Source organism: Desulfurispora sp., assembly GCF_052744395.1.
Genome location: NZ_JBRAJI010000012.1, coordinates 1 through 57,671, shown reverse-complemented (window position 1 = coordinate 57,671; position 57,671 = coordinate 1). Strand labels below are relative to the sequence as shown.

The window sequence follows — 57,671 nt, the reverse complement described above, 5'->3', positions numbered from 1 at the left end:
ATCACCCGCTCCATCTCGCCCGGCGGCCGCCTGGTTCTGGCCAGCAGACAATGATGGATGGGCAAAATGATCTCTCGCTGTACCCGGAGCAGGCCCGGCTTAACAAAGAGATCCATCACCTGCCCCACAGTACCTTCAATGGAGTTTTCCACCGGGAAAATACCCGCCTCCAGGTGACCGCCCTGCAGATCCCGCCAGAGAGCGCTCAGCGAAGGGTAAGCAACCGGAGTGTAATTTTCTCCCGCCAAAAGTGCCGCCTCGTGCGAATAACTACCCTCCGGTCCCAAATAACCCAGTTCAGGCATCATCCCACACCCTTTCCGAAAAATGCTGCTCTCTGCAGGTATTAACCCTGATTATAGCACATTTCTGCAATCTGGATAAAGAAGAAACCGGTAACAGTATACTTGTTGAAAAAAGCGGGCGTATTGTATAATAGTTTTTATAGAATCTCCACGCGGGCAGGGAGTGTACCGGTTATGTTTAATATCCTGGTAGTAGACGACTCGGGCGTGATCAGGCTCCAGGTCAAGCAAATGCTCAAAGAAACCAACTGCCGGGTTTGGGAAGCCGTAAACGGCCAGCAGGTTCTAAGCAACACCTTCAGCAAGGAATGCTCGCTGGAAAACCTCCACCTGGTACTGCTGGATATTTACCTGGGGGAAGTAGACGGCTTTGAGATCTTAAAAATGTTGTCCGCGCGCTACCCCTCTCTGCCGGTAATCATGATGAGCATGGAAAGGCGCAAGGAGAGCATATTAAAGTGCATCGAACTGGGGGCCAAAGACTACTTGATCAAGCCCTTCACCAAAGAAGTGCTGCTCTCCCGCATTGGCCGGTTTTGCCCCATCACCTCACTGGATGCGGAAGCCAACCTGCAAACCCTGGAAGATACTCTCTGGGCCGAAATCGACCGGGCCATCCGCACCAAATCACCTTTTACCATTTATATTGTTAAATGGGGCAGGCTGAGAACCATCACCCCGGAAACCAGAGCTTTGCTCCGGCAAAAACTGCCCGGCTTACTGCGCAAGATCGACGGCATCAACTACATCAACGACCACCTGGTTTTGTTCCTGCCGGTCACCAACAAAGCCGGCTGGAGTGTAGTGCAAGACAAGCTGGATACTTTGCTGGCCGAACACCGGATCAAACTTGCCCAGATACCCCAGGAGACCATCTTTTTCCCGGATGATGTGGAGCAGCCCGAACTAATCAACTCATTTAACAGCAAACAAATTAAAGACAACTTTATGCAAACTATCCTTCAGGCCACCGGCGCAAAAAAAATCTCCTGATCCAACCAGCAGGTTGAACGGGAGATTTTTGCGTTAGACAAGGTTTTTGACCACTCACATACTGTTTACGCTACGTTAACCATTAATTTATTGACCTGAAACAATAATGCTTTATAATTTATATTACCCTTCCTGTTATTATAAAATTTACAAAAAGGAGTGAGCGAACTGTGACCAGAGAGTTAATCGAGGAAATTCTAACCAGCATTGGTTTAGAGAAAATTTCCGATGATGAAGACGGCCTGCAGGCCAAACACCCATCTTTGTCCCCGGGCGACTAAATTAAAACCGCACCAGCGTTTTTTGAAAGCACATGCTCTCAAAACGGCTGATGTCCTCCTTACTCACCCTGCTCCCAAACCTCACCATCAATACATTGGCCGGATGCTCGCAAATCTCCGGGTCATCCGTATGCCGGCGCACAAACCCAAACTGCCCGAAAAATGCCGTCAGCATCCTCTGATATGCCCACATATCCAGCCCGGTACCCTTTAAATCCCAGTGCCAGGAATATTCCGTCGTTATGGTCACAAAGTCCTCCAGCCTGCCGCTGGCACAGGCTTCCGCCACCAGAGCCCTGCCCAGCCCCAGTTTCCTCCAGTCCCGGCTCACCTCCACACTGCCCAGTTCCAAAATACGGGAATGAGCCCGCCAGCGGCTATGTTCGTCCGGGTAGTGAAATGTAACATAACCCACAATTTCCTTCCTGTGCCGGGCGACAAACACCATGCCTTCATAGAAGTCGGCTATAGTCATCAAAGCCTGGTGTTGCCGCTCCGGTGCCCGGAAGTTATCCAGTCCGGAGTTAAAGACCAGGGTTTGCAAATAAGCACTATCCACCGGACCCTGTACCACTACCGGACCGCGCGGTGTCGGTATAACGGTTTGTTCCGGTCGGGCCTGCACCAGATTATTCACCAGGTCTCACTCCCCATCTAAAATGAATGAACATTCATATTAATTTTACTTGATCGGCCTGAACTTTACCAGGGGATATAGCAAAAAAAATACCGGCAGGACAGCGTCTTCCCTCCGGCTTCTTCCCCACGGGTCACCCCGCACAGCGGCAGCAATTGATTACCAGATTCCAGAATCTTTAAGGCACCAGCATAAAATCCCTACCGGGCACCGCTGTGCCCGTCTACAGCGTGATATATGTCTCCCGTAGACACAGGGCCGAAAAAGTCAAGTATACTGGTATACTTGCCCGACCTGTATTGAACCGCTCGCTTAAATTTTAGATAATTATACATAATATGTTTTCTGGGGGGCAACCATGTTCAACAAGGTATTAATTGCCAACCGGGGCGAAATCGCCGTGCGGGTAATCCGGGCCTGCCGGGAAATGGGCATCAAAACCGTGGCCATCTATTCGGATGTAGACAAGGATTCCCTGCACGTGCAGAAAGCCGATGAAGCCTACTGTCTGGGCGAAGTCCTCAGCTACATGCATATAGATAAGATCGTACAGATTGCCAAACGCACCCGGTGTGAGGCGGTTCATCCCGGGTATGGTTTTCTGGCCGAGGTCCCGGAATTCGCCCAGGCCTGCGAGCAAAGTGGCCTGACCTTTATCGGGCCCGACTCCCGGGTAATTCGTCTGATGGGCAACAAGGTGCACGCCCGCAAGGCGGCCATTGAGGCCAGCCTGCCGGTGATACCGGGCTACAATATTGACTATATGCGCCTGGACGACATTGAAGCCATCGCCGAGGAAGTGGGTTTCCCCCTGCTGGTCAAGGCGGCCAGCGGTGGCGGCGGCAAGGGCATCAACAAGGTTTACGCCCGGGAAAAGCTGCGCGACGCCATCTTTGACGCCCGGGAACAGGCCGTCACCTACTTTAAGGATGAGGTTGTCTATCTGGAAAAATATCTGGAACACACCCGGCATATTGAAATCCAGATCATGGCCGATAATTACGGCAATGTGGTCAGTCTGGGGGAAAGGGACTGCTCCCTGCAAAGGCGCAATCAAAAACTGATTGAAGAATCACCCTCCCCCTTCCTGGATGAACAACTGCGCCAGAAGATGGCCCGCAGCGCGGTAAACCTGGCCTGGCAAATCGGCTACCGGGGCGCCGGCACCATGGAATTTCTGGTGGAACCGGACGGCAGTTACTACTTTGTGGAGATGAACACCCGCATCCAGGTGGAACATCCGGTTACCGAAATGACCACCGGGATAGATATAGTGAAAACCCAGCTCATGGTGGCCGCCGGCCTGCCTTTGCCCTTCACTCCCAGGGACATTCATCCCCGGGGCTGGGCCATCGAGTGCCGCATCAACGCGGAACGGCCCGATACCTTTTTCCCCAGTCCCGGACATATATCCGAAGTAATTTTTCCCCAGGGCCCCTGGGTGAGGGTGGATACCTTTATCTATCCCGGTTATGATGTCAAGCCTTTCTATGACTCGCTGATTGCCAAACTGATTGTCTGGGCCCCCACCCGCCAGGAAGCCATCTGCCGCATGAAAGCCGCCCTGAACGAATTCCACATCGAGGGCATCTACACCAACCTGGACTTCCACCGCTTTGTCATGGACCATCCGCTGTTTACCCACGGCGCCATCACCACCGACTGCCTGCCCCGCCTGGGTTACAAGCCGCTCAAACTGAGCAAGGGCAGCAAGCGCATTTTCATTTCCCCGGTATAAAGCCGAAAACAAGCGCCGGGTTCCGCAATTTCCAGCGGAACCCGGTATTTTGTCCCGGAGCAAGCCTTGACACGCGGCCGGCCGGGTTTTATAATTACTACATCATTTTAACTTGTTAAATTAATAATATATTAATATGCTATTAAGGAGGACATCATGAAGCTCAGATTGGGTTTACCCAAAGGCAGTCTGCAGGAGGCTACCTTCCAGCTGTTTAAAAAAGCCGGCTATAATCTGACCGTGCGCAGCCGCTCCTATTATCCTTCTATTGACGATCCCGAACTGGAAATTGTGCTGATGCGAGCCCAGGAAATCCCCCGCTATGTCAGCGAAGGCGTGCTGGATGCCGGCCTGAGCGGCCTGGACTGGATTTTAGAAAACCAAGCCGATGTGGTGGAGGTGGCCGACCTGAGCTATTCCAAGCAGACCACCAACCCCATCCGCCTGGTGCTGGCCGTGGCCAACGACAGCCCCTACCAGTCCGTGCAGGATTTGCAGGGCAAACGCATTGCTACCGAGCTGGTCAATGTGACGCGCCAGTTTCTGGAAGCGCACGGTGTCAAAGCCAGTGTGGAATTCTCTTATGGAGCTACCGAGGTCAAGGTGCCCCAGCTGGTGGACGCCATTGCCGATCTTACGGAAACCGGCAGCTCGCTAAAAGCCAACAACCTGCGGGTGATCGCCACCATCCTGCAATCCACCACCCGCCTGCACGCCAATAAAGGGGCCTGGGCCGATCCCTGGAAGCGAGAGAAACTGCAAAATCTGGCCGTACTGCTGCAGGGCGCCCTCCTGGCCGAAAGCAAGGTCGGACTGAAAATGAACGTACCGGAGTGCAAGATCGATCAGGTGCTGACCATACTGCCGGCCATGAAACATCCCACAGTTTCCCGCCTCTACAACAGCGACTGGGTGGCTGTGGAGACCATCCTGGACGAAAAAGTTTCCCGGGATCTGATCCCGGCCCTGCTCAAAGCCGGCGCCCAGGATATTATTGAGTACCCGCTGAACAAGGTGATTCCCTAAATAATGGGCCCGGGACAGATGTTTATTGCAAATGTTACAGCAAAATTGGGGTTAAACTGGATTTGTACGGAAAGAGACGCCAGTTCGGTGCTGCTCTCGGGCTCAAAGGAAATGGTAAAGGCCAGGCGGTGCTGGCGCAGCAGGATGATCAGGGCCGTGAGTTCGGCCGCTTCAATAAATTTTTTCTGCTGTAATTCCTGACAGATTTTCTGTACCAGGTTCATGGACCCAGCCTGCCTTTTTTATACTTAGATATGCCGGCCCTGCATATTTTGTTAATAAACTGCTACCCTCTGACTAAAAATAGGCATATAATTTACTCATGAAGTTTTGTGCCGAAAAGAGGGAAATCATTGATACCACTGCGCGACAGCACCCGCTCCCTGCGGCGCCCCTATGTGAACTGGCTGCTGATTGCCCTGAACCTGTACGTCTTTCTTAAAGAGGTCATGTTGCCCCGGGACATGCTGGGCCAGTTGTTCCTGCTGTACGGACTGATTCCGGCCGATGTTTACTATGTACTGGCCACCGGCGGGCCCATTTTACCGGTGTTGTTCACCTTGATCACGTCCACCTTTCTGCACGGCGGCTGGCTGCATGTGCTGGGCAACATGCTCTACCTGTTCATTTTCGGTGACAATGTGGAGGACCGGCTGGGCCACTGGCGCTACCTGTTCTTCTACCTGGCCGCCGGCGTAGCGGCCGGCGCAGTGCAGGTGCTGGCCGCTCCCACCTCGCAGGTGCCCGTGGTGGGAGCCAGCGGGGCGGTGGCCGGTGTTCTGGGAGCCTATTTCATCACCTTTCCCCGGGCCCGGGTGCTGACCCTGGTGCCCATCCTGTTCTTCTTCACCATTGTAGAAGTGCCGGCGGTGATCTTTCTGGCGATCTGGTTTGTGCTACAGGTTTTTAACGGTACCGCCAGCATCAGCCAGTCGGCCGACATGGTGGCCTGGTGGGCGCACATTGGCGGCTTTATCTTCGGTATGCTGGCCATCAAAATACTGGCCCCTTTCCGCACTGGTTCCTACTACCCCCGCTATTAACCAGCCTGTGCCAAACAACGGCTGAAAAAATCAGCAGCGGCCCTCCGCAAGGGCCGCTGTATGTTTGCTTGGTAGTTTGCTCACACCTGGCGCAGACATTCGGTATTGAACACCAGATGCGGTTTGCGGGTCAGGCGGTGCACCGCCTTGATGTAGCGGATGGTGCTGGTTTTGGCGCGCATGACCAGGGAGTGAGTTTCGGCCATTTCGCCCCCCACAAAGCGCACCCCGCGCAGCAGTTCACCATCGGTCACGCCCGTGGCCGCAAAGATGGCATCGTCCCCTTTGACCATGTCGTCCATATACAGGATCTTTTTGTAGTCGGTGATGCCCATGGAAGCACAGCGGGCAATGTCTTCCTCGTCTTCCGGCCACAGGCGGGCCTGCATCTCTCCCCCCAGGCACTTTAAGGCCGCCGCGGCAATCACCCCTTCCGGCGCACCGCCAATCCCCACAAACAGGTCGATACCGGTGTCGGGAATGGCTGTATAGATAGCCGCTCCCACATCGCCGTCGCCAATCAGCCGCACCCGGGCCCCGGCCCGGCGCACGCAGTCAATGATCTCCTGGTGGCGGGGCCGCTCCAGCACCATGACCACACAGTCGGAAATGCGCTTGTTGTTGGCTTTGGCCACAATTTCCAGCGTCTTTTCAATGGGGTCATCCAGATGGATTTTGCCGGCCGCCCGGGGCCCCACAGCAATCTTTTGCATGTACATATCCGGAGCATGCAGCAGGTTGCCGCGGTCGGCAATGGCCACCACGGAAAGAGCGTTGGGCAGCCCTTTGGCCAGGATATTGGTGCCTTCCAGGGGATCCACCGCCACATCCACCTCGGGGGTGGCCGCGCAGCCCAGCTTCTCCCCTATGTATAGCATGGGGGCCTCATCCATCTCCCCCTCACCAATCACAACGGTACCGTTCATGGCCACAGTGTCGAACATGGCCCGCATGGCATTGGTAGCGGCCTCATCGGCCTCCTTCTTGCAGCCCCGCCCCATCCACTGGGCGGCGGCCAGGGCGGCCACTTCGGTAACCCGGACGATTTCCAGCGTCAGCTCCCGGTCCATTGTTCCACTCTCCTATAAAATTTTTCAAGAGCGAGTTAATTATAGCATAATTGACTGAATAAGTCACACAATCATCCAGCCAGTTAGCCATCACCTGTAACATTTATACAGCATTGCTGCCCTGTTTATGACCGGGAGAGCAGGATTCCGCCCCGTCCTGTGCGGCCCGGCACCGGCAGGCCGACCAGAAAAAACGGCGGGTCAAATTTCCCCGCCGCGGATGAATACACCACCTTTTTCCTGGTCATTGTTCACCTGGGAATGGAAGATTTGCTCCAGATCAGCGGTATCCAGGCCGGGCGGCTTCACTTTGAGCTGGCTGACCACGTTTTTGACGCCGCGCGCCCGGCTGGCCGCCTCAACGGCCGCCCGTTCCTCTTCCGGATCCTCCACTGTGCCCATGAGATAAACGTTACCCCTGACGCTTTTCACACCCACATGCTTTAAGTTAACCCGCGGATCGGCCTCGAGCTCCTCACTCACTTCAAACATCACCGCCCGGTCGTTAATAGCCCCGTCCGTGCTGATGGTCACATCATTGCGGTAGGCGGTAATCCCGTGCCCGGTCAAAATTTGATCCACCTTCTGCTTGTCGGCCAGGGTATCCACAATACCGGTGATCTGCAGCATGTTATTGCTCATCTCCACGTTCAGTCCATAGGCCCGCACGTCGGCATCGCGTTCCAGCAGTTGCTGCGCCTTTTCCAGTAATTGTCTGTCCGGCTGTCTGTGCATGAACATGCCTCCTTGTGGCACACTTTTTTCTATTGTGCCCCCGTTAATAAACGGGTATAAACCGGGCGGCAGGAAAAATAATAAAACCGGACCTCTCCAAAATATTAAACTTAAAGGGGGAAAAACATGCGAGAAGGACTGCTTCCCACGGTACTGGGCACAGCAGTAACCGCCACCGGTCTGGCCCTGCGCATGGCCAACCCGGTGCTGGGCTGGGGAATTACCGGTTTTGGGCTGGCGCATGTTGTCCTGGGCGCAATTGACCTGTTTGAACACGCTCCGGAAAAAGCCCCGCGCAGAGTTTTTTAGGAGAGGCCCGGCAGGGCGGGTGTTGGTAATGCACCCGCCCTGCGGCTGAAAAAAGGTCAGCGTCAAGCAGCTGCTCAGATCATGGGCAACCCAGTATGGAGAGTTGCCTGAACATAGCCAAAGCCCGCCCCGGGCGGGCTTGACAGACAAATTAAGTTGTCTCACAATAAAAGTGGGAATACTGGCAACCAGAAACGGCTCGTTGGCCCATCTACCGGGGCTTTAGCTTTGACCTCTGAAACTGTTGGGAGCAGTATCAGAGGTTTCGCCTTTTAATTACCCCCTGTTGGTTAGCTGCACCACGAGGGTCAGCACGGCACTTTCTGGCATCTTCCTGCCCCCAGAAGCAAAAAGCACCGGGTTTTTCCGGTGCTTTACGCATCTGTGCGGAACGCATCCTGCCGGAGCAGCAGGGAGTAAAACCGGGCGGCCAGGGGGCCGGGCCGGCCGCTTCCCAGGGGCCGCTCCTCCAGGGAGACTGCCGGCAGGAGCAAGAGCAGGGCATTGGTCAGCCAGACCTCCTGCGCCCGGTAGAGCTGCTCGGGGTAAATAACCTCCTCCCGCACTTCCAGACCCTCCCGGCGGGCCAGCTCCAGCAGGCGGGCCCGGGCCACGCCGGGCAGCAGGCCGCACTGCACCGGCGGGGTGCGCAAAACGCCCTCCTGCAGGACGAAAATGTTGCTGATGCTGCCCTCACAAACCTGCCCCTGCGTGTTCAGCCAGAGCACTTCCTGCCGGCCGGCCCGGCGGGCCTGTTCCCGGGCCAGGAGATTATTCCAGCAGGCGGTGGTTTTGTGCTGCAGCAGCGGGTCGGCCGCGCTGCGCTGCCAGGGGGCCAGCCCCAGCCGCCAGCCCTGGCGGTAGTCTTCCTCCCGGTACGGGAGCGGGCGGCACTGGATCAGCAGGCTGTCGGTCAGCGTAAGCCGCACCGCGCCCTGGCCAACCCGGTTGGCGGATACAGTTTGCTCCACCAGCTGCGCCAGCCGGTCACTGCTGTGCACCACCGGCAGGCCCAGCCTGCGGGCCGAGCAGAGCAGGCGCTCCAGGTGCTGTGCCAGCCAGGGCACCCGGCCATCCCTTACCCGCATGGTTTCAAAGAGCCCCCGTCCGTAGAGCAGCCCGCTGTCGGGCTGTCCCCCCGGCAGGCTGTCCAGAGGGCGCAGCTCCTCATGATAATAAACCCACTGCACGGGCTTCACTTCCCCATTTTGTTCATTTTCTGCCCAGTTGACGCAACAGCACAAATCATCTGTGTTCGGTTAACGCTTAAAAAAACAGTATATAGCCATCTCGGGGCCCTTGAAAAACAATATTTTGCGCATCATGACGCTTAACTGGATAAGGACGCACGCATCAAGGAGCTGGAAGCCGACTTGACAAACAATATTTTGTTCATCATGACGCTTAAACAACACGAATCCAGCACAAATATATGCATTTTACAACCTTTGCCAGGCCAAATGTTGCCAGACCCAGGCCTGTATTTTTGGGCTATTTAATCGAGACCGCCTCCCAGCACCCCCCGGGGGGTGGGATGAAAGAGGCACCGCCCGGCAGGACGGTAAAACATACCCCAACCCGACCTGTTCCGGGGGAGGTTCACCGGCCGTACAGCTCATACATCCCGGCCGGTTCGGGCAATCCCAGCGCCCGCAAAAGAGCCCGGGCCTTGTCGTGTGTTTCCAGGTATTCGGCCAGCGGGTCGGAATCTATGGTCACACCCCCGCCGGTGTTGAAAATAATCTGTCCGCCCTGATACACCAGCGTACGAATAACGATATTCAAATCGGCCTGACCGTCAAAGCTGAAGTAGCCTATACTGCCGCAGTAAAGCCCCCGCCGCACCGGCTCCAGTTCTTCGATTATCTCCATGGCCCGGATTTTGGGTGCCCCGGTTACCGATCCGCCGGGGAAAGTGGCCCGCAGCAGATCCACCAGGTCGCGCCCCTGCTCCAGCTCACCCCGCACTATGGAAACCAGATGAAACACCGTGGCATATTCCTCCAGGCGGTAGAGTTCGGCTACCTGCACACTGCCCGGCCGGCAGACCCGGCCCAGATCATTGCGCTCCAGGTCCACAATCATGACCAGTTCGGCCCGGTCCTTTTCACTCTGCCAGAGTTCCCGGCGCCAGTAGGCATCTTCCTCCGGGCTGCGGCCGCGCGGCCGGGTGCCCTTGATCGGCCTGGTCTCCACCCGGCCGTCCCGCACCTGCAAAAAGCGCTCGGGGGAGGAGCAGACCACCTCCAGACCGGGGAAATTGATATAGGCGGCCATGGGCGCCGGGTTGATGCGGCGCAGCCTCCGGTACAGCTGCCAGGATGGCACCACCTGAGGCAGGGCAAAGCGCTGGGTCATATTGACAATAAAGACGTCGCCGGCGGCAATGTAGTCCTTGATTTTTTGTACAGCCTGAACGTACTGCTCCCGGCTTAAATCCGCCTGCACGGCAACCGGCCCGGCCGGCTGGAGCACCCTGTCCGGCGGTGCCTCCTCGCCCGCCCGGTCAGCAGCGCCGGCTGTCAGCACGCTCTGCCAGAAATCCAGCCGCTGCCCGGCCCGCTGTCCGGCCTGCTCCGGGGGAGCGGGCAGGCCACTGGCCAGCAAATAAACCAGTTCCTCCTGGTGATCAACCACCAGCGCCCAGTCATAAAACCCCAGCACCAGATCGGGCGGGCTGTTTTCCTGGCGGGCCAGCACGGGCAGCCGCTCGAACTGGCGGCCCAGGTCATAGGCCAGGCAGCCCACCGCCCCGCCGGCAAAGGGAAGACCGCCGGGCGGTGCCGGCAGGCGGTACCGGGAGAGCAGTTGTTTTAGTACGTCCAGCGGCGCGGCGGTAAACCAGCGGTTCAGCGGCAAATCGGGACATACCGCCGGGCTGTTCGTGTACCGCCAGTGCAAATATACCCGGTCATCCCGGCTGTACAGCACCAGGAAGGGATCGGCCCCCATCAGCGACCAGCGGGTGAAACCGGGTACAGCCAGGCTGCTGTCCAGCAGGAAACTGCCGGGAAAGTGCCGCAAATGGCCAAAGAGCTGCACCGGATCGGACGGCAGGTCCAGGCTGCGCCAGCGCACCGCGGGCCAGGCCGCTGCCGGCCGGCCATGTTCATCGTGCTGCATCACATACACCTCTTAAACCGCGCCACCGTTCACCCAGCTGGAGGAAATTGGCCAGCAATTGCCGGCCAGCGGGCGTGAGCACAGATTCAGGGTGAAACTGCACACCCTCCACCGGCCAGTGTTTGTGGCGCAGCCCCATGATTTCCCCCCGGGATGTGGCCGCAGAGATTTCCAGGCAATCGGGCAACCCCGCCCTGTCCACCAGCAGCGAATGATAGCGCCCGGCCGGGAGGGGTGACAGCAGGCCGGCAAACACACCCCGCCCGTCATGCCACACCGGCGAGGATTTGCCGTGCATGGGCCGGTGGGCCCGCACCACCCGCCCCCCAAAAGCCTGGCCAATGGCCTGGTGCCCCAGACACACCCCCAGGATGGGAATGCGCCCGGCCAGGCAGCGAATGGCCTGGAGACAGATCCCGGCCTGCTCCGGTGCACAGGGCCCCGGGGAGAGCACCAGGTAGGCGGGATCCAGGGCCATTATTTCCGATACAGTGATCTGGTCGTTGCGCCGCACCAGCACTTCCTGGCCCAGCAGGCGAAAATACTGCACCAGATTGTACACAAAGGAGTCATAATTATCAATCATTAAGAGCAAAATACCATCTCTCCCAATAACAGGCAAATAAAAAAGACCAGCTCACCCGCTGGTCCTCACCCCGCAGCTCCGAGTCGTCTCGTCTCACCTGATCTCATCTCAGCTCCACCCGGTGGAATACCGGCCACTCGCCTCGGCTTTAATTGTGTGAATTATTTTACCACAATTCTGACTGAAAAATCAATGTCCTCGCCATGTCAAAGGAGGGGATGCCGGAAATCTACGGGGGGTTGCTTGTTTGTACAGTATTTTCCGGCGAGAGTTATTTCACAGAAAGGGCTGCCGGAAATCCAGGGGAGGTTGCTTGCAAGTAAATGCCCGAGCAGGGAAAAAATACGGGGTGAGGTGAACGCTGATGAGCTGGAGAATTAAGCATCCCCGGCGTCTGGAATCAGAACATCTGGCTGATGCCCGATATCCCGTTCGGGAGCCCGACAATGACAGGCTGGCCGAAAAGGTGCTGACAACAGCGGCCCGGAAGATCTCTCGCCAGCTCAAATCACCCCGGCCCCCGCTCCGCCAGGTTAGCGAACCTAAATCGGAAAATGCGGTACGCGGTCCGCGCAACAGCTTTATTGAAGATCTGGAAGACAACTTCCGGATACTGCAAAAACACCTGCCCGCTCCGGATCTGACCAGAGAAGACCTGACCCTGGGCCGGGCCAGCCCCACCGGCGTGGCCATGATTTACTTACGGGAAAGAGCCCACCCGGAGCTGGTGGAGGAAGTCAGAAGCAGGTTGAACAAGATTAACGTGGTGGCTGTGCTGGAAAGCGGGTACCTTGAACATTTCATCCAGGACAACCCGGCTTCTCCCTTCCCCCAGGTGCTGGTCAGCGAGCGACCGGACCGGGTGTGCATAGCTCTGCTGGAAGGCCGGGTGGCTATCTTAGTGGACAACACACCCTTTGTGCTGGTGGTGCCGGGCGAGTTGCTCAGCCTGCTCCAGGCCGCCGACGACTATTACAACAAGCGCCAATTCAACATTCTGGTTAAACTGTTGCGCTATCTGGCATTGCTGGCATCTTTGCTGTTGCCTTCTTTGTACATAGCCATTACCACCTTTCACCAGGACATGATCCCCGGCGACCTGCTGATCAGTATATCGGCTGCCCGCCAGGGTGTACCTCTACCGGCCATTTTAGAAGCAGTGTTTAAGGAAGTGACTTTTGAATTTCTGCGTGAAGCCAGTATTCGTCTGCCGGCCGTTGTCGGACAGGCCGTAAATATTGTAGGGGCTCTGGTCATTGGCCAGGCGGCTATCCAGGCCGGTCTGGTATCACCATTAATGGTAATAGTTGTAGCCTTTACCGGTATAGCCTCGTTTACTGTGCCCCAGTACCCGCTGGGGCAGGCCATTCGCACGCTGCGTTTTCCCCTGATGCTCACTGCGGGTATACTGGGCCTGTTCGGGGTAATGCTGGGTCTGCTGGCCATTTTGTTGCATCTGTGCGCCCTGCGCTCGTTTGGTGTTCCTTACTTAAGCCCGCTCACTCCTCTGCAGCCGGTGCAGCTGGCCGCCAGCACCACTCTGCCGCCCCGGCATCTAGGTTATACTGCAGCGGCCAGAAGCAACGCCAACCGTTACGGCCGGATATGATGGAGGAACTGTACCATGAAAAAACTCCCCCGGCTGACTTACCTCTTCTTTCTGGCCCTGCTCCTGCCCCTGAGCGGCTGCTGGGATAAAACCGAGGTTGAAAATTTGAACATTGTCATCGGTGCCGCCGTCGATCGACTGCCCACCGGGCAGTTACGCATCATTTGCCAGACAGTGGATCAGCCCCAGAGGCAAATGAGCAACCCTAATGGGAGCCAGGGGAGCGGTAGCATTAATTATCATAACTGGTTGGCCACGGGTTACACTCTATTCGACGCCATCCACCGCCTTACCCTGGTGGCCCCCCATCGCTTTTACTGGCCCCACTGCCGGGTAATCATTATCAGCGAGCAATTGGCCCGGCAGGATATTGTCAGTATACTGGATTTTTTAGAAAGGGACGCGGAAATCAAACGCAGTATGTGGATACTAATTGCCCGGGATAAGCCGGAAGATATCCTGGCAGCTGGCACTCAAAACAAGTTGCCCCCCGCCAGACTGCTGGCAGAAAGTCTCGATATCCGCCACTGCAACTCCTGGTACGCCGTTTCTCGCTTAAACCAGTTCATGCGCCAGTTGAGCACGCCGGGACGGGAAGCCTTCACCGCCGGTGTAGAGAGCGTTCCCGGTCTGATGCGGCGTGATTTGCAGGCCGCCGGCAGCGGCCCCGACCTGCATGAACCACGCCTCACCCACACCGCTCTTTTCCGGAGTGGCCAACTGGTGGGATGGCTCAATGAACAACAAAGCCGGGGGTTGCTCTGGTTGCTGGGAGAGGTAAAGAAGGGTATTGTACCCGTAAAGTTAAATGAAAATATGATCAGTTTTGAGGTGGTTGGCAGCCAGAGTAAAATTGAACCTTCCCTGCAGGATGGGGAACTGGAAATAAATATATCCCTCAAGGTCGATGCCAATATAGGTGAAGTCAGTCCGGGTCTGGAAAAACTGGACAGTGCGGTAATCAAAGAGCTGGAGGCAGCCCTTTCCGAACATGTACGTCAGGATATTACTGCGGCGCTGGCTGCCATGCAATCTCTGGGCAGTGATGCGGCCGGACTGGGGGAAGCGGTCTACCGTCAGTATCCGGCCCGGTGGCAGGAAAGCTATGCCGGGAACTGGCCGGAAATATTCTCTTCTCTGAGCTACACCATTGACGTACACAGCCGGGTGCGGGGCCTGGGCCGTATCAACATTTCTCCCCGGCCGCTCTGAATAGATCTCCGTACCCGGCAGTTCCAGATCAATCCAAGGAGACGTGAGGGCAAATGTGGCTGAACCTGATTTTGCTCAGTGCCGCCTATACCGCGCTGATCTTTTATCAAATCACGCTGCTGCCCCGGCCCCTGCCCCGGCGGGAGGCATTAATTTCCGCCCTTCTTTTGCTACCCGCCCTGATCTACAGCTATGGCCTGGTCCTGGACGTATCCCTGCCCAATCCCAGCTCTGCTCTGGAAAACATCTTCATGCCCCTGGCCCGGAAACTGGGACTGGGCTAGCCTGGCCGCACCGGCAAGGAGGCTACTCCCGTGCGCATGCAGGACGAGATCATTTCCAGCCGGCAGTTTGCCTTGCTGGTCTGCAGCTTTATCATTGGCACAGCTATTTTGCTGGTACCCGGTCAAATTATTGCCACCAGCCGTCAGGATGCCTGGCTGGCCCTGGTACTCTCCTTCTTTCCCGGCCTGCTGCTCACCGGATTGCTGGTGCTGCTGCAGAAATATTACCCGGGAAAGTCGCTTGTTCAGATGCTGACCGCAGCATGGGGCCGCGCGGGCCTGCTGCCCGCCCTGGTGCTGGTCTGGTTTGCCCTGCACCTGGGCGCGCTGGTGCTGCGCAATATTGGCGACTTCATTCAAACCGTCCTGCTCTTTCAAACCCCGCTGGCCGCCACCCACATTCTGGTGGCCCTGCTGGCCGCCTATGCCCTGTTTCTTGGCCTGGAACCCCTCACCCGGGCCCTGGCCCTGCTCATGCCCCTGAACCTGGCTCTGTACCTGTTGTTGCAGGTGATTGACCTGCCCATCAGCCGCTGGGCCGAACTGCAGCCCCTGCTCGACCGGGGCTGGGAACCCGTACTCATATCAGCACTAAATCTGAGCAGCTTTCCCGTAGGCGAAATGATCCTGCTGGCCCTGATTGTCTGGCCCATCCGGGAGTCACCCCGCCGCCTCTACGCCTCCTGGGTTCAGGGTCTGGGCGGCGGAATATTCATTCTGCTCCTGGCCACTATCGGGGCCATCACCGTGCTGGGGCCGGATGACGCCGGCCGCGTGGTCTTCGCCCGCCTGAGCACGGCCGATGCCGGCCCGGTCAGCCACCTCACTGTGCCGGTATTATCGTTTAACTGGTTTATTTTCACTTTTGCCAAGTTTGCCCTCTGCTATTACGCCTTTGTCAGCAGCCTGGCCACACTGACCGGCATCAGTGATTACCGCAGTCTGGTCCTGCCGGCCGGCGCCCTGCTCACCACTTTTTCTCTGTCGGCTTACCAGAACCTGGGACAGGAACTGGACTTCGCCCGGGTAATCTGGCCGGTTTATGCCCTGCCCATAGAATACGGTCTGCCAATTTTGCTGCTGGTCAGCCACCTGGTGCGCAGCAAAATCGCCCCGGGAAGGCGGCGCACCTCCCGGGGTCGCTGAATTACAAAGATTTAAGAGCACTTTCTATCCACAGGGTCACCGGGCGGAAGATCAGATCCAGATAATCATAGGGGTTGGGCAAACTCCACCCGGAGGCATAACCCCAGCTGTACAGCAGGGCCAGCCCCATCAAGACGATATACACCGCCCCCTCTTTCCAGGCCCGCCGGCGCACCAGCTGCCCCAGCTGCCAGCCCATCAGAGGCAGCAGGACAAAGGCAATAAACGCTTTCATAACTCGTTCACCTGGCCTGATAGGTCTGGGTGATCAGACCCAAACGGCGGATCTGCACCCGGGTTAGGATATCAAATTCGGTTTCCGGAAAGATTTCCTCCCGCCACCTGTCTTCCACCCGGGCCCAGTATGCCGGGTACCGGACGGCCAGCTGGCGGCCAAATCCAAAGGGGTCGCTGCCCAGTTGCTGACAGCGGCTGATGGCCCGGTAAATATCGTTTTTAACCTGCTGCCGGGCCAGCTCTTTGATCTCATTGATCACCCGCACATCAACCAGATTCACTGCGGCCATACTCTCCCCCACATTGCACTCCACCTGCACATCGATCACCAGGCGGGGGCGGTCGTGGGACAATTCGGCCCGCACTCTGCTCTGATTGCCGGTAATCTCCAGGGCCACTTGCTGTCCCCGGTAATTTAATGTCATAATCCCGCTATTGGCTTCGCCCCGCACATAAAGCAGGCCTCTGCTTTCAGAATCATCCAGCCAGCCCACCAGCCGGTCACGGCGAAAAACCGCGGTTTGATGCAGGCGGGGCACCGGCAGCTGGGGAAGCGCCTGCCCCATTCCCTGCTCCGGTTTTTTTTCGGGTACTCTTAGCTCCACACCGGCTGTAAAAGCATCCGCACCGGTTTCGTTCATATACTGCACAAAATCCCCCAGCCGCAGGGGGGCATAGGTGCTGCTCAGCCGGCGCTGCTGGAGCGCACTGGCCAGGTACTGCCCCAAAGGCCGGTTCAGGTTATTCATAGAGTTGAACAGGCGGGGCATCAGCCGCGAGCGGGACACCAGAATCCAGACCGTGCGGCGGAACTCGGGATCGCGCTCCAGAAAATCCAGCACTTCACTCACCCCATTCTGCCGGGCCAATCTCTCGCCGATGACATACACCTGGTTGTGGGAAAAAAAGAGGCGGTGCGGGGTTTCCCGAGAGAGCAGGCGCACCGCGTCAAAAACCGTGCGGCCCTGCCCCTGGTGGTTGTGAAAGGGAGCCGGGAACTCTTTGCCAGCTGCCCCCATCTGCTGCGCTCCACCGCCCGGGTTGGCTTCCTGCACCCAGATTTCGTACCCCGCTCCCCGGTCGGGCAGCCTGATCCCGAAAGCCATCACCAGACCCAGGTCTTCCACCTCGCGCAGATCCCAGCAGCCCGCGGTGAGCAGCAGAACCAGCAGCAGCACCAGGGCAGCCGCTCCCCGCTGCCGGGCCGGGCGGTTCATGACTTTTCCGCACCGGCCGGCCGGTGCATGCCCGAACCCGGCAGGCGCACCAGCACATCGCGCAGCGCAGCGGCGCGCAGCGGGGCAGCCGGAGCCAGATAGGGCACCCCGAAACTCTGCAGGGAAGCCATATGCAGCAGGATCACCAGGATAAAGCACATCACCCCAAACAGGCCCAGCAGGGCGGCCGTGAGCATGAGCGGAAAGCGCAGGATGCGCACGGTTTGACCCAGGCTGAAATGGGGCACGGAAAAGGAAGCGATGCCCGTAAAGGCCACCACAATGACCATGAGGGCGGACACCAGTCCGGCCTGCACCGAGGCCTGGCCAATCACCAGCGCCCCCACAATGCTCACGGCCTGACCTACGGGGCGGGGCAGGCGCACTCCGGCCTCGCGCAGTATTTCAAACATCAATTCCATGATCAGGGCCTCCACCAGGGCCGGAAAAGGCACCCCCTGCCGGGCGGCGCTGATGCTGAGCAGCAGTTTGGTGGGGATCATCTCCTGATGATAGGTGGTGATGGCAATGTAGAACGAGGGCAGCACCAGAGATACGGCAAAAGCCGTATAGCGCAAAAAGCGCACAAAAGTGGCAAATAAATAATTCTGGTTGTAGTCCTCAGAGGTTTCCAGTAGGGAAAAGAACTCGCCCGGCGCAATCAGGGCCTGGGGACTGTTGTCGGTCAGAATGACCAGCCGGCCTTCCAGCAGGGCGGCCACCGCCCGATCGGGCCGCTCGGTGTTGCCCAGCTGGGGAAAGGGGGAGAGAATGCTGTCCTGGAGCATTTCCTCCAGATAAAAACTCTCCTGAACGGCGTCCACGGTGATGTTCTGCAGGCGGCGCTGGACATATTCCACCAGCCGCGGGCTGCATAGACCCCGGATGTACAGCAGGGCCAGGTTGTTCTGGGCCACCCGCCCCAGGGCCATTTTTTCCACCTGCAGGTTGGGGCTGTGAATGCGCCGGCGCACCAGGCTGATATTGGTCGGCAGGTGCTCTACAAAGGCATCGCGGGGCCCGCGCACCACCGGCTCCTTTTCCGATTCCTGGATGGCCCGCACCTGGTAGCCCTTGATTTCTATACTGAGCAGGCGGAACTCCCCCTCCACCAGCAACAGAGCGCTGCCCCGCAGCAGTTCATCCACTGCTGGCGCCATTTGGTCCAGCCAGCGGGTCTGACTGCGGGTGAGCAAACTGTTGCGCTGCAGCGCCAGCAGCACCTGTGAGCCGTTCCGGTAGCCCACCACCGGCGCATCGTACAAGAGCGGCCGCAGGACATGCTCGTCCAGGAGCCGCCCTTCCAGCATGCTCTCCAGATACAGCAGGGCCGCCGGCAGCACCCTTTCCTGGCCCAGATAAAGACGCCGCACCTGCAAATCGCTGCTCTCCCCCAGCACCTGGCGAAGCAGCTCCAGGTTATCCTCCAGAGAGGCCGTGGTGGGCAGGGCGTCCAGTTCCTGCGCCGTAACCGCCCGCCGGGCCCGGGTGGCTTTGTCCTGCAGGGGGTTGGACATTTCCCCGGCCCGGCGCCGCCAGTGACGGGCCAGCCGCTGCAAATATTGGAGCATTATCTCACCCCTCCGGCTTTTTTTCGCTCAAACGGGATAACAGGTATACGGCCAGCAAGAAGACCACATTGTAAAACAGCAAATAGGGGGGAACGGTCAGGCTGCTGAACTGCAGCAAAGCACTGATGTTTTCCCAGCCGTACAGGGCCAGGCCCAGCACCAGCACAGCGCAGGGCAGCAGACAAAAGCGGTAGTCGGTCAGGCCGCAGGCCCGCAGCAAACAAACCTTCCCGCAGTACATGAAGACAGCCAGCTTGAAGGCCATGCCCAGCACCCAGACCCCCATGAACAGCGCGTCGGTGCGCTCGAAAAAACTGAGCGACTCCAGGCGGGTTTCCCGGATCAGGTTGAAGGCGGGGTAAATCATGCGCGCACACACTTCCGCACCGAAAAGACCCAGGGAGGCGATATTGACCAGCAGCAGGGCCAGATAATCCAGCAGCAGGGCCAACAGCGCCGCGCTCCGGAGCTGGCCGGCATCGGCCAGATGCTGGCCCAGCAGCAGGGCAAACAGCAGCGTCTCACTCAGCCAGCCCAGGGGCACCAGTGCGCCCAGCAGCAGTCCCGGCCAGCGGCTGTACTGGGGCTGCAGAAATTCCTGGTCCAGCGCCCGCAGGTTCACCGCGGCTACCAGCACAATAGTAACCATGATGCTCAGCACAGCCAGGCTGTTGATGCGGGCCAGCGGCCCGAGACCCACCCGCAGGCCGTAATCCACCACCACCAGCAGCGCCGCGGCCACCAGCCAGACCGGAGTCTGGCGCAAATAAATCGTGCCCATCAAATCCACAAATTCGCGCAGCAATATGCCTGAGGAAAGAATAAAGTAAAGCACCAGTCCCAGATTGACCACCACCGGCCCCGGGCCGCCGCCCCCGCGGTTTTCTCGCCCCAGCAGCTGCCAGATCCAGCGCAGGCAGCCCGGTGCGGTAAAGAGATAGCCAATCACCACCACCGTCAACCAGGCTATGGTCAAAGAGGCCCAAAAATTGTTGCCGGCATTTTGCGCCGTGCTGGCGGGCACCACCAGCAGAGCAGTGGGCAGTACGGCAGCCACCAGCAGAGCGGTTAATTGCCAGCGGGATAGTTTAACTGCCGGCAGGGCTGTTCACCTGCCCCGGCGCCTTCAGGCGCAGTTTGACCCAGAGCAAGCAGGGCACCACCACCTGAAAACAAAAGGACATCCCCGGCCAGCTGAAGGTGAGCGAGCGGATGGAGCGGCCGGTTTCATCAATGGCCAGCAGGGGCAGGACCGCCAGCAATACGCTCAGGGGCAGCAGTTGAGCCGGGGTGGCCGGTATAACCTGCTGCCAGAGCTGCCAGGTGAGGTAGTAAAAAAACATCACCTTGAGGCACACCGCTCCGAACCAGAAGGTCATGGCAAAAGCGTCCAGATTGAGCAGGGGCGAGCTGAGACCGGCCAGACGGATGATGTCCAGGACCGGAAAAACCATGGCCGCGGCCTGCCGGGCCCCGAAAACGCCGATGGATTCATACAGCACCAGATTGATCAGCACCACCGCCCAGACCGCCCCCAGCAGCCAGGGCAGCAGGCGGCGTTGTTTGTCCACCTGCGGCATCAGCAATACCAGCAGGAAAAATTCGCTGAACCAGGCCATGGTTTTAAAAGCACAGGCCGCCAGCATACCAATTCCACTGCCCAGCAGGGGCAGATAGTTGATGCCTTTAAAGGCGGGCAGGGACACCAGCAGAATCACCACCCGAAACAGGATGCCGGGCCAGAAGAGCAGCTCATTCACCCGCAGGATCGGTTTTAGGCCGCTGTGCCAGGCATAGGCGGCCAGCAGCAATAGCACTGCCACAATCACAGAGGAAGGGGTGGCCACCAGAAAAACCGTGCTGATAATCTGGATGATTTCGCTGAGCAGCACGGAAGTAATCAGATAGACAAAGAGGAAATAAACCCCGCCCAGCACCCGCCCCGGCCCGCGGCCGCAGGTCTTTGTGAGCAGGGTGGTGAAATCCACTCCGCCGCCCCGTACCAGCAGGGAGTGGTAAAGTAGCACCAGCAACGAGGTCGCCCCGCCGGCCAAAAGGGGCACCAGCCAGGCATCGCGCTGGCAGTCCTGCAGCACCATGGCGGGTAAAAAGACATCGGCGCTGGAGGTGATCACCACCACCAGCAGGTAGACCAGCTGTTGCGGAGAAACCTGTACGGGCATCGGGCGCTCCCATCAATAACCTTTTTATGCTTAGTCTGCCAGCCTGGCCGTGATTTATGCATAAAAAAAGCGGCCTGCCCGAAGCAGACCGCCTGCTAGAATACCTGCAGGACCAGACATTTTAAATAATGGTTCTCCGGCATGGCCAGCAGCATGGGGTGGTCTTTAGCCTGCCGGCGCAGTTCCACCAGGCGCAGCTGGCGGCGGCAATCGCGGGCCGCCTCCTGGATGGTTTGGATAAACAAATCCTCACTCATGTGATAGGAACAGGAACAGGTGACCAGAAAACCGCCCGCGGGCAAAAGGCGCATGGCTCGCAGGTTAATCTCTTTGTAGCCGCGCACCGCGCCGGGCAGGGCGCTTTTGGATTTGGTAAAGGCGGGCGGGTCCAGGATAATCAGGTCGAACTGCGCCTTTTCTCGCTCCAACCGCCGCAGGGCGTCAAAGCAGTTCTCCTCCTGAAAGTGGCACAGGTGGGCCACCCGGTTGCGGGCGGCATTGCGCCGGGCCACCTCCAGCGCAGCGGCCGAGATATCTATGCCGGTCACCGCGACCGCCCCGGCCGCGGCCGCATAAACCGCGAAAGTGCCCGTGTGGCAGAAGCAGTCCAGCACCCGCGCTCCCCGGGCCAGGTAAAACATCACCCGGCGGTTTTCTCGCTGGTCCAGAAAATAGCCCGTCTTTTGCCCGCCGGCCAGGTCCACCTCCAGCTCAAGGCCGTTTTCCTCAATAATCACCAGCGGATCAAAGGGCGGCCCGATAAAGCCGCTCACCAGAGGCAGGCCCTCCAGCTGCCGCACACTGGCATCATTGCGCTCGTAAATGCCGCGCGGGCGGCAGACCTCCTCCAGTACGTCCACAACCGTGCTTTTAAACCGTTCCATGCCCAGGGCCAGAGTCTGCAGAGAAAGAAAGCCGGCAAAGTCATCCACAATCAGGGCGGGAAGAAAATCGGCCTCCCCGAAGATCAGCCGGCAGGCGTTGCTGTGCTCCAGCACCCGGCGGCGGTAGTCCACCGCCTGCTGAATGCGGCGGACAAAAAAGTGACGGTCAACTGGCTCATTTTTGTCCCGGGTAAGGATGCGCACAGCAATCTGGGAAGCGGGATTGACATACCCCCGGCCGATAAACCGGCCGGCGCTGTCCACAACTTCCACCACATCGCCCGGCTGGATGTCCCCTTTCATGTCGCTGATCTCGGTCAGATACACCCAGGAATGGCCCTGCTTCACCCGCTGGTCGCGGTGGCGGGCCAGCACCACTGTGGCCAAATGTGCTCCCTCCTGTTGGTCCCCGGCTGAATGGCCAGCCTTTTTTCTTCGGCGGGAGCCGGCCTCCGGCCGGCCCGCCGGCAAGCCCGGCTTTATTGCTGCACGGCCGCCACCAGGCGCCGGGCGCGCTTTTGCACCTCGGCATACACTTTTTCTTCATCTATGGTCAGCACCCGGCGGTTTTGCATGACCAGGCGACCGTCAATGATCACGGTATCCACATCGGCGGCCGCCGCCGCGTAAACCAGGTGGGCATACCAGTCGTGCGGCGGACAGAGGTGGGGGGCCCGGGTATTGAGCAAAATCAGATCGGCCTTGAGACCCGCTCTCAGCTGCCCCACCTGCCCGGCCAGACCCACTGCCGCCGCTCCCCCGGCCGTGGCCATGTACAGGGCGGCGTAAGCGGGCAGGGCGATGGGATCACCGGTGGACACTTTCTGCAAAAGCGCCGCCGTGCGCATTTCCTCAAACATATCCAGATTGTTGTTGCTGGCCGCCCCGTCCGTGCCTAGGCCCACTATGGCGCCGGCCCGGCGCAGTTTTTCCACCGGGGCGATGCCGCTGGCCAGCTTCATGTTGCTCTGGGGGTTGTGGGCGATGCCCACCCGGCGGCGTACCAGAATTTCCACATCCGCATCGGTCAGATGCACACAGTGGGCCGCCAGCACCGGGCGCTCAAAAAGGCCCACCTGTTCCATCAGGGCGATGGGAGTCTGGCCGTACTGCTGCTGGATCATGCTGATCTCGTCCCGGGTCTCGGCCAGGTGGATGTGGATGCCCACATCCAGGTCGTGGGCCAGGCGGAGCACCTTTTCCAGATACTCCGGCGGGCAGGTGTAGGGAGCGTGCGGCCCCAAAGTGACCGTAATCCGCCCCTGCCCCTGCTCCTGCCAGGCCTGCACCAGCTCCCGGCTGTAGGCCAGCGCCTCCTCACTGTTGGGCGCCGTGCCAATCATGCCCCGGGCGATGCTGGCCCGCAGGCCCGCCTCCAGGGCGGCCTGGCCGGCCCGCCGCATGTGGAAATACATATCGGCAAAGCAGGTGGTGCCCGACTTGATCATCTCCAGGCAGGCCAGCAGCGTGCCCCAGTAGATGTCGTCGCGTTCCAGGTTGGCCTCCAGGGGCCAGATTTTGTCATTGAGCCAGCTCATCAGGGGCATGTCGTCGGCATAGCCGCGCAAAAGGGTCATGGCGGCGTGGGTGTGGCAGTTGACCAGCCCGGGCAGAGCCAGCATCCCGCCGGCGACAATGGTTTGATCGGGCTGAAAATCGGCCGGCAGCCCGGACAGCGGGCCGACATAAACCAGGGTATTTCCATCAATGGCGATGGCGCCATTTTCCACCGGCGGCAGCGGGCTGGCGCTTTCCATAGTGATAATAGTGGCATCGCGAATCAATATGCGGGACATCTTCCCACCTCCTGTTCCTGGTCGCCTTAAGGCAGCTTTTTCGGCGGCCTGCTTAAATCAGCGGGGCTGTCCATAGTGCCGGGTAAAAATGCGGCGCAGTTCGGCCACTTCGATCGGCGGCAGGATGTGCGGCTGGCCCAGGCTGCTGGCCAGCAGATAGACCATGGCCGATTTTTCCACCACCTGACACACAGTCAGGGCCTCTTTTAAATGGCGGCCTACGCCCACCACACCGTGGTTGGCCAGCAGCACGGCCTGGCCCTGCCCCAGCGCTTCGGCCGCCAGCTCGGCCAGCTGCTCCGTGCCGGCCCGGGCATAGGGGGCGCAGGGCACCGCCCCCCCGGCCACCTGGGCGGTTTCCTCCAGGAGGGGCGGCAGCTCCCGGCGCAGCACCGCCAGAGCGCTGGCATAAATGCTGTGGGTGTGCACAATGGCCCCCACATCAGGGCGCCGCCGGTAGATGGCCAGGTGCAGCAGGTATTCCGATGAGGGGCGGCGGTGGCCCTGGATGACCTGGCCCGCAAGGTCCAGGCAAACCAGGTCCCGAGGCTTAAGCTGCTCATAGGCCATGCCGCTGGGCGTGATCAGAATCTGCCCGGGCTGCGGACCCCGGCAGGAAATATTGCCCCAGGTGCCCAGCACCAGACCCCCGCAGCTCATGGCCCGTCCGGTCTGAATGATCTCGGTTCGTTCTTTTTCTTCAACCATTTTCTTGCGGTCAGCTCTCCTGCCCGCTGCTGCCGGGTGCATCCCGCCGGAACGCCTGTACCGCCGGGGCCCGTTAGCAGCCGGTATAGTATATTTTCAGGCTTTGTGCGCCGGCAGGCCGTGCGAGTGCACATACTCCTGCTGCTCCGGGCTCATCTGATCAATGGCTATGCCCAGAGACTGCAGCTTGAGCCGGGCCACCCGCTGGTCAATTTCCACCGGCACATCATAAACGCGCTTTTCCAGCGCCTGGCCCTGTTCGCGGACAAAGCGGGCCGCCAGGGCCTGCAGGGCAAAGGACAGATCCATGATTTCGGCCGGGTGGCCGTCCCCCGCGGCCAGGTTGACCAGCCGGCCCTCGCCCAGCAGATACAGGTGCCGCCCGTCGGGCAGAGTGAATTCTTCAATATCCTTGCGCACGGTGCGCCACCCGGTGGAGACCCGGCGCAGCTCGGGCTTATTGATTTCCACGTCAAAATGCCCGGCGTTGGCCAGGATGGCCCCGTCTTTCATGCGCCGGAAATGATGGGCCCGCAGCACATCCTTGCAGCCGGTGACCGTAATGAAGATGTCGCCCTCGGCCGCCGCCTGGTCGCTGTGCATGACCTGGTGCCCGTCCATGTAGGCCTCAATGGCCCGCACCGGGTCCACCTCGGTGACAATCACCCGCGCTCCCAGGCCCCGGGCCTTCATGGCCACGCCGCGGCCGCACCAGCCGTAACCCAGCACCACCACGGTTTTGCCGGAAACAATCAGGTTGGTGGTGCGCATGATGCCCGCCCACACCGATTCGCCGGTGCCGTAGCGGTTGTCAAACAGGTATTTGCAGCGGGCGTCATTGACCGCCAGCATGGGAAACAGCAGCCGGCCCTCCCGCTCCAGCGCCCGCAGCCGCATCACCCCGGTGGTGGTTTCCTCGCAGCCGCCCAGCACCTGGCCGGCCAGGTGGGTCAGCCCGGTGTGCAGCAGGTGCACCAGGTCGCCGCCGTCATCTATAATAATGTGCGGCTCCCAGGCCAGTGTGGCCGCCAGGTGATCGTAATATTCCTGTTCGCTGGCGTTGTACCAGGCGTACACATTGAGGCCGGCTGCGGCCAGGGCGGCGGCCACGTCATCCTGGGTGGAAAGCGGGTTGGAGCCGGTGATGGCCACCTGAGCGCCTCCCTCCCGGATCACTTCGGCCAGATAGGCGGTTTTGGCTTCCAGGTGGATGCTCATGGCCACCCGCAGCCCGGCAAAGGGCTTCTGGGCGGCAAATTCCTCCCGGATCACGTTTAAAACCGGCATGTGGGCTTTCACCCAGTCTATTTTCAGGCGCCCGGCCGGGGCCAGACCAATGTCGCGCACAATGTATTCCTGCATATTTTGCCCGCTCCTTCCCTGCAGTTTTCTTTATTTTTGCCCGCGGTACTCCCGGCGGGCCCGCTCAGCCAGCGCACACCCGCCGCTTTACGCCGGCGCAATCAGCAATCTTGCGCAAAAAGGGCCGGTAATGTCTCCGTATAGGGCGGGCGGTACACGCCGCGCTCGGTGATAATGGCTGTGACCAGCCGGGCCGGCGTGACATCAAAGGCCGGATTCCACACCTCCACCCCTGCGGGCGCCACCCGCACACCGCCAATGCAGGTTACCTCCTCGGGCGCGCGCTGTTCGATGGGAATTTCCTGGCCGCTGGCCAGGCTCAGGTCAATGGTAGACAGGGGCGCGGCCACATAAAAGGGGATGCCGTGTTCCCGGGCCAGCACCGCCACGCTGTAGGTGCCGATTTTATTGGCCACATCCCCGTTGCGGGTGATGCGGTCGGCACCCACAATCACCGCGTCCACCTTGCCCAGGGCCATCAGGTATCCGGCCATGTTGTCGGTAAGCAGGGTCACGGGAATGCCTTCCTGCAGCAGTTCCCAGGTGGTCAGGCGGGCTCCCTGCAGCAGGGGGCGGGTTTCATCGGCGTAAACATGGATCTTTTTGCCCTGCTGGTGGGCGGCCCGGATCACGCCCAGCGCGGTGCCAAAACCGGCAGTGGCCAGCGCCCCGGCATTGCAGTGGGTGAGCACGCCGGCCTGCTCGGGCAGCAGCTCCGCCCCGTGCCGGCCCATGGCCTGGTTGGCCCGGTAGTCCTCATCGTAAATGGCCCGGGCTTCAGCCAGCAGCAGCTCTTTGAGCTGCTGCGGAGTGGCGGGCAGGGCCGCCGTCATTTTGTCCAGCAGGCGGCGCAAAGCCCAGTGCAGATTGACCGCGGTGGGCCGGGTGGCGGCCAGCCGGTCGGCAATTTCCCGCACCCGGGACAAAAAGCTCTGGCTGTCGGCACAATCCAGGCTTCGGGCGCCCAGGGCCAGTCCGTAAGCCGCCGCTGCACCGATGGCCGGCGCTCCCCGCACGGCCAGACGGCGGATGGCCGCACAAACTGTATCTACATCCCGGCACTGAATATATCGCACCTCTCCGGGCAGCAGCGTTTGATCCAGCAGTACCAGACAGTCGTCCTGCCAGCGCATGGTTTCCATGTGGTCATGTTCCTTTCTCCAGTTTAATGTTACTTTTTTTCGGACACGGCCACCGGCTCCTCCAGGGCCCGGCGGCAGGCGCAGTCGCGTTCCTGCGGCAACAGGGCGATGGCCCGCATGAGCAGCCGGCGCAGGTTGGCCCCGTTATCGGTCATGATGTCCACCACTTCCTGGTGGGACAGTTTGCCGGGCGAAATGCCGGCCGCGTAGTTGGTCACCATGGCCACGGTGGCGTAGCAAATCCCGGCCTCCCGGGCCAGCACCACCTCGGGTACACTGGTCATGCCCACCAGGTCGCCGCCCAGCATTTTAAACATTTTAATCTCGGCCGGCGTTTCAAAGCGCGGCCCTTCGGTGCAGACATAGGTGCCGGCCGGGTGGCAGGTCAGGCCCAGCTCGCCGGCCGCCTGCCGCAAGTAGCGGCGCAGTTCCGGACAGTAGGGCTCGGTCATGTCCAGGTGCACCACGCCCTGCTCCACAAAGGTGGAGGGCCGCCCTTTGGTGAAATCCAGAAACTGGTCCACCAGCACAAAGTGCCGCGGGGCCATCTCCAGGTTCAGCGAGCCCACGGCCGCCGTGGCCAGGATGCTCTGCACGCCCAGCTGCCGCAGGGCGGCAATATTGGCCCGGTAATTCACCAGATGCGGGGGCACCGAATGGTCGGCCCCGTGCCGGGTCATGAAAGCGACTTCCCGGCCGTCGTACCGGCCGATCTTTAACGGCACAGCACCGTAGGAGGTGCTGACGGTTTCTTCCCTTAAATCGCTCAAGATTTCCGGATCATAGACTCCTGTACCACCAATTACCGCAATCTTCACAGCCATTTGAGTTTCCCTCCCCGGTCGGCTAGTCCCGGTAAACCGCGCCGCCATGGCAGCGTCCCCCGCGCGGTCTCCCCAATGCGCCTAGAGTTAGCATGGTTTGCAACAATTCCATGTATTCGCCCTGTTTCCAGCTATTCCTGTTGCAGGGACAAATTTTATCAGGCGGCTCCAAAATAAAAAAGCCGGAGCTGTGCTCCGGATCACCGGTTAACCAGTTTTCAGACATTAAAGGATTCCATCAAGCGCTCATTTCCAGATCAGCGCTCTCCACCTCGCAGGCTGCAGCGGCGAACTGGGTCTGCAGAAATTCCCCTATGCTTTGCTGAATGCTCAAATCGCAGAACAGATCCAGCACCCCGGCCAGCCGCTCCAGCAGGTCGGGCTGAGCCAGCAGCGCGGGCAGCATTTCGGCCGCCTGGTTGATATAACCGGCCAAAGTAGCGCTGCGGGGCAGTGAGGAGAGCAAAACCGGCAGCTGATAGATCATTTCCCGCATCTGCTGCGCTTCGGGCGGGCTGGCCATGAACTCCTGCACATATTTCACCACTTGCCGGAACCCTTCATAGTCGGGCAATTGACTGGCAAAAGCCAGCATTCCGGCTGCTTTTTCCACCCATTCGGCCTGCATGGACAGATCGCAGAAATAATCGGCCAGGTTTTCCAGGATATCGCGCACCCCCTCGTACTGAGGCAGGTCGCGCACAATATCCAGCACTGCTTCGCCAATCAATTGGATTTCTTCAGCTGTAAATGGCAGATCGCTAATTAATTCATATATTTGCCCGGCTACATCACCAATCTGACGCCAGCTGGCCAGATCGCAAAACAGATCAAAGATCTTTTCTACAGGTGCGGCATTTTTGTTTGTATACAGTATCAAATCAACCATAGCACTTCAACCCCCTGTTCCCCTTATTTTACATAAGAAGTTAACAAAAGAAAAGATATTTTTATAAATTTATAACTAGCGAAAATAGTCCCTAGAAACATGAAGAACCGGTATTAATAGCATTGGCGAATATTATGGTTAGCTAAATCATATTACGCTAATATTGGTGCGTTATTTTTCTAAATATGATATAAGCGAAACAGGAAGGCGGATCCAGAAGAAAAAATAAAAACCCGCACCGGCAGGCAGCCTCGGGTCAGGCACCCGGTGCGGGTTTCAGGAAGGGGGGTTTTATGGGGCGTCAAAGGATTTTCCGGCGGTATCAGGCACCGTACACGTTTTGCAGCCAGACTCTGCGGGCACAGTCCGGGCAAACCGCCCGGCCGTTTACCGGCACCTCCGCCGGTAACTTTGCCCCCGGGGAAACGGCCGAAGCTTCATTTTGATTGCGTCCGCTGCCCGCATCCTCCTGCAGCAGGGCGTTGATAAAGCCCAGATGCCGGGTAGTGACAAAGGGCTGCCCGCACTGCGTGCAGCGCACCAGGGGCAGGCGGGCCAGCAGCGCCCCGGTCAGGCGAATCTCCCGGTAGCCGTCCTGATCGGAAACCTGCAGGGCCCCGTGCGGACAGCTGGTAGCGCAGCTGCCGCAGCCCAGGCAGCGCCCGGCGGTGCTGGTGAAATCGGTCGGGCCGCTGCTGCCCTGCACATAGCCCAGCTGCAACGCCACCGCGCCAATCTGGTTGTTGCAGGTATCCACACAGCGCCCGCAGGCCTGGCAGAGATCGCAGCGCAGGCAGCGGCGGGCTTCCGCCATGGCCGCGGTTATGTTGGGAGCATCCATAATTTCGGCAAAGCTGTCCTTTTTTTGGGCACTGTACAGCCGGTGGGGATCAATGGCCCCGGGATTCTGTCTTTGTTCGGCACTGCTCAAAAGGGGCGGCAGAGGTGAACGCAGCCGGGGAGCCAGATCAGCTTCCGCGGGCGGACAGCCGCGCAGGTAGGCGTCAATGCCCGCAGCCGCCCGGCGCCCCGCAGCGATGGCCCGCACGGCGCTGGCCGGACCGCTGACATTATCCCCCCCGGCAAAGACCATGGGCAGAGCGGTTTGCTGGTAGCTGTTAACAGCAATTAACTGGTTTTGCACACCAATATCTGCGCTCAAATCTTGCAGGTAATCCAGATCTGGACTCTGACCGGTGGCAAAAACCACTATATCCACCGGCATCACCCATTCTGAACCGGCCACCGGCTCGGGCCGGCGGCGGCCGCTGGCATCGGGCTCGCTGAGCCGGTTTTTCTGACAGCGCAAACCGGTGACCTTCTGGTGCTTACTGATGATTTCCACGGGCGCGGTCAGGAAGTGCCACTCCACACCCTCCTGCCCGGCCGCCCAGATTTCTTCCTCCAGGGCAGGCATTTCGGCCCGGCTGCGGCGGTAGAGCAGCGCCACCTCCCGGGCCCCCAGGCGCAGGGCGGTGCGGGCCACATCAATGGCCACGTTGCCGCCACCCACCACGGCCAGCCGGCAGCCGGCCACGCCGGGAATGTCGGGCGTCTGCCCCTCATTCAGGGCGCTGTTCACCAGGCGCAAAAATCCGGTTCCGTCATACACTCCGGCTATGCTGCGGGCGCCCGGCAGCGGGATGGAGGAACGCCAGGCCCCGGTGGCCAGAAAGACCGCCCGGTAGCCCTGCTGCCTGAGCTCTTCCAGCCCCTGGCGGCCGCGCACCGGGTGGCTCAGCCTGATTTCCACGCCCAGGGCCTGAATGTAGGCAATTTCCTCCCAGAGCAGCTGGCGGGGCAGCCGGTAGGGCGGAATCCCGTAGGCCAGCATACCGCCCGGCCGGGACATGGCTTCAAATACGGTCACCGGATAGCCGCGCCGGGCCAGGAAGTACGCCGCGGCCAGGCCGGCCGGACCGGCGCCCACCACGGCTACCTTTTCCGGGTACTGCACCGGCAGAGGGACTGGGCGGGGCAGCGCCGGGCATCCCCGGTCCGCAGCCACGCGTTTTAAGGCGCAGATTTCGATGGGGCGATCCACCTGAGCCCGCCGGCAGGCTTTCTGGCAGGGGTGCTCGCAAATACGGCCCAGCGTGCCGGGCAGGGGCAGATCTTCGTAGATGCGCTGCAGCGCCCCGGCAAAGTCCCCGCCTCCCAGCAGGGTGATGTAGCCGGGAATATCCAGCCCAGCCGGACAGGCCGCCTGGCAGGGGGGCAGGGTTCTTTCAGCAGCGGTGCTGTCCCCGGGCACTGCGCCCGGGCCGGTTATTGATGTCATGCTCACGCTCTCTCACCTCACTGCCCGGCCCGCCGCCGCTTTCTTTCCAGAGGGAAGCAATCCCGGGCATAACGGATGCGCTTGATGTCGGGCAGATGATCCACGGCCACCAGCTGTAGGCAATCCACCGGGCAGGCCTGTACGCAGGCCGGTTTTTCGCCGCTGTCCAGCCGGTCTTTGCACAGGTCGCATTTCACCACTTTACCCAGCCGGGCATCCCACTGGGGCGAGCTCCAGGGGCAGGCCATGATGCAGCTCTTGCAGCCTTTGCACAGGTTTTGATCCACATAGACAATGCCGTCCTGTTCCCGCTTGCGCATGGCCCCGTTGGGACAGGCGGCCACACACCAGGGCTGCTCGCAGTGGAAGCAGGAGATAAAGACGTAGTTGGCCCGGGGCTGCCCGCCCACCAGCATGGGGCCCACTGTGATCACCTGGTTGGGGCGGGGGCCTACCGGCAGCCCTTTGTTCACCTTGCACTGCACTTCACAGGCATGGCAGGAAATGCATTTGTGGTTATCGTGATAAAGATAATAATTGCTCATTTACCCGCGCCTCCTGGAGATTTTATAGCGGCCTGACCGTGACAAACACATGCTGCAGAGCCGGGCTGCCACCCACCCGGTCGCTGACATTCTCCTGCAGCACGGCATCGCTGCCGCCCCTGCCGTAGCTGCGCGTCTGGGCCGGCACCGTGTGGCCGAAGCCGTGCAGCATAAACACCGCCTCGGGATGGATGTGGTCGGTGACCTGGGCTTTTAAGCGCACCTGACCGCAGCCCGAAGTTACCTCCACCATCTGGCCGTCCCGGATACCCAGCCGGGCGGCCTCGGCGCTGTTAATCCAGAGGGTGTTTTCCGGCAGCTGTTCGCTGAGCAGAGCGTTGTTCTGGGTGGACACATGGGTGTGCACGGCGGCCCGGCCCACCATCAGGCGGTAAAAACCGGCCGGCGCGGGTGGCACCGCTTCGTAGGGCGGCAGGGACGGAAAACCGTTTTTCTCCAGGAGACTGGATACAAACTCGATCTTGCCCGAAGGTGTCTTGAACTTCAGGCCGTCTTTGCGGTCCTGGAAGATGGCCTGATCGGCCAGCGTGACATAGCCGCACCGGGCAAAATCGCTGATGGAAATGCCGGTGCCCTCCAGCTGGTAGTTCCAGAGGTCTTCCAGCGTGCGGTAGGGGAAGTACTGCCCGATGCCCAGGCGGTCGGCCAGCTCCTTGATGATCTGCCAGCCCGGCCGGGTGTTGTAGCGCGGGCTGACCGCCGGTTGGCGCATCACCAGCATGGGTTTGAGTCCGCCCACTTCCTGGATGGAGTCGCCCCGTTCCAGATAGGTGGATTCGGGCAGGATCACATCGGCCAGCCAGGCGGTCTCGCTGAATTGAATGTCTATGGCCACCAGCAAATCCAGGTTGTTGAAGGCCTCTTTGGTGTACTGGCTGTCGGGTATGGACATGACCGGATCGTGGCGCCAGACCAGCAGCCCCTTCACCGGATAGGGTTTTTCCTCTTTGATCACCCGGGGCAGTTCCTGCACCACGCCGTGTTCCGGATCGGCCACCGGATACAGCTCGCCAGCCGCGCCATCGCAGCGGGGTATTTTCACCGCGGGCAGTTCCTGGCCGGTCAGGCGGCGCAGGGGCGACCGGCCCACATCGCGGACCGTCTTTTTGATAAACAGGCCGCCCGGGCACTCGATGCTGCCCAGAAGCGCGTTAAGCATCAGGATGGAGCGGCGCAGATAAATTTCGCTGGTGTAATGGGCACAGCGATAACCATAGTGGAAAATCACCCGCGGCCGGGCGGCAGCGGCTTCCCGGGCCAGCTCGGCTATTTCAGCAGCTTTGATGCCGGTTTCCTGCTCGGCCCATTGCGGGGTGTAAGGCTGCACAAATTCAGCCAGCGCCTCAAAACCTGCCACCCAGCGCTCCACAAACTCGCGGTCATACAGGCCTTCATTGATCAGCACATGCATCAGAGCGTAGTTCAACGCCAGATCGGTGCCGGGGCGGATCATCAGGTAGCGGTGGGCCCGGGTGGCCGTAACGCTGACCCGCGGATCGATGTAAACCAGCCGGGCGCCGTTCTCCAGCGACCGGGTCAGGGTTTTCACAGCCTTGAGTTCCAGGGACTCAAAGTAGTTGCGCCCGTAAAGCACCAGGTAGCGGACATTTTTCAGGTCCACTCCAAACTGGTCATCTGTATAACCGGTCAGTGAACGAAAAGCCGTGTTCAGTGACCCTTTGCAGCAGGAGTTGTGCGTAAAATAGTTGGGTGAACCCAGAGCGCGCAGAAAGGTCTTGCTGATGTGAGAATTCAAGTGGGTACGTTCGGTCAGAGCAATGCTCTGGCTGCCATATTTTTCTCTGATCTGGTGCAGACGCTCGACCACATAGTCCAGCGCTTCTTCCCAGCTGGCTTCCCGCCACATCCCGGTGCCGCGCGGCCCGGTGCGAATGAGGGGGTTTTTCAGCCGCTGCACATCGCCCAGCAGGCTGACCCCGGCAGCTCCCTTGGGACAAATGCTGCCCTCAATTCCTTCCATATAAGGGTTGCCCTCAATCAGCCGCACGTCATCCTTTTCCACCCGCACCCGAATGGGGCAGCGCACGGTGCACATCAGGCAGATACTAAATACGTCTGGCATCTTTTCCTCTCCCCTGATCAGTTATGTCCGGTTTCCACAGCCAGGATGAAAAATTATTTATAATCAAATTTTAGCAGGATAGCGACAATATAAATGTCATCCGCCACGCACCGGCGCTGTCGTTAGAACGACATTGCCGCCACTGGCCGGAGCATTATGCCTCTTTAGCCGGCATTAATGACGGCCGGGCGGATGAAAAGCCAGCTGCAGTCCGGTAATCTCGGCCACATCCCGGTCCACGGTAAACATATCTTCCGGCCCCACCTGGCGCAGGGCGGTCTTGCCTAGCGCCCTGACGGCTTCCTCCATTTCGCGCACGGTGCTTTTCAGAAAACGGGCCAGACTGCGGGCCCCGGCCTCCACATTAAACCGGTCGCTGTAATAACCATCGGCATAGGCCACCTGGGTGGGCGGCTCAAACGGCACCGCCCGCAGCGCCTGGGTGTGGGTGGTGGCCAGCAACACCGCTGTGCCCAGGTAAACGGCGTCGGCCCCCAGAGCCAGTATTTTCAGACAGTCCCCGGGCGTGATCAGGCCCCCGCCCACCAGCAGGCTCACTTTGCCCTGCAGCCCCCTTTCCCGCCAGAACCGGGCGGCCCGACAGGTGGCGATCAGGGTGGGCAGGCCGAAGTCGTCTTCCAAAATGGGCATGGACATATGGGTGCCGGCTTCCCGCCCGTCCACACTGACAAAGTCGGTTCCGGCCGCCGTGCATATTTCCAGATCCTGTTCCAGATCCTGCCCCGCGGCAATTTTCACCCCCACCGGCACCCCGCCGGTCACTTCTTTTAAACGCCGGATCAGGGCGGCCAGCTCGCGGGGCGAGGTGGCATGGCGCAGGCGGTTTTCCACCACCAGATCCTGGCCGGCCGGCAGGCCAGCCCGCCGGCGCACCTGCTGGCTGATTTTGGCCGCCGGCAGCACAAAGCCCGCCCCGGCCCGGGCCCCCTGCCCCAGCTGTATTTCAATGGCATCGGCCTGGCGCAAAATGGCGGCCTCTTTGTTCCAGCTGCCGCGGGAATACTGTAAGATTAAATGGCGCGCCGCCTGCCGCTCGGCCGCCAGCCAGGGGCCCTGACCGGTATTGGTGGCGGTGCCGGCCAGAGTCGCCCCCCGGGCAATGGCCACTTTAAAGCGCTCGGACAGGGCCAGCCCGTAGGCCATCCCGCCGATCAAGATGGGGATGGGCAGTTTTAAGGGCCGGGCGGACGCGGGACCAATCACCACCCTCATGTCCACCGGGCATTGCAGAGATGCGGGCAGCACGGCCAGCTGGGCGGCGTTAAAGAGGATTTTGTCCAGATAGTTATACTTGCGCCGGGTGCCCAGGGGTCTTTCAATGTAATCCTGCGCCGCCGCCCGCAGCTCGGTTTCCACCAGCCCTTCCGGCGTCAGGCGTCCGGTGCCCACGGCCAGTTCCCAGAGGTTTTTTTCGTATTTCTCAGTGATGATGGAGTAAACCAGTTTGCGCACAGCCAGCCCGGTGGCCTGTCGGGCCAGGACGGGCAGGCCCAGCGCTCCCAGGGCAATAGCACCACCGGTTTTCCAGAATTTGTCCCAGCGCATGGCCGGCACCACCTTTCCGGCTTGATTGTTGATCTTGCTCTTATTATTTACCCTGCGGCCCGGCACATTGCAGTCCCCACAGCCGTGCGGGCAAACAAAAAACCGGGAAAAATTCCCGGTTTTGGTTTGGAAAACTGGCGTCTTTTTTGTTACTACAGCACCAGACTAGGCGCGGGTCGCGCTGCGCCGGCGGAGATACTGCGCGGCGGTGGCCAGCAGCAGCAGGCCCAGGCCGATTAAATCGGTCAGGGGATGCGGGTCCACCAGCAGCAGCCCGCCGGCAAAAAAGAGCAGGCGCTCCCAGAGGGCGGTGCGGGTGAACAAATAACCGGCTACCGCCGCCCCGATACCAATCATCCCGGTAACCGAAGTCAGCATCATGCGCAGCACTTCGGGCCAGGTGGTGTCAATCATCAGCAAAGCCGGCGACAGCACAAAAATGTACGGGATCAGGAAAGCGGCAATGGCCAGCCGGGAGGCATTCACGCCGGTGCGCATGGGATTGGCCCGGGCAATGCCCGATCCGGCATAGGCCGCCAGAGCCACGGGCGGCGTGACGTCGGCCACAATCCCGAAGTAAAAGGCAAACAGGTGCGCCGCCAGCACGGGCACGCCCAGCTGAATAATGGCCGGCGCAGCAATGGTGGAGGTGATCACATAGTTGGCTGTTGTAGGTACGCCCATGCCCAGTACAATAGATGAAATCATGGTAAAGAACAGTGTGGGCAGCAGGTGACCTTTGGCCAGGGCAATCAGGGCGGTGGCCAGTTTCAGTCCCAGGCCGGTTTTGGTGACCACACCGATGATAATGCCGGCCGTGGCACAGGCGATGATCACGCCCAGGGCGGCCCGGGCACCGTTTTCCAGACCCTCCAGGACGTCACGCCAGGAAATGCGGGTGTTGGAACGCAAACAGGAGGCCACAATGGTCAGCAGGATGGCCCACAGCGCCGCCCGCATGGGTGTGTATCCGGCTATCAGCAGATAGACAATAGCCAAAAGCGGGATAGCCAGGTGTCCTTTCTCCAACAGCAAGCGTCCCACCCGGGGCAACCGGTCGCGGGGAATGCCCTTTAAACCGTACTTTTTGGCCTCCAGGTGCACGCCAATCCAGATACCGGTAAAGTACAGGATGGCCGGAATAACGGCAGCCTTGACCACGGTAATATAGGGAACGCCGATAAACTCGGCCATTAAAAAGGCGGCGGCCCCCATGATGGGCGGCATCAGCTGTCCGCCGGTGGAGGCGGCTGCCTCCACCGCCCCGGCAAACTCGGGCCGGTAGCCCAGACTTTTCATCATGGGAATGGTAAAGCTGCCGGTCCCGGCCACATTGGCCACCGAGCTGCCCGAAACCGTACCCATCAGGCCGCTGGACAACACGGCCACCTTGGCCGGACCGCCACTGGCCCAGCCGGCCACCGCATTGGCCAGGTCAATAAAGAACTTGCCCAGTCCGGTTTTTTCCAGATAGGCCCCGAAAAGAATGAACAGAAAAATAAAGGTGGCCGATACACCCAGCGGAACCCCGAAAACTCCTTCCGTGGTATAGAAAAGGTGTCCGACCAGATGCAGCAAATCCACCCCCTGGTGGGCCAGCAGGCCCGGTACCCAGGGACCGGCAAAGGCGTAAGCAATAAAGAGCACGGCTACCGTGACAATGGGCCAGCCCACCACCCGGCGGGCCGCTTCCAGTAAGAGCAATATTCCTGTAACACCAATAAACAAATCCGCCGCGGTTAGTTCACCGGCCCGCAGGACAATCTGTTTGTAAAACAGCACAATATAAAGCGGTGCCCCGGCCGCCAGTACAGCCAGCACGGCATCCAGCCAGTGCAGCGTCTGGCGGGACCAGCTGCGCCGCCCCGGGTAGAGCAGAAAAACCAGCAGCAGGGCAAAGGAGAGGTGTACCGCCCTCTGCAGCTGAGCATCCAGCACCCCGAAAACGGCCGTGTACAGCTGAAAGAGGGAAAAAGCCACCGCCACTATGGAGATCAGCAGCGCCAACTTTTTTCCCGGCCGCCGGTAATCGGCTTCCCGATCGTACTTAGCCATCAATTCTTCCAGATTAACCGCATCATTTGTATCCCGGCCCGGCAAAGCCTTCTCGTTGGGCAAGTTTTTCTCGGCCAAAAGATCAACAACCCCCCTTCTGACTCAGGCACACGCTACAAGCAAGCAAACTCGGGCGCTCCCGGCCCCACCGGCCGGTTCATGGACCGCGCCACCAAAAGCCGAGCAGACCGGGCAGGCTCCGGCGCACCGCGGTGATGCGCACCAGGGCTCCGGGCGCAAAATAGCTGCTCAGCGGGTAGTCCTGCCCGGCATAGCGCAGGTGATAATGATTCAGCGGCACTACGCGCAAATCCAGCCCGGGCATTTGCCGGTGCAGGCCGGTCAGCTCAAAATAGCCCTCCCGGAGCACCAGCCTGCCCTCGCCCGGCTCAAAAGGTGTACCCACCCCGTAGGACTGAAAAGCCGTGCCGGTGAGCAGCAGGCCCCGGCCCGGGAGAGCCACAAACTCCTCCCACACCGGCGTTTTGTTTACCGAGTGCCGGTATTCCAGAGTAAAATGGCTCCCTTGCCACAGGGGTAGCAGTACCGTCCCGGCACTGGCCGCTCCCCGGCCGCCCGGTGCTGCCGGCCGGTCGGGCACGGCCTGCAGCTGCAGAGCGGGCCAGCAGGGCACCAGCGCCAGACAGCTGCCCAGCAGGCCCAGCAGCACTATCCGGTTGATTTTTCGCCGCCCGGCCATCCCACCACCGTCCTGTCCAGATCCCCGACCGCTGGCGCATAAATTGACCGGCCCGCATTACGCAGGGCCGGTCGTCTGGCCACCCCGGCCAGGGTGTAAGGCATGTAACTTTTATTTCGCCTCTTTGAAGTATTTCTCCGCACCGGGATGTACGGGGATGGACATACCTTCCAGAGCGGTTTTCTTGTCAATCAGCTTGCCCACCGAGTGCGCTGCTTTCAAAGCATCCAGGTTTTCAAAGATGGCTTTGGCCATGTCATAGGCCAGCTGATCATCCACCTTGTCGTTTACCACCAGCATGGAGCGCACGGCCAGCGACTGCACATCCTGGGTCTGTCCCGGATAGGTATTGGCCGGCACAGTGATCTTGCTGTAGAAGGGGTATTTCTGGATCAGCTTGTCGGCCACCGCATCTTCCACCGGCAGCAGGACCACCTGGTTCTGGGCGGCAATGTCCTGTACGGCGGCGGTGGGGAAGCCGGCGGTGAGGAAGGCCGCGTCAATATTGCCGTCCTTCAAGTTGTTGGCCGCTTCGGCAAAGGACAGGTACTGCACTTTGATATCATTGTAGGTGATGCCATGGGCTTCCAGGATCTGGTGAGCGTTGGCTTCCACACCGCTGCCCACGGCACCCACGGCCACCCGCTTGCCTTTCAGATCGGCCACGCTCTTGATGCCGGTCTTTTGCAGGGTCACGATCTGGATGGTCTCCGGATACAGTGTGGCCAGCCCTTTGAGGCTTTCCACCTTTTTATCCTTGAACATTTCCACACCGTTCACGGCATAGTAGGCAATGTCGTTCTGGACAAAGCCCATCTGCACGCTGCCGTCTTTGAGCAGGTTAACATTGGCCACCGAAGCGCCGGTGGTCTGCGCCGTGGCATTGGCCCCGGGCACATTCTTGTTCAGGATGTTGGCAATGGCGCCGCCCAGCGGATAGTACACGCCGGCTGTCCCGCCGGTGGCAATGTTGATGAACTTCTTGGCGCCCTGTTCCGGAGCGGCCTTTTGCTCACCGCCCTGCTGGGCCCCACCGCAGCCGGCCACCAGGGCCATCACAAACAGCAGCAGCACGGCCAGCAGCATACCACGTCCCCGCATCTTGTTCCAATACATCTGTTTCTTCAACCTCCTGTTTATTTATACATTTAATCACATCTAACCCCCACAGCAATCTGTCCCCGGCGCCCACGCCCCTTTCATCAATATGTTGTCCGCCTTAATGCATTTCTGTTATGTAGAAATACATTATACAAATAATACATTATACATGTAAAGCGGTTTTCCTGCCGGATTAGCGCTCGGCCGGAGGACAATTTTTCAGGAGCTGCTCTTTGAGCTGCCGGTAGCGGGCGGTGAAATAGGGCCGGTTCTGGGCCTCGCGGTGATCAAAGCCGTAAGCCCGCCGGCTGACCGCCAGCACCGGCGGAGCCTGGATGCGCTTGGCCACGGCCAGACCGGTGTAGAGCGTCCACCAGCGTTCCAGGTCGGCGATAAAATGGGCCGCTGTGGGGAAGATTTCCCCGGGCAGACCGGGCCGGCAGCCGATTTTTTCCTCCAGCACCCCGTGCATGTACCATTCCAGTATATCTTCCGGGGTGGCCCGGTTCCAGTGCTCCATAAAAGCGCGGAACAGGTAGTCGTGATAGGGATAGACCAGCGGGTCACCCTTGCCTTCATCCACCGCCTGCTCGGGCGATAGCTCGGCGCTGGGCACAATGTCCATAATGCCCTGCGGGATGACCATACGGCCGTACACCTGCTGGTTCAAATAGGCGGCCAGCTCGTACACCTGATGTTTCCAGAGGTCGGCCAGGGCAGCCAGAAAACCGGCCTGGTCACCGTAAAGCGTAGCGTACCCCACAGTGAGCTCGCTCTTGTTGGCATTGCAGGTAAAGCCCCCGCCAAAGGCGGCCGCTATACCGGCCAGCAGCCGGGCCGAACGGTCCCGGGCCTGGATATTTTCGGTAACCGGCGGCGTGATGTTCAAGAACAACTGCCGGCCGTGCACCGGATCCTGCACCGGGGTTTGGGTGAGCTGCTTGACCGTGTAATCCACCGCTTCCTGAATGGGCAGCACGGTGTACAGGCAGCCCAGGTTTTCGGCCAGCTGTGCCGCCAGGCCGCGGGTGGTGGCCGAATTGTACCGGCCGGGCATGTTCACCAGCAGCAGATCCCCGGGCGGCATCACCCGGGCATAGAGCGCCGCGCTCACCGCCGAGTCAATGCCGCCGGAAATGCCGATGACCACCCGGCTGATGCCGGTGGCCGCCAGGAAATTCCGGATGCCGTAATGCAGGGCCCGGTAAATGCTGTCGATGCCGTCATCGGGCGGCAGTGTTTTCGGCGCCGTGCCCGCCTCGGCCTGCAGCGACAGCGTCACCACCCGGAGCTCTTCCTGAAAGGGCGGCACATAGTCTGTGACCGCGCCCCGCCTGTCGTACAGCGTGCTGAAGCCGTCGAAGGTATACACGGTTTTGCCGTTGTTCTGTATGCCCACGCTGTTCACATAGACCAGCGGCACGCCGCAACCGGCCACCTGGCGGGAAAATACCCGGTGCCGCTTCTGGTTTTTGCCCCGGGTGTAGGGGGAGGTGGATATATTGAGCAGCAGCTGCGCGCCGGCCCGGCGGGCCAGCACCTCCATGGGCCGCACGGCGTAATCGTCGCTCCAGCCGTCCTCGCAGAGCAGGCAGCCCAGCCGCAATTTGCTGCCGTCAATGACCACCTCCACGGGCTGGAGCATCTCCTCCACCGGGCAGGCCAGCTCCTGGGCCAGCTGCCGCAAACTGTAAAAATGGCGGCTGTCATCAAATTCCCGGTAGTTGGGCTGCAGGGTTTTGATCCGGAAAGGGTAAATAAAGTTGTCTCCACCCACCAGCCGGCCGTCCTGCGCCACAAAACAGGCGTTGTATTTGCGCACCCGCCCGTCTTCGTTCTTCTTCTGCCAGTCCACCGCCACATTGCCAAAAACCACACAGATGTCCCGGGCGGCCCGGACAATCTGCTGTCCATAATATGCGCAGTCGCGCAAAAAGGCAGTCTGCTCCCAGGTATCGCCCAGCAAGTAGCCGGGAATGGCCATCTCGGGAAACACTACCAGATGGGCGCCCTGCTCCCGCGCCTCCTGAATCATGTCCAGCATTTTGCGGGCATTTTGGTCAGGATGGCCGGGGATCACCTGCATTTGTCCCAGCGCAATTTTTAGTTCCGCCAGCATTTCACTTCACCCCGGGCTAAATAATCCAAACAGTATTCTAACACGCCGGCCGGGTTTGCGCCAGACAGCGGCCGGACGATTTGACCAATAGAAACAGCCGGTCAGCGGGGCAAACCCCACTGACCGGCCGTTTTGTAAATGTAATAGCTGTAACCGGCCAGGCCGGCATTGAGCAGCGCCGCGCCCAGATACAGGGGCCGCCAGTGCGCCTCCAGCAGCCCGGCACAGGCCACCAGGCAGAGCGCAGCTTTGAGAAAGGCCCCGGATCCGGGCCAGGTGAGCGCCGGCCAGCCCCGGAACCCCGGGCCGAAACGCCGCACCGCAGGCCGCTCGCCCGCCGCGCCGGGTTTTCCCCCGGGGGCATCGGCCCGGCGCAGGGCCAGCCAGCCGGCCAGGCGGGCCATTTGCTCCAGATCCAGCCAGTACAGGCTCATCTGGTGCCGCCAGCGGCGGGCCAGCAGCAGCGCCCCGGCACTCACCCGCCCGGCCGGCACCAGCACCGCCCGGGTGTAACCGGCCCGGCTGATGGCCAGCAGCACCTCCCGGGCCTGCCGGGCGGAAAGTTCCCGCCCGGCCGCGGCGGCCGCGCTATCCGGCTGGCTCTGCTCCGGCACGATACAGGCCACCAGCAGGTTCTTGCCATTGTACTGGGCCTCGAGGAAGGCTACACCGGCGGCCGGCGCCTCTTCTCCTGCCGTCCCGGCCGGTTCCGCCACCTCCTGCAGACCCGGCAGTTCCCGCAGCAGCCGCTGCACCAGAGGCACCATTTCCCGGGCTGCGGTCACCCGGCTCATTTCCTGGCGCAATTCCTGCGCGGCCTGCCAGGCCCGCTGCCTGTGCCGGACCAGCGCTTTTTGCCCCCGCTGCCACTGCTGCACCACGGCCGCGGACAACAGGGCCGCCAGGATAAAGGCCGGCCAGAAAAGAGGCCGCTGTCCCAGATACCAGGATAAGGTCAGATACAGGGCCAGCCAGAGCAACAAAATGGCGATCAATTTATCCACCCCTCGGGCCACCACACTCCGCCGGTCGTCCCGCGACTGCCGCCCCACCAGCCAGATCCGGCCCGGCCAGGCCAGATAGCGCTGCAAACGCAAATTAATTCATCCTCCCCCGCAAAACGCCGTGTATTAATACTTATAACATTGACAGATTCGGGCAAAATTTAAACATGTTCTAATTTATTATCGGGAGGACCTGATATGGCAATTGCTCCGGCAATGCCCCGCGTATGGCGGGCCGAAACCAAACCGCACAAGTTTTGTCCGGGCTGCGGGCACGGCCTGGTTTTGAAAATGCTGGGGGAAGCGATTGATGAACTGGGCCTGCAGGACCGCACGGTTTTTGGCTGCGACATCGGCTGCTCCCTGCTGGCCTGGGACTTTTTCAACCTGGACAGCGTGCAGACCCACCACGGTCGCACCACGCCGGTGATCACGGGCATCAAAAGAGCCAACCCCGACTTGATCGGCATTGCCTACATGGGCGATGGAGGCGGTTACGCCATCGGTTCCCAGCACCTGGTCAACGCTGCCGCCCGCAATGAGCGCATCACCGTAATTCTGGCCAACAACACGGTCTATGCCATGACCGGCGGCCAGATGGCCCCCACTACCATGCCCGACCAGAAAACCGAAACCAGCCCCTACGGTCGCGACGTCCACCTGACCGGCCCGCCCATGCAGGGCCCGGAAATGGTGGCCGCCATTACGGGACAGGGCGCCTATGTGGCCCGGGGCACCATCAGCAACCTGCGCCAGCTCAAGAGTTACTTAAAAAAAGCGCTGGAAAACCAGCTGGCCGGCCGGGGTTTTTCCTTTGTGGAAGCGCTTTCCGGCTGTCCCACCAACTGGCGCACCAATGCCCAAGAAACCTGGGAATTCCTGGAGCAGACCATGCCGGCCCACTTTAAAGTGGGCGAACTGAAAAACCCGGCCGCGGCAGAATAGTGCGGCGTAAAACAGAATAGTGCGGCGTAAAAAACCAGAACCCACCCGGCGGTGCTGTGCCGGGTGGGTTTGCTTTGCGGTGGTGTGCGCCTATAAATCGATCACGACCGCTTCTTCTTCACAGTTGGGGAATTTGGGGCAGTTGATGCACTCTTTCCAGACCTTGTGGGGCAGCTCCTGCTTGGGTACATGGCGGAAACCGCATTTTAAAAAAAAGCCCACCTGGTAAGTCAGGGCAAAAACCCGCGGGATGTGCAGCTGGCGGGCTTCATCCAGAAAAGCCTTCACCAGGCGCCGCCCGATGCCCTGCCGGCCGAACTGCTCGTGCACGGCCAGGGCCCGGATTTCCGCCAGGTCCTCCCAGATGATGTGCAAACCGCCCGCCCCGATCACCCGGTCGCCCTGCTCGGCCACGGTGAATTCCCGCACACTTTCGTAGAGCACCGAGCGCGGCCGGGCCAGCATCAGGCCCTGGTCGGCAAAGTGGGTGATCAGGGCGTGGATTTCCTCCACATCGGTAATGCGGGCCTTGCGAATGTTAATTGTCTGATTGCCGGACATGTTCTTCCATCCTTAAATTAATTAGTACTGTCCCTGCACATACCGGACCGCGCTGGCAAAGATCTGGCGGCAGGGCAGCGGCAGGGCGGCAGTGCGGCGCCAGTGGGGGTGCTGGTAGGGCTCCACACAGCGCTCGGGGTGGGGCATCAGCCCCAGCACCAGCCCGCGGGGATCGCAAATGCCGGCGATGGCCCCGGGGGAACCATTGGGATTGGCCGGATAATCCAGCGTGGGCCGGCCGGCCGCATCCACATAGCGGAAAACCACCTGGCCGTTTTGCTCCAGCTCGGCCAGGGTTTCCGGCCGGGCGAAAAACTTGCCTTCGCCGTGCGCCACCTGAATGTCGATGATCTGTCCTTCCAGTTCCCGGGTGAAAATACAGGGGCTCTTTTCCACCCGCAGGCGCACCCAGCGGCACTCGAAATGCCCGCTGTCATTGGGCATGAGCGCGGCCTCAATCTGGCCCATGCGGCCGCGCGGCAACAGGCCGGTGCGCACCAGCACCTGAAAGCCGTTGCATATACCCAGCACCGGCTTGCCGGCATCCACAAAGGACTGCAATTGCTCGCGCAAATAGGAGGTCAGCTCCACAGCCAAAATTTTGCCCGAGTGCACATCATCGCCGTAGGAAAACCCGCCGGGGATGACCAGTATTTGATAGCCGGCCAGTTTCTCCGCCCCGGCGCGCAGCTGGTTCACATGCACCATCCGGCACTCGGCACCGGCCTGTGCAAAAGCGTAATAGGTCTCCCGGTCGCAGTTGGTACCATCGGTGCGCAGTACACAGACCCGCGGCTTTGCGGTCATGCTCCAAACACCTCCCGCAGGGGAGCCCGGTAGGCCTGCTGCAGACCGGCCAGGTCCAGCTCCCGCACTCCATCCGGCAGCCCTTCCAGCACCAGGTGCCGCTCCGGCAGGGTGGTGCCCAGCACCTGCCAGGGCAGTCCGGCAAACAGCCCGGCCGGGTCGGTTCCGGCCGGCAGCTCCAGCACAAAGCAGGCCGGGGTTTCATTGAACAAGAACTCCCACCAGCGCTCCGCGGCTACGCTCAGCCGCGCCCCCAGACCGCCGCCCCAGCACATTTCACTGAGGGCCGCCGCCAGGCCGCCCTCGCTGATGTCGTGGCAGGCCAGCACCTGACCCGCGGTAATGGCCCGGTGCAGGGCCCGCCAGACCGCCACCGCCCCCGGCAGGTGCAGGCGGGGCAGATTGTTGCCGGTAGCGCCCAGCAGATCGTAGAGCACCGAGCCGCCCATCTGTTCCGTCTGCCGGTAACCCAGCAGAACCACCGTGCTGCCGGCTCGCTTGAAGTCACTGCTGACGGTTTTACGCACATCGGGCAGGCGGCCAAAGACCGAAACGCACAGCACGGGCGGTATCTTGATGATCTGGCCGTCTTCGCCCCGGTAGGTGCTGGACAGGCTGTCCTTGCCCGAGATGAAGGGCATACCGGTGGCCGCCACAAAGTCCACGCAGGCGTCCACCGCCCGGTCCAGGTCGTACAGCGACTCCTCATCCGGGAAGGGCCAGATGAAGTTGTCAATCAGGCACAGGTCCTCCGGTGCCGCGCCGACAGCCACGGCGTTGGATACCGCCTCGGCGGCCGCCCACAGGCTGCCGGAATAGGGATCAATGGTGTTCAGCACCGGGTTGAGCCCGTGGCTGATCACCACGCCGTAGGGCCGTCCGGGCAGCGGTGCCAGCACCACGGCATCATTGGGCGCGCTGCCGTCCACCCCGTCATAGGGCGGCAGGGCGCAGCTGCCCTGCACGCCGTGGTCGTACATGCGCACAATGGGCTCCTTGGAACAGACATTGAGGTGGGACAGCACTCTGGGCCAGATTTCTTCCACCTTCAGCCCGGCCAGCACCGCCGGGTCGGGCTCGCGGTGCTGGCGCCGGGCGGCCCGGGCGGTGAGCTGCCTTCTGGGCAGGCCGTTGTGCAGAAATTCCATATCCAGCCGGCAGACCTCCTGCCCGGCGTATTCCACCACCAGCTGGCGGTCAGCGGTGAACTCGGCCAGCACGGTGGCTTCCACATTGTTTTCCCGGCAGATACGCAGCAGTTCTTCCAGGTGCCGGGGCTCCACGCAGAGCACCATTCTTTCCTGGCTTTCCGACACCCAGATTTCCCAGGGAGCCAGGCCGCTGTATTTCAAAGGCGCCCGGTCCAGATACACCCGCACGCCGGTCTTTTCGCCCATTTCGCCCAGGGCCGAGGAAAAGCCCCCCGCCCCGCAGTCGGTGACCGCCCGGATCAGCCCGGCCTGGCTGGCCTGCCACAGGGCGTCGGCCAGGCGCTTTTCTTCGATAGCGTGACCGATCTGCACCGCGCTGGCATTGATATCAATGGTGCGGCTGGTCATCTCGCCGCTGGAAAAAGTGGCTCCATGAATGCCGTCCCGCCCGGTGCGCCCGCCAATCACCACGGCCAGATCGCCCGGCTGCGGCCGGCCTTTGCGGCAGCGTTCCAGCGGCAGCAGGCCGTACGCGCCCACAATCACCGAAGGCTTGGCCCGGAAATCGCGGTGAAAGTGTACCGAGCCGTTGTTGGTGGGGATGCCCATGCGGTTGCCGTAATCGCGCACCCCGGCCACCACCCGCCGCAGCAGGTAATGCGGGTGCAGGCAGCCCGGCGGCACCTCGGCGGCCGGCAGATCGGGAGGGGCAAAACAAAACATATCGGTGGAAGCGATCACCCGCGCCCCCTGGCCGGTACCCATGATGTCCCGAAAAACCCCCCCGCTGCCCGTCATGGCCCCGCCGTAAGGCTCAATGGCCGAGGGGGAGTTGTGGGTTTCCACTTTGCCGCAGATGGCCCAGCCCTCGTAGAACTCCATCACCCCGGCGTTGTCCACAAAAGCCGAGCGCACCAGGGGGTGGCCGGCCCGGCGGGTGGCTTCCTGCAGGCGGGACAGCAGCGACGGTTTGGGCTGGCCGTCCACCACCAGCGCCGCTTTAAAGGTTTTGTGCCCGCAGTGCTCCGACCAGGTCTGGGCCAGGGTCTCCAGCTCACAGTCGGTGGGATCGCGGCCCAGCTGGCTGAAATAGGCCTGAATGGCCCGCATTTCTTCCAGATTTAAAAACAATTTGTCCCGGCTGAGTTCCAGCAATTGCTGGTCGCTCATGCCGCGGATGGCGATAATCCGGGTGGGGCCGGGCTGGCCGCTGATGCGCAGTGTGGCCGGCTTTTCCCGCACTACGGTTTCGATGGTGGCGTTCACCAGCAGCCGGTTGACCACAAACTGCACCGCCTGTTCGGTCACGCCCGGCCCGTAAAAGGCATACAGGCGGGAGGAATCCGCCGCCAGCAGGCCGGTAATCCCCAGATCGGCCGCCGCTTTGTGCAGCGAGCTCACTTCGGGGTTCATCACCCCCGGGCGCAGGGCCACCTCCACCAGGGCGGCCGCATCGGTGAGCAGCGGCTGGTTCACCGTGTACTCCTGAAAAATATCTTCGGCCAGCAGCTTTTCCGCCAGCAGCCGGGCCGCGGCCTGGTCAATGCCCTCAAAACGATAGACGCGGGCCGTGCGCACCCGCTCAATGCCTTGCACACCTAAATGCCGGATCTCGCGAACCAGGTCCGCACCGGCCGGGTCGGGCAGCCCCTCCCGCACGGTCACCCGCACTTCCTGCAGCACAGTCCATCCCTCCCTCAGGCAAAGATGATCCGGCCCGGCTCCATACTGGCAATGGCGGCCAGAGCCTCCACTCTTACTCCCTCCTGGCGCAGCTTTTCCGCACCGCGCTGAAAACACTTTTCAATGACCACACCGGCACCGGCCAGCCGGGCCCCGGACTGGCGCACAATGTTCACCAGGCCGGTTAAGGCTTCGCCGTGTGCCAGAAAATCATCCACTATCAGCACGGTATCCTGCGGGGACAGGTAATCCACCGTCACGCAGATTTCCACCGCCTCCTGGCGGGTAAAAGAGTAAACCTGCGCCCTGTACACGTCCTGCTGCTGGGTGCTGGCCTTTTTCTTCTTGGCAAAGACCACCGGCACGCCCAGGGCCAGAGCGGTGGCCATGGCCACCGCAATGCCGGAAGCTTCCACTGTGAGCACCCGGGTCACCCCGGCGCCGGCAAAGCGCCGGGCCAGCTCCTTACCCATCTGCAGGGTAAAGGCAGGATCAATCTGGTGGTTTAAAAAGGAGTCCACTTTCAGGATACCGGGCCCGAGAACCTTTCCTTCTTTTAATATTCTCTCTTTTAATGTCTGCATCATTCCCGCGCCTCACCATCAGTCATATTATCTTTCCTCCCGGTCGTAAGCCAGGCCCAGCGCTCCCGGTGCGCCCAGGCGGTTTTTATGGCGGGCCAGCACCAGAGTGAGCACCAGCACGGTGAACAGATAGGGCAGCATCTTCAGGAAAAAGGACGGCACCAGCACGCCCAGCGCCTGCAAACGAAAGCCCAGGGCATCTATGCCGCCAAAGAAGTAGGAACCGGCCAGGGCCCGCAGGGGATTCCACAGGGCGAAGATCACCAGGGCCACCGCAATCCAGCCCCGCCCGGCGGTCATATTCTCCAGCCAGCTGGGGGCATAGGCCAGCGAGAGATAGGCGCCGCCCGCTCCGGCCAGCATGCCGCCCAGCACCACATACAGGTATTTGAGGCCAAATACGTTCACCCCCAGGGCGTCGGCGGCGGCCGGGTTCTCCCCCAGACTGCGCAAATTCAGCCCCGCCCGGGTGCGGTACAGAAAAACCCACAGCAGCGGTACCAGCAGATAGCTGAGATAAACCAGCACATCGTGTTGAAAAAATACCGGGCCCAGCAGGGGAATGTGCACCAGCGGCTCTAAAGGCCAGACCTGAAAGGGCCTGGGCACCGGCTGGCCGATATAGGCCTTGCCCAGGTAACCGCTCAGGCCGGTGCCAAAGATGGTCAGGGCCAGTCCGCAAACCACCTGGTTGGCCCGCAGGGTGATGGTCAGGAAGGCGTGCACAAGGGCCATCAGTCCGCCGGCCAGCATGGCCGCCAGCAGGCCCAGCCAGGGGCTGGCACTGACCACCGCCGCGATAAAACCGCTCACGGCCCCCACCAGCATGATCCCTTCCATACCCAGGTTGATGATCCCGGCCCGCTCGGTAATCAGCTCACCCAGCGCGGCATAGAGTATGGGCGTACCGGCCGTGATGGCCGCTGCCAGAATGGATACCAGCACGGATTGTTCGTTCAAGTTCTGCTCTACCTCCGCTCTTGCCAGATCAGGCCGCCGGCTGTTCGCCCGCCCCGGTGTGCCCCTCCCGGGAGCGCGCCGGGCGCAGCTGGTAATGGCTCAGAATTTCACCGCCCAGGACAAAGAACAGGATGGCTCCCTGCAGCATGGCCGCCACCGCCGCCGGCACCCCCATGGTCTGCACCAGGTAGCCGCCCACCTGCAGCACGCCGAACAGGATGGACACCAGCACAATGGCCAGGGGATGCAGCCGGGCCAGCCAGGCCACAATAATGGCCGTGTAACCGTAACCGGGGCTGAGTGCGTGCTGCAACCGCCCGGTGATGCCGCTCACCTCGGTCATACCGGCCAGTCCGCAGATGGCCCCGCTCAGCAGCATTACCAGGTAGATGTTGCGCCGGATGTTCATCCCGGCATAGCGGGCCGCTGGCACACTGCTGCCCATCACGCGGATCTCATAGCCCCAGCGGGATTTTTGAAAAACAAATAATAACAGCAGGGCCAAAAACAGTGCAAAGAAGATGCCGGCATGGATGCGGGAGTGGCCCAGGGTGGGCAGCAGCGCCGCGGGCGCAAAGCGCGCGGTGAGGGGAAAATTCATGCCCTGGGGGTCCTTCCAGGGACCGTACACCAGGTAGTCCACCCAGAGAATGGCCACATAGTTGAGCATCAGCGTAGTGATAATTTCGTTCACATTCCACAGGGCCCGGGGCAGGGCGACCAGCAGCGCCCACAGCCCGCCGGCCAGCATGCCCAGCAGGATCATGCCGGGCAGCATCAGCCAGGCCGGCAGATCCGGATGGAACAGCGGCAGCCAGCTGGCGGCAAAAGCGCCCATATAGAGCTGGCCTTCCGCCCCAATATTCCAGAGCTGCATTTTAAAAGCCAGGGAAATGCCCAGCGCACACAGCATCACCGGAATAGCCTTGACCAGGGTTTCCGAAAGCCCGTAAGCCGAACCCAGCGCGCCGCCAAACATGGCCCGGTATACGGCCAGGGGCTTTTGCCCGGTCAGACTGAGAAAAACCGCTCCCAGCAACAGCGCCAGAAAAACGGCCGCCACCGGCACCAGGACATTGACCAGCGGCGAGGGGTGCAGGCGCTTTTCAAGCCGTACAGACAGCCGAGGCATCGGCAGGCTCACCTCCTGGTGGCTCCGGACGGGAACCCATCATCAAAAGCCCGATTTCCTCCAGATCGGTGTGCTCCACCGCAAACTGGCCCACAATCTGGCCGCTGTACAGCACACCCACCCGGTCGGCCAGCTTGAAAATCTCGTCCAGATCTTCCGAAATGAGCAAAATAGCGGCCCCCTGCTGCTTGAGCTGCAACAGCAGCCGGTGCACCACCTCGGTAGCGCCGATGTCCAGCCCCCGGGCCGGGTACATCACCACCATCAGGCGGGGTCCGGCCGATATTTCCCGCGCCAGCAACAGGCGCTGCAAATTGCCGCCCGAGAGCATCTTCACCGGCTGGTGCAGGCTGGCCAGCTTGACCTGGTACTTTTCCACCAGCGCCGCCGCCTGCTGCAGCACGGCGGACTTTTTCAGCAAAAATCGCCCGGTGAATTCCGGCCGGTGGTACTGTTTCAGGATCAGGTTGTCCACCGCCCCCAGATCGGGCACCAGGCCCATGCCCAGCCGGTCCTCGGGCACATAGCTCACTCCCAGGTTGCTGATCTGGCGGGGCGACAGGCCGGCGATGTCCCGCCCCTCCAGCAGCACCCGCCCGGCCTGCACCGGGCGCAGGCCGGCCACCACCTCGGCCAGCTCGCGCTGACCGTTGCCCGACACTCCGGCCAGCCCCAGAATTTCCCCCCGGTGCACGGTCAGGCTCACCTGCTGCAGCCCCGGCCGCCCCATATCGTTCAGGGCGCTGACCCCCTGGAGCTCCAGCACGGGCGGACCGATGGTGCCCGGTTCCCGGTCATAGTGCAGCACCACATCGCGCCCCACCATCATCCAGGCCAGATCGCGGGGACTAAACTGCTCCCGAGTGAGCACGCCGCTCACCTTGCCCCCGCGCAGCACGGTGATGCGGTCGGCCACCTGCTGCACCTCGCTCAGTTTATGCGTGATCAAGACCACCGCACAGCCGGCGGCAGCCATTTTTTGCAAATTGGCAAACAGCTCCCCGGCTTCCTGGGGTGTGAGCACGGCAGTGGGTTCATCCAAGATCAGCACCTGCATGCCCCGGTAGAGCATGCGCACAATCTCCACCCGCTGCTTCTCCCCCACCGACAGCTGCCAGATGCGCGCCCGGGGGTCGATCTCCAGCCCGTAACGCACCGCCAGTTCTTTGATCTCCTGCTCGACCCGGGCCGGCGACAGCCAGGGGCCCCGTCCCTTTTGGCCCAGGATGATGTTTTCGGCCACGGTAAAAGTTTCCACCAGCTTGAAGTGCTGGTGGACCATGCCAATGCCGCAGGCAATGGCATCGCGCGGCGAGCGGAACTTTCTCTCCTGGCCGTCCACAATGATTTGACCGGCATCGGGACGGTAAAGACCGGCCAGCACCGACATGAGGGTGCTCTTGCCCGAACCGTTCTCTCCCAGCAGGGCGTGGATTTCCCCGGCATACAGGTCCAGATCCACCCGGTCGTTGGCCAGCACACCGGGAAAACGCTTGGTAATTCCCCGCAGCTGAATTAGAGGACGACTGCTCATTTCCTTATATTTCCCCTCGATAAAAAGATCGAGCGCTGGCAGAAAATCTGCCAGCTCCCGGCAAAAAATCACATATTCATGATAATATCAGCACAGCGCCTGTGACAAGCCCCAATTTTCCAGGCGGCTTAAATTTTCTCTGTCCGGATTACTTGGGAATGGTGCCGTCCACGCCTTCCACAAACCAGTCCAACTTGAGCATGTCCGCATCGGACATCTTCTGCCCGGCCGGCACTCTTTCTTGACCCTGCTGATCCTTGATCGGGCCGGTGAAAACATCCCACTGACCGCTCAGGATCTTTTGTTTGGCCTCGTCCACACGCTTTTTGGTCGCTTCATCCACCATTGGACCATAAGGAGCCAGGCCCACAATGTTGTCGCTCATGGGACCCCAGTATTGCTCGGACTTCCAGGTGCCGTTCTTCACCGCTTCGACCACCTGGACATAGTAGGGGCCCCAGTTCCAGACCGCCGAGGTCAGCACCGCTTTGGGGGCCATCTTGCTCATATCGCTGTTGTAGCCGATCCCAAACTTGCCCTTTTCTTCGGCTGCCTGCTGCGGTCCCGGAGTATCCTGGTGCTGGGCAATGACATCGCAGCCGGCGTCCAGCAGGGTTTTGCCCGCTTCCTTCTCGGCCGCCGGGTCATACCAGGTATTGGTCCAGACCACTTTCACTTTGGCCTGCGGGTTGACCGAGCGCACGCCCAGAGTGAAAGCGTTGATGCCGCGCACTACTTCCGGAATGGGGTGGGCGGCCACATAGCCAATCAGGTTGCTTTTGGTGGTTTTGCCGGCCACAATACCGGTCAGGTAGCGGGCCTGATACATGCGGCCGAAGTAGGTGCCCACATTGGGCGCGGTTTTGTAGCCCGAGCAGTGCATGAACACAATATCAGGATATTTCTGGGCTACATTGATCACCGGGTCCATGTAGCCAAAGCTGGTGGCAAAGATAATCTTGTTGCCCTGTTCGGCCAGCTGGGTGAGCACCCGCTCGGCATCGGCCCCTTCGGGCACCGATTCCACAATGCTGGTTTCCACATCGGGCATCTTTTGCATCAGATACTGGCGCCCCTGGTCGTGGGCGTAGGTCCAGCCGGCATCGCCCACCGGGCCGACGTAAATAAAGGCCACTTTCAGTTTTTCCTTGTTTTCGCCGGTGGGCGCCTTCTGCTCGGCGCCACCGCAGCCGCTCACCAGCAGCATGGCCAGCACCAGCACGGCACTCAACCACAAAGATACACGCCGCCAATGCATTTTGGGTCATACCTCCTCAAAAATTTTACCTGCTTCTCCCTTTCCTCACAAACCACAACCCTGCTTCATTCACTACAATCAGCACCTGTAGGCCACCTCACCACCTTTTGCGACAATCTCTGGCAAACTTTACCCCGCCTTTATTCCATATCTACCATCATAAATCCTGCTCCGGAAAAATTTTTCTTGCACGGCGGTCGGTTTGGGGGTATAAAAAAGCTGATAAAATAGTACCAGCAATCCAAGAAAGCAGGTGCAAACATGCAGCAGGATTTACCGAAAGTGGAAATTTACACGGACGGGGCCTGCACGGGCAATCCCGGCCCGGGCGGGTACGGCGTGATTTTAAAATACGGGGATAACATCAAGGAACTGAGCGGCGGCTTTGCCCGCACCACCAACAACCGCATGGAAATCCTGGCGGCCATCATCGGCCTGGAAGCGCTCAGGCGCCCCTGCCAGGTCACCCTGTACAGCGACAGCCGCTATCTGGTGGATGCCATAAACCAGCGCTGGGTGTACCGCTGGCGCAGTTTGGGCTGGAGAAAGAGCAAAAACGGCGAGCCGGCCAAAAATCCCGATCTCTGGCAGCGCCTGCTGCCCCTTCTGGAAAAGCACCGGGTAACCTTTGTCTGGGTCAAGGGCCACGCCGACAACCCCTACAACAACCGCTGCGACCAGCTGGCCGTGCAGGCGGCCGCCGGCCCCGATCTGCCGCCCGATCCGGGCTATCAGGCCGGCGGCACACCGGTATCTATGCTATTTTAGCTTGCTGTAAATTAAACCGGACTTCCACCGGCCACAACTGCACACCTGCACCGGAATTAGCAACCACCAGCCAGGCGGACATATTTGCTGGCCGGTCCGCCCCATTCCCACCCCAAAACAGCTGGCCCGGTAGAGCTGTGAACTCCACCGGGCCGGTATAATGTTAGCCCTGCACTTTCTTTTCCCGACCGGCCCACTCCCGGTCGCGCAGCTTGAATTTCTGTATTTTACCGGTAGCGGTTTTGGGCAGCTCCCCAAACTCGATGTATTTGGGCACTTTGTAGCGGGCAATGCGCTCCCGGCAGAAATTGATGATCTCCTCGGCCGTGGGGCTGGTGCCGGGCTTGGGCATGATAAAGGCTTTGGGCACCTCGCCCCATTTGGGGTCGGGAGTGGAAACCACGGCCACTTCCAGCACAGCGGGGTGCTGGTAAATCACATTTTCCACCTCGACGGTGGAGATGTTTTCCCCCCCGCTGATGATAATGTCTTTCAACCGGTCTTTGATCTCCACATAGCCGTCGGGGTGCACCACAGCCATGTCCCCACTGTGGAACCAGCCGCCCCGGAAGGCCTCGGCCGTGGCTTCGGGCTGCTTGTAGTAGCCGGCCATGACGTTGTTGCCCCGCATGACAATTTCGCCCAGGGTTTGCCCATCCCGGGGCACTTCCTGCATGGTGGCCGGGTCCACCACGGTCATATGCACGGCTGTGATGTAGGGCACGCCCTGCCGGGCCTTGATCTCGGCCCGCTTTTCCACCGGCAGGTCGTCCCACTGCTCCTGCCACTCGCAGATGCTGTGCGGCCCGTAAACCTCGGTCAGACCGTAGACCTGGGTGACGGTGGCCCCGATGCTTTCCATGTTCTTGATCACGGTGGGAGAGGGCGGCGCTCCGGCGGTGAGGATGTGCAGCGGGCGGGGCAGCTCCACCCGGTTTTGCTCCAGGTAGAGGATCATGCCGCTGAGCACAATGGGCGCCGCGCACATGTGGCTAACCAGCCCCTGGCCAATCAGGCGGAAAACCTCGGCCGGGTCCACCTTGCGCAGGCACACATTGGTGGCCATGGCCGCAATCACGCCCCAGGTGAAGCACCAGCCGTTGCAGTGGAACATGGGCAGGGTCCACAGGTAGGAGGAGGATTTGTCCATTGCGCTGTGCAGCACTTCGCCCAGCGCATTCAGGTAGGCCCCGCGGTGGGTGTACATCACCCCTTTGGGCAGGCCGGTGGTACCGCTGGTGTAGTTGATGGTAATAACCTCGTTTTCGTCTTCCACCGGTATGGGCAGATCGTCTTCGCTCCCCCCGGCCAGAAACTCCTCGTAGTCCGGGCCGGGCAGGGGCCGGTCCGCCGAAAGGTCACAGATGTTCACTATGCCTTTTAGCCCGGTCAGCTCGGACAGCACCGGCTGGATCACCGGGGCCAACTCGTTGTCCACAAATAAGAAGCGGCTGTCCGAGTGGTTGATGATGTAGGCTATCTCCCGCGCGGACAGCCGGATGTTGATGCTGACCAGCGCGCCGCCCGCCCAGGGCACACCGAAATGGGCTTCCAGCATGGGCGGTGTGTTGGGGCAGAGAAAGGCTACCTTATCTCCCCTTTGCAGCCCTGCTCTGTGCAGCGCGCTGGCCAGGCGCAGCACCCGCCGGTAAAACTGCCGGTAGGTATAAACCTGCTCCCCGTAGCGCACGGCCGGCTTGTCGGGCAGCACCGCTGCATTGCGCTGTAAAAACTGCAGTGGTGACAGCGGTTCGTAGTTCACTTTGAGCATACTGATCCCCTCCAGGCGCAAAATTTCGACAATTTTAAATTTTCTATATAAATAAGACTTCTTGGTGCGCCCTTTTTTTCCTGCTGTTTTATCAAAAATATTTGCTGGAGGTAAACAGTAGATGCTAAATGCCATGCTTTGGGTAGACCGCTCCGGTGCACCATGGGGTGATTTGCCGGAATACTACGGGCCATGGCAACTAATCAACAATCGCCTTAACAAAAGCATCCGCGGCATCAGCATAAAATTCGATATTGATCTTTGTAGCCATTTCATCAGGAAGATCAAATAGCTGCCTTCGAGAGGATATAGGCATTAACAGCGTCGTAGCTCCTTTCTCTAGGGCCAGTTCGGCCACAGCAACCGGATTTGGTATCATCTCAATGGAACCGCCAAGGTTTAAGGCTCCGACTATGATCAATCCACCCTTAACGCTTCGCTCGATTAGAGCGCCGCAAAGTGCAATCAGCACTGGTAAGCCGAGCCCCTGGCCCGAACGTTCCACGTCTATAGCGCGTAATTGGATGGAAAACTCATGCGCGCGCGGGTCGCGGTCTCCAACCAGCTCTTTGGCCCTAACATATAGATTCTGTTCTCCGTAACGGACGCTCTCCCGAAATGCCGGCGGAACTGGTGCGTTAAGAATTTTTACCCCACTGCCAGGACTAACGGTAACCTCTATTCGATATAAAGCTGGGGAAGCGTCCTGCCCGCCGGGGCTGATCGCCCATACCTGCCCCGGAGGCAAAGGGTCACTGTCAATGGTTTCGTCACTATGGAGTTCCGGTGTGGAAACAAACTGCTCCACCCCATCTACTCCCATGGAGAAGCTGAAATGAGTATTTCGAAATTCAGTCTTGAGGCAGCGCTTTTGCTGTTCCTTCACCCTGCGACGCGATTCCAAAGCAATACGGACGATCTTTTCCAGCTCTTCATCAGGTATCGGCATCTCGGGATCAGGGAAAAACAGCTTGATCAGGCCGCTAACGGTTTTATTGACGGCTTCAATATCGCGACCGCTAAGGGCACCCCCCCAGTTAACCCGACCCTGCAGCGCGGAAACCCGGCTGCCATCACGGAGTTTGTGCCAGCATTCGGAGAGAAAGTCGCTGACTAAACCAAAATGATCCGTAAGATGAATATTCGGATTGAGCTTGGGAAACTCCCATCCTGGTACATAGGCGTGAATACGGTCCATAAAAGCAGTATCATCCCGCATCTCGGGCGGGAGTGGACTAAATAAATGGCCGATGCGTTGCTGCTGCTGGACATCTACATCAAAATTTCCCAGCATTACAATGGAGCCGGAAGCACGGATGCTTTCCTTGCCACGGGAAAATTCACCGGAGGCCATATAGCCTTTCATGATGTTAACGCCATCTTTCTGATCAAAGGATATACCGGACACTTCATCAAAGCACACGACATCATAGTGGCAGACAAGGCCACGTTGCCCGGTAGCATTATTCACAAACATTTTAGCCACTGTGGCTTTACCACCGGATATCAAATGGGAGTAAGGAGAGATTTGCTGAAACAAATGGCTTTTGCCAGTCCCCCGGGGACCTATTTCCACAAGATTGTAGTTTCGCTCTACAAAAGACACCATCCGCAATAAGGCGATATTCTGAGCCCGTTCTGAAAGTGCGTCCGGTTCTAATCCTACTGAACGTATTAGGAGACGTTTCCATTCATCTGTGGTGAAATGACTCCTCCTTCGCTGCAGTACTGTAAGTGCATCCACTTTCGAAAGTTGAATGGCACGCAAGCCTTCAATCGCGAAAGGACGACCATTCTTCTCCTGGGCAATGGTAGCATCATAGACCAGGGTGACTTCGGCGTAAAAACCATCGGTCAGCATGCGCTCATTTTCATGTACCAGGGCATCGTCAATTCGGACATCTTTTAACCCCAAGCTCGGCAGTTCGGCAACAAAACAATCGTTTTTTGTATCCAGTCGAGCCTTGATGAGGTCAATTATTTTGATCGAACCAATCTCTCTTGCCCGAGCTTTAAAAAGCTCTTCTTCACCGGTCCTTACCGTGCGATCCCTCAATTGCCTTTCAACAATCTCCAGACTGTAGATCGTAAAATAGAATTGACCCCCGCTAGTCAAGTAAAACTGACCCACC

50 protein-coding genes and 1 pseudogene (1 of these 51 running past the window's edge) are annotated in these 57,671 nt (G+C 60.2%); 12 read left to right on the top strand and 39 right to left on the bottom strand.

Annotated features, from left to right (window positions below):
* Positions 1-305, bottom strand: partial view of a prephenate dehydratase gene (gene pheA, locus ACUVTU_RS05080; RefSeq protein ID WP_445888871.1) — the start only. Its footprint begins 835 nt before the window's first position; the window shows 305 of its 1,140 coding nt (coding positions 1-305); it begins with the start codon at positions 303-305; the stop codon falls past the left edge of the window.
* 174 nt (positions 306-479) lie between these two features.
* Between pheA and ACUVTU_RS05075 the strand changes: the two genes are divergently transcribed.
* Entirely contained in the window at positions 480-1,298 is an 819-nt protein-coding gene (locus ACUVTU_RS05075; protein WP_445888870.1) for a response regulator, read from the top strand.
* Between the two features lie 282 nt (positions 1,299-1,580).
* On the opposite strand, the gene ACUVTU_RS05070 is transcribed toward ACUVTU_RS05075, so the two are convergent.
* Positions 1,581-2,216 (bottom strand): GNAT family N-acetyltransferase, encoded by a 636-nt coding sequence (locus ACUVTU_RS05070; protein ID WP_445888869.1) that lies wholly within the window; start codon positions 2,214-2,216, stop codon positions 1,581-1,583.
* A gap of 358 nt (positions 2,217-2,574) precedes the next feature.
* Here ACUVTU_RS05070 and ACUVTU_RS05065 point away from each other — a divergent pair, with 358 nt between their 5' ends.
* Together ACUVTU_RS05065 and hisG are read left to right on the top strand one after the other, a co-directional pair.
* Entirely contained in the window at positions 2,575-3,954 is a 1,380-nt protein-coding gene (locus tag ACUVTU_RS05065; protein ID WP_445888868.1) for an acetyl-CoA carboxylase biotin carboxylase subunit, read from the top strand.
* Positions 3,955-4,110: 156 nt separating this feature from the next.
* The gene (hisG, locus tag ACUVTU_RS05060; RefSeq protein WP_445888867.1) at positions 4,111-4,980 is read left to right on the top strand and encodes an ATP phosphoribosyltransferase; all 870 of its coding nucleotides are present in this window, start codon (positions 4,111-4,113) and stop codon (positions 4,978-4,980) included.
* Here hisG and ACUVTU_RS05055 read toward each other — a convergent pair.
* The gene (locus ACUVTU_RS05055) at positions 4,977-5,204 is read right to left on the bottom strand and encodes a hypothetical protein (RefSeq protein WP_445888866.1); all 228 of its coding nucleotides are present in this window, start codon (positions 5,202-5,204) and stop codon (positions 4,977-4,979) included. The two genes, hisG and ACUVTU_RS05055, sit on opposite strands and share 4 nt — an antisense overlap.
* 129 nt (positions 5,205-5,333) lie before the next feature.
* Here ACUVTU_RS05055 and ACUVTU_RS05050 point away from each other — a divergent pair, with 129 nt between their 5' ends.
* Positions 5,334-6,023, top strand: coding sequence for a rhomboid family intramembrane serine protease (locus ACUVTU_RS05050; RefSeq protein WP_445888865.1), 690 nt, complete (start codon positions 5,334-5,336; stop codon positions 6,021-6,023).
* An 80-nt stretch (positions 6,024-6,103) separates the two neighbouring features.
* Here ACUVTU_RS05050 and glpX read toward each other — a convergent pair whose 3' ends face one another.
* The gene (gene glpX, locus ACUVTU_RS05045; protein WP_445888864.1) at positions 6,104-7,093 is read right to left on the bottom strand and encodes a class II fructose-bisphosphatase; all 990 of its coding nucleotides are present in this window, start codon (positions 7,091-7,093) and stop codon (positions 6,104-6,106) included.
* Between the two features lie 201 nt (positions 7,094-7,294).
* A complete protein-coding gene (locus ACUVTU_RS05040; RefSeq protein WP_445888863.1) occupies positions 7,295-7,828 on the bottom strand; it encodes a BON domain-containing protein in 534 nt (177 codons plus the stop codon).
* Positions 7,829-7,954: 126 nt separating this feature from the next.
* Here ACUVTU_RS05040 and ACUVTU_RS05035 point away from each other — a divergent pair, with 126 nt between their 5' ends.
* Entirely contained in the window at positions 7,955-8,137 is a 183-nt protein-coding gene (locus ACUVTU_RS05035) for an asparagine synthase (protein ID WP_445888862.1), read from the top strand.
* A 374-nt stretch (positions 8,138-8,511) separates the two neighbouring features.
* On the opposite strand, the gene ACUVTU_RS05030 is transcribed toward ACUVTU_RS05035, so the two are convergent.
* From ACUVTU_RS05030 to ACUVTU_RS05020, 3 genes are all read right to left on the bottom strand, one after another.
* Positions 8,512-9,327 (bottom strand): aminotransferase class IV, encoded by an 816-nt coding sequence (locus ACUVTU_RS05030; RefSeq protein ID WP_445888861.1) that lies wholly within the window; start codon positions 9,325-9,327, stop codon positions 8,512-8,514.
* A 409-nt stretch (positions 9,328-9,736) separates the two neighbouring features.
* Positions 9,737-11,260: an aminodeoxychorismate synthase component I gene (gene pabB / locus ACUVTU_RS05025; RefSeq protein ID WP_445888860.1), complete on the bottom strand. Its 1,524-nt coding sequence runs from the start codon at positions 11,258-11,260 to the stop codon at positions 9,737-9,739.
* Positions 11,247-11,855, bottom strand: coding sequence for an anthranilate synthase component II (locus ACUVTU_RS05020; protein ID WP_445888859.1), 609 nt, complete (start codon positions 11,853-11,855; stop codon positions 11,247-11,249). Before ACUVTU_RS05020 ends, pabB begins: the two co-directional genes overlap by 14 nt.
* Positions 11,856-12,210: 355 nt before the next feature.
* On the opposite strand from ACUVTU_RS05020, the gene ACUVTU_RS05015 reads away from it, so the two are divergent.
* From ACUVTU_RS05015 to ACUVTU_RS05000, 4 genes are read left to right on the top strand one after another with little or no spacing between them, the layout of a single operon-like run.
* A complete protein-coding gene (locus ACUVTU_RS05015; protein ID WP_445888858.1) occupies positions 12,211-13,455 on the top strand; it encodes a spore germination protein in 1,245 nt (414 codons plus the stop codon).
* Between the two features lie 15 nt (positions 13,456-13,470).
* Entirely contained in the window at positions 13,471-14,667 is a 1,197-nt protein-coding gene (locus tag ACUVTU_RS05010) for a Ger(x)C family spore germination protein (protein ID WP_445888857.1), read from the top strand.
* A gap of 53 nt (positions 14,668-14,720) precedes the next feature.
* Positions 14,721-14,951, top strand: coding sequence for a hypothetical protein (locus ACUVTU_RS05005; RefSeq protein WP_445888856.1), 231 nt, complete (start codon positions 14,721-14,723; stop codon positions 14,949-14,951).
* 36 nt (positions 14,952-14,987) lie between these two features.
* On the top strand, positions 14,988-16,097 hold the full coding sequence (locus ACUVTU_RS05000; protein WP_445888884.1) for a GerAB/ArcD/ProY family transporter: 1,110 nt from the start codon (positions 14,988-14,990) through the stop codon (positions 16,095-16,097).
* Between the two features lies 1 nt (position 16,098).
* On the opposite strand, the gene ACUVTU_RS04995 is transcribed toward ACUVTU_RS05000, so the two are convergent.
* The 21 genes from ACUVTU_RS04995 to ACUVTU_RS04895 all read right to left on the bottom strand — a co-directional run bounded on the left by ACUVTU_RS04995 (position 16,099) and on the right by ACUVTU_RS04895 (position 42,478).
* Entirely contained in the window at positions 16,099-16,332 is a 234-nt protein-coding gene (locus ACUVTU_RS04995) for a hypothetical protein (RefSeq protein ID WP_445888855.1), read from the bottom strand.
* 7 nt (positions 16,333-16,339) lie between these two features.
* Positions 16,340-17,551, bottom strand: coding sequence for a Ger(x)C family spore germination protein (locus ACUVTU_RS04990; protein ID WP_445888854.1), 1,212 nt, complete (start codon positions 17,549-17,551; stop codon positions 16,340-16,342).
* Positions 17,548-19,122, bottom strand: a complete 1,575-nt coding sequence (locus tag ACUVTU_RS04985) for a spore germination protein (RefSeq protein WP_445888853.1) — start codon at positions 19,120-19,122, stop codon at positions 17,548-17,550. The genes ACUVTU_RS04990 and ACUVTU_RS04985 overlap by 4 nt, the downstream gene beginning before the upstream one ends.
* Positions 19,123-19,126: 4 nt before the next feature.
* Positions 19,127-20,224: a GerAB/ArcD/ProY family transporter gene (locus ACUVTU_RS04980; protein ID WP_445888883.1), complete on the bottom strand. Its 1,098-nt coding sequence runs from the start codon at positions 20,222-20,224 to the stop codon at positions 19,127-19,129.
* Positions 20,211-21,305 carry a GerAB/ArcD/ProY family transporter gene (locus tag ACUVTU_RS04975; RefSeq protein WP_445888852.1) on the bottom strand — a complete coding sequence of 365 codons (1,095 nt, stop codon included), beginning with the start codon at positions 21,303-21,305 and terminating at the stop codon, positions 20,211-20,213. The genes ACUVTU_RS04980 and ACUVTU_RS04975 overlap by 14 nt, the downstream gene beginning before the upstream one ends.
* 95 nt (positions 21,306-21,400) lie before the next feature.
* The gene (locus ACUVTU_RS04970; RefSeq protein ID WP_445888851.1) at positions 21,401-22,576 is read right to left on the bottom strand and encodes a class I SAM-dependent rRNA methyltransferase; all 1,176 of its coding nucleotides are present in this window, start codon (positions 22,574-22,576) and stop codon (positions 21,401-21,403) included.
* Between the two features lie 92 nt (positions 22,577-22,668).
* Positions 22,669-23,985 (bottom strand): amidohydrolase, encoded by a 1,317-nt coding sequence (locus ACUVTU_RS04965; RefSeq protein ID WP_445888850.1) that lies wholly within the window; start codon positions 23,983-23,985, stop codon positions 22,669-22,671.
* 57 nt (positions 23,986-24,042) lie between these two features.
* The gene (locus ACUVTU_RS04960) at positions 24,043-24,693 is read right to left on the bottom strand and encodes a class II aldolase/adducin family protein (RefSeq protein ID WP_445888849.1); all 651 of its coding nucleotides are present in this window, start codon (positions 24,691-24,693) and stop codon (positions 24,043-24,045) included.
* Positions 24,694-24,789: 96 nt separating this feature from the next.
* Positions 24,790-26,055, bottom strand: a complete 1,266-nt coding sequence (locus tag ACUVTU_RS04955) for an adenosylhomocysteinase (RefSeq protein WP_445888848.1) — start codon at positions 26,053-26,055, stop codon at positions 24,790-24,792.
* 101 nt (positions 26,056-26,156) lie between these two features.
* Positions 26,157-27,197, bottom strand: a complete 1,041-nt coding sequence (gene mtnA / locus ACUVTU_RS04950; protein ID WP_445888847.1) for an S-methyl-5-thioribose-1-phosphate isomerase — start codon at positions 27,195-27,197, stop codon at positions 26,157-26,159.
* A 29-nt stretch (positions 27,198-27,226) separates the two neighbouring features.
* Positions 27,227-28,021: an S-methyl-5'-thioadenosine phosphorylase gene (mtnP, locus tag ACUVTU_RS04945; protein ID WP_445888846.1), complete on the bottom strand. Its 795-nt coding sequence runs from the start codon at positions 28,019-28,021 to the stop codon at positions 27,227-27,229.
* 238 nt (positions 28,022-28,259) lie between these two features.
* Entirely contained in the window at positions 28,260-28,910 is a 651-nt protein-coding gene (locus tag ACUVTU_RS04940; RefSeq protein ID WP_445888845.1) for a hypothetical protein, read from the bottom strand.
* 322 nt (positions 28,911-29,232) lie between these two features.
* Positions 29,233-31,191: an FAD-dependent oxidoreductase gene (locus tag ACUVTU_RS04935; RefSeq protein WP_445888844.1), complete on the bottom strand. Its 1,959-nt coding sequence runs from the start codon at positions 31,189-31,191 to the stop codon at positions 29,233-29,235.
* 17 nt (positions 31,192-31,208) lie between these two features.
* The gene (locus ACUVTU_RS04930) at positions 31,209-31,736 is read right to left on the bottom strand and encodes a 4Fe-4S dicluster domain-containing protein (RefSeq protein WP_445888843.1); all 528 of its coding nucleotides are present in this window, start codon (positions 31,734-31,736) and stop codon (positions 31,209-31,211) included.
* Between the two features lie 22 nt (positions 31,737-31,758).
* Positions 31,759-33,840: a molybdopterin-dependent oxidoreductase gene (locus ACUVTU_RS04925; RefSeq protein ID WP_445888842.1), complete on the bottom strand. Its 2,082-nt coding sequence runs from the start codon at positions 33,838-33,840 to the stop codon at positions 31,759-31,761.
* 174 nt (positions 33,841-34,014) lie between these two features.
* Positions 34,015-35,406, bottom strand: a complete 1,392-nt coding sequence (locus ACUVTU_RS04920; protein WP_445888841.1) for an FMN-binding glutamate synthase family protein — start codon at positions 35,404-35,406, stop codon at positions 34,015-34,017.
* A gap of 165 nt (positions 35,407-35,571) precedes the next feature.
* Positions 35,572-37,461: a TRAP transporter permease gene (locus ACUVTU_RS04915; protein WP_445888882.1), complete on the bottom strand. Its 1,890-nt coding sequence runs from the start codon at positions 37,459-37,461 to the stop codon at positions 35,572-35,574.
* Between the two features lie 157 nt (positions 37,462-37,618).
* Positions 37,619-38,161, bottom strand: a complete 543-nt coding sequence (locus ACUVTU_RS04910; RefSeq protein WP_445888840.1) for a DUF1850 domain-containing protein — start codon at positions 38,159-38,161, stop codon at positions 37,619-37,621.
* Between the two features lie 111 nt (positions 38,162-38,272).
* A complete protein-coding gene (locus ACUVTU_RS04905) occupies positions 38,273-39,277 on the bottom strand; it encodes a TAXI family TRAP transporter solute-binding subunit (RefSeq protein ID WP_445888839.1) in 1,005 nt (334 codons plus the stop codon).
* Positions 39,278-39,455: 178 nt separating this feature from the next.
* A complete protein-coding gene (gene nadE, locus ACUVTU_RS04900; protein WP_445888838.1) occupies positions 39,456-41,381 on the bottom strand; it encodes an NAD(+) synthase in 1,926 nt (641 codons plus the stop codon).
* 101 nt (positions 41,382-41,482) lie between these two features.
* Positions 41,483-42,478 (bottom strand): hypothetical protein, encoded by a 996-nt coding sequence (locus tag ACUVTU_RS04895; RefSeq protein WP_445888837.1) that lies wholly within the window; start codon positions 42,476-42,478, stop codon positions 41,483-41,485.
* A 105-nt stretch (positions 42,479-42,583) separates the two neighbouring features.
* Between ACUVTU_RS04895 and ACUVTU_RS04890 the strand changes: the two genes are divergently transcribed.
* Positions 42,584-43,330: a thiamine pyrophosphate-dependent enzyme gene (locus ACUVTU_RS04890; protein ID WP_445888836.1), complete on the top strand. Its 747-nt coding sequence runs from the start codon at positions 42,584-42,586 to the stop codon at positions 43,328-43,330.
* A gap of 90 nt (positions 43,331-43,420) precedes the next feature.
* On the opposite strand, the gene ACUVTU_RS04885 is transcribed toward ACUVTU_RS04890, so the two are convergent.
* From ACUVTU_RS04885 to ACUVTU_RS04850, 8 genes are all read right to left on the bottom strand, one after another.
* Entirely contained in the window at positions 43,421-43,891 is a 471-nt protein-coding gene (locus ACUVTU_RS04885; protein ID WP_445888835.1) for an N-acetyltransferase, read from the bottom strand.
* A gap of 21 nt (positions 43,892-43,912) precedes the next feature.
* Positions 43,913-44,698: a phosphoribosylformylglycinamidine synthase I gene (purQ, locus tag ACUVTU_RS04880; RefSeq protein WP_445888834.1), complete on the bottom strand. Its 786-nt coding sequence runs from the start codon at positions 44,696-44,698 to the stop codon at positions 43,913-43,915.
* The gene (purL, locus tag ACUVTU_RS04875; protein WP_445888833.1) at positions 44,695-47,532 is read right to left on the bottom strand and encodes a phosphoribosylformylglycinamidine synthase subunit PurL; all 2,838 of its coding nucleotides are present in this window, start codon (positions 47,530-47,532) and stop codon (positions 44,695-44,697) included. The genes purQ and purL overlap by 4 nt, the downstream gene beginning before the upstream one ends.
* A 14-nt stretch (positions 47,533-47,546) precedes the next feature.
* Complete coding sequence (locus ACUVTU_RS04870; protein ID WP_445888881.1) at positions 47,547-48,116, bottom strand: xanthine phosphoribosyltransferase; 570 nt, start codon at positions 48,114-48,116, stop codon at positions 47,547-47,549.
* 27 nt (positions 48,117-48,143) lie between these two features.
* Positions 48,144-49,076, bottom strand: a complete 933-nt coding sequence (locus ACUVTU_RS04865) for an ABC transporter permease (protein WP_445888832.1) — start codon at positions 49,074-49,076, stop codon at positions 48,144-48,146.
* 28 nt (positions 49,077-49,104) lie between these two features.
* On the bottom strand, positions 49,105-50,208 hold the full coding sequence (locus tag ACUVTU_RS04860; RefSeq protein ID WP_445888831.1) for an ABC transporter permease: 1,104 nt from the start codon (positions 50,206-50,208) through the stop codon (positions 49,105-49,107).
* Positions 50,183-51,742 carry an ABC transporter ATP-binding protein gene (locus ACUVTU_RS04855; protein WP_445888830.1) on the bottom strand — a complete coding sequence of 520 codons (1,560 nt, stop codon included), beginning with the start codon at positions 51,740-51,742 and terminating at the stop codon, positions 50,183-50,185. The genes ACUVTU_RS04860 and ACUVTU_RS04855 overlap by 26 nt, the downstream gene beginning before the upstream one ends.
* 148 nt (positions 51,743-51,890) lie before the next feature.
* The gene (locus tag ACUVTU_RS04850; protein WP_445888829.1) at positions 51,891-53,000 is read right to left on the bottom strand and encodes a BMP family ABC transporter substrate-binding protein; all 1,110 of its coding nucleotides are present in this window, start codon (positions 52,998-53,000) and stop codon (positions 51,891-51,893) included.
* 261 nt (positions 53,001-53,261) lie between these two features.
* Here ACUVTU_RS04850 and rnhA point away from each other — a divergent pair, with 261 nt between their 5' ends.
* On the top strand, positions 53,262-53,768 hold the full coding sequence (gene rnhA / locus ACUVTU_RS04845) for a ribonuclease HI (protein WP_445888828.1): 507 nt from the start codon (positions 53,262-53,264) through the stop codon (positions 53,766-53,768).
* Between the two features lie 163 nt (positions 53,769-53,931).
* Here rnhA and ACUVTU_RS04840 read toward each other — a convergent pair whose 3' ends face one another.
* Positions 53,932-55,539, bottom strand: a complete 1,608-nt coding sequence (locus ACUVTU_RS04840) for an acyl--CoA ligase family protein (RefSeq protein WP_445888827.1) — start codon at positions 55,537-55,539, stop codon at positions 53,932-53,934.
* A 121-nt stretch (positions 55,540-55,660) separates the two neighbouring features.
* Here ACUVTU_RS04840 and ACUVTU_RS04835 point away from each other — a divergent pair.
* A pseudogene (locus tag ACUVTU_RS04835) lies at positions 55,661-55,714 on the top strand (hypothetical protein); the annotation flags it as partial.
* 24 nt (positions 55,715-55,738) lie between these two features.
* Here the strand turns inward: ACUVTU_RS04835 and brxL are convergent.
* Positions 55,739-57,671: BREX system Lon protease-like protein BrxL (brxL, locus tag ACUVTU_RS04830; protein ID WP_445888826.1), on the bottom strand; the 1,933-nt coding region annotated here is incomplete at its 5' end.

Excerpts from the sequence above, each read along its gene's own strand:
- purQ (WP_445888834.1), bottom strand. The coding sequence starts at position 44,698 with ATGACCGCAAAGCCGCGGGTCTGTGTACTGCGCACCGATGGTACCAAC.
- mtnA (WP_445888847.1), bottom strand. The coding sequence starts at position 27,197 with ATGGAAACCATGCGCTGGCAGGACGACTGTCTGGTACTGCTGGATCAA.
- ACUVTU_RS05005 (WP_445888856.1), top strand. The coding sequence starts at position 14,721 with ATGTGGCTGAACCTGATTTTGCTCAGTGCCGCCTATACCGCGCTGATC.
- pabB (WP_445888860.1), bottom strand. The coding sequence starts at position 11,260 with ATGCAGCACGATGAACATGGCCGGCCGGCAGCGGCCTGGCCCGCGGTG.
- ACUVTU_RS04965 (WP_445888850.1), bottom strand. The coding sequence starts at position 23,985 with ATGTCCCGCATATTGATTCGCGATGCCACTATTATCACTATGGAAAGC.
- ACUVTU_RS04960 (WP_445888849.1), bottom strand. The coding sequence starts at position 24,693 with ATGGTTGAAGAAAAAGAACGAACCGAGATCATTCAGACCGGACGGGCC.
- ACUVTU_RS04915 (WP_445888882.1), bottom strand. The coding sequence starts at position 37,461 with ATGGCTAAGTACGATCGGGAAGCCGATTACCGGCGGCCGGGAAAAAAG.
- ACUVTU_RS04850 (WP_445888829.1), bottom strand. The coding sequence starts at position 53,000 with ATGCATTGGCGGCGTGTATCTTTGTGGTTGAGTGCCGTGCTGGTGCTG.
- ACUVTU_RS05065 (WP_445888868.1), top strand. The coding sequence starts at position 2,575 with ATGTTCAACAAGGTATTAATTGCCAACCGGGGCGAAATCGCCGTGCGG.
- ACUVTU_RS04925 (WP_445888842.1), bottom strand. The coding sequence starts at position 33,840 with ATGCCAGACGTATTTAGTATCTGCCTGATGTGCACCGTGCGCTGCCCC.
- ACUVTU_RS05040 (WP_445888863.1), bottom strand. The coding sequence starts at position 7,828 with ATGCACAGACAGCCGGACAGACAATTACTGGAAAAGGCGCAGCAACTG.
- ACUVTU_RS04930 (WP_445888843.1), bottom strand. The coding sequence starts at position 31,736 with ATGAGCAATTATTATCTTTATCACGATAACCACAAATGCATTTCCTGC.
- ACUVTU_RS04975 (WP_445888852.1), bottom strand. The coding sequence starts at position 21,305 with ATGCCCGTACAGGTTTCTCCGCAACAGCTGGTCTACCTGCTGGTGGTG.
- ACUVTU_RS04855 (WP_445888830.1), bottom strand. The coding sequence starts at position 51,742 with ATGAGCAGTCGTCCTCTAATTCAGCTGCGGGGAATTACCAAGCGTTTT.
- ACUVTU_RS05055 (WP_445888866.1), bottom strand. The coding sequence starts at position 5,204 with ATGAACCTGGTACAGAAAATCTGTCAGGAATTACAGCAGAAAAAATTT.
- ACUVTU_RS05010 (WP_445888857.1), top strand. The coding sequence starts at position 13,471 with ATGAAAAAACTCCCCCGGCTGACTTACCTCTTCTTTCTGGCCCTGCTC.
- ACUVTU_RS04955 (WP_445888848.1), bottom strand. The coding sequence starts at position 26,055 with ATGCAGGAATACATTGTGCGCGACATTGGTCTGGCCCCGGCCGGGCGC.
- ACUVTU_RS04995 (WP_445888855.1), bottom strand. The coding sequence starts at position 16,332 with ATGAAAGCGTTTATTGCCTTTGTCCTGCTGCCTCTGATGGGCTGGCAG.
- ACUVTU_RS05035 (WP_445888862.1), top strand. The coding sequence starts at position 7,955 with ATGCGAGAAGGACTGCTTCCCACGGTACTGGGCACAGCAGTAACCGCC.
- ACUVTU_RS04935 (WP_445888844.1), bottom strand. The coding sequence starts at position 31,191 with ATGACATCAATAACCGGCCCGGGCGCAGTGCCCGGGGACAGCACCGCT.
- ACUVTU_RS05000 (WP_445888884.1), top strand. The coding sequence starts at position 14,988 with ATGCAGGACGAGATCATTTCCAGCCGGCAGTTTGCCTTGCTGGTCTGC.
- mtnP (WP_445888846.1), bottom strand. The coding sequence starts at position 28,021 with ATGGCTGTGAAGATTGCGGTAATTGGTGGTACAGGAGTCTATGATCCG.
- nadE (WP_445888838.1), bottom strand. The coding sequence starts at position 41,381 with ATGCTGGCGGAACTAAAAATTGCGCTGGGACAAATGCAGGTGATCCCC.
- ACUVTU_RS04890 (WP_445888836.1), top strand. The coding sequence starts at position 42,584 with ATGGCAATTGCTCCGGCAATGCCCCGCGTATGGCGGGCCGAAACCAAA.
- ACUVTU_RS04940 (WP_445888845.1), bottom strand. The coding sequence starts at position 28,910 with ATGGTTGATTTGATACTGTATACAAACAAAAATGCCGCACCTGTAGAA.
- ACUVTU_RS04885 (WP_445888835.1), bottom strand. The coding sequence starts at position 43,891 with ATGTCCGGCAATCAGACAATTAACATTCGCAAGGCCCGCATTACCGAT.
- rnhA (WP_445888828.1), top strand. The coding sequence starts at position 53,262 with ATGCAGCAGGATTTACCGAAAGTGGAAATTTACACGGACGGGGCCTGC.
- ACUVTU_RS04860 (WP_445888831.1), bottom strand. The coding sequence starts at position 50,208 with ATGCCTCGGCTGTCTGTACGGCTTGAAAAGCGCCTGCACCCCTCGCCG.
- ACUVTU_RS05015 (WP_445888858.1), top strand. The coding sequence starts at position 12,211 with ATGAGCTGGAGAATTAAGCATCCCCGGCGTCTGGAATCAGAACATCTG.
- ACUVTU_RS04905 (WP_445888839.1), bottom strand. The coding sequence starts at position 39,277 with ATGTATTGGAACAAGATGCGGGGACGTGGTATGCTGCTGGCCGTGCTG.
- ACUVTU_RS04920 (WP_445888841.1), bottom strand. The coding sequence starts at position 35,406 with ATGCGCTGGGACAAATTCTGGAAAACCGGTGGTGCTATTGCCCTGGGA.
- ACUVTU_RS05075 (WP_445888870.1), top strand. The coding sequence starts at position 480 with ATGTTTAATATCCTGGTAGTAGACGACTCGGGCGTGATCAGGCTCCAG.
- hisG (WP_445888867.1), top strand. The coding sequence starts at position 4,111 with ATGAAGCTCAGATTGGGTTTACCCAAAGGCAGTCTGCAGGAGGCTACC.
- ACUVTU_RS04840 (WP_445888827.1), bottom strand. The coding sequence starts at position 55,539 with ATGCTCAAAGTGAACTACGAACCGCTGTCACCACTGCAGTTTTTACAG.
- ACUVTU_RS04990 (WP_445888854.1), bottom strand. The coding sequence starts at position 17,551 with ATGAACCGCCCGGCCCGGCAGCGGGGAGCGGCTGCCCTGGTGCTGCTG.
- glpX (WP_445888864.1), bottom strand. The coding sequence starts at position 7,093 with ATGGACCGGGAGCTGACGCTGGAAATCGTCCGGGTTACCGAAGTGGCC.
- ACUVTU_RS04985 (WP_445888853.1), bottom strand. The coding sequence starts at position 19,122 with ATGCTCCAATATTTGCAGCGGCTGGCCCGTCACTGGCGGCGCCGGGCC.
- ACUVTU_RS04910 (WP_445888840.1), bottom strand. The coding sequence starts at position 38,161 with ATGGCCGGGCGGCGAAAAATCAACCGGATAGTGCTGCTGGGCCTGCTG.
- ACUVTU_RS04870 (WP_445888881.1), bottom strand. The coding sequence starts at position 48,116 with ATGCAGACATTAAAAGAGAGAATATTAAAAGAAGGAAAGGTTCTCGGG.